The sequence below is a fragment of the Campylobacter sp. CNRCH_2015_0338h genome (assembly GCF_025772785.1).
Lineage (GTDB): Bacteria > Campylobacterota > Campylobacteria > Campylobacterales > Campylobacteraceae > Campylobacter_D.
This window is the reverse complement of record NZ_JAKMST010000002.1, coordinates 114,350-172,020: the sequence shown is the minus strand read 5'-3', so window position 1 is coordinate 172,020 and position 57,671 is coordinate 114,350. Positions and strand designations below refer to the sequence as shown.

At 29.6% G+C, this 57,671-nt stretch carries 61 protein-coding genes, 1 pseudogene and 1 riboswitch (2 of these 63 running past the window's edge); of the genes and pseudogenes, 45 read left to right on the top strand and 17 right to left on the bottom strand.

Annotated elements, in window-relative coordinates:
• Window positions 1–2,360, bottom strand: the 5' portion of a protein-coding gene (locus L8X30_RS02215; protein ID WP_263678774.1) for a hypothetical protein. Its footprint begins 184 nt before the window's first position; 2,360 of the gene's 2,544 nt are visible here — the first part of the coding sequence; the start codon lies at window positions 2,358–2,360; its stop codon lies off the left edge, out of view.
• A gap of 162 nt (window positions 2,361–2,522) precedes the next feature.
• Here L8X30_RS02215 and groES point away from each other — a divergent pair, with 162 nt between their 5' ends.
• The 3 genes from groES to L8X30_RS02200 all read left to right on the top strand — a co-directional run bounded on the left by groES (window position 2,523) and on the right by L8X30_RS02200 (window position 5,120).
• Complete coding sequence (gene groES / locus L8X30_RS02210; RefSeq protein ID WP_149062447.1) at window positions 2,523–2,783, top strand: co-chaperone GroES; 261 nt, start codon at window positions 2,523–2,525, stop codon at window positions 2,781–2,783.
• A 12-nt stretch (window positions 2,784–2,795) separates the two neighbouring features.
• Complete coding sequence (gene groL, locus L8X30_RS02205; RefSeq protein ID WP_070256698.1) at window positions 2,796–4,433, top strand: chaperonin GroEL; 1,638 nt, start codon at window positions 2,796–2,798, stop codon at window positions 4,431–4,433.
• Window positions 4,434–4,550: 117 nt separating this feature from the next.
• Window positions 4,551–5,120 (top strand): NUDIX domain-containing protein, encoded by a 570-nt coding sequence (locus L8X30_RS02200; RefSeq protein WP_263678772.1) that lies wholly within the window; start codon window positions 4,551–4,553, stop codon window positions 5,118–5,120.
• Window positions 5,121–5,128: 8 nt separating this feature from the next.
• Here L8X30_RS02200 and L8X30_RS07935 read toward each other — a convergent pair whose 3' ends face one another.
• From L8X30_RS07935 to rpmB, 5 genes and pseudogenes are all read right to left on the bottom strand, one after another.
• Entirely contained in the window at window positions 5,129–5,476 is a 348-nt protein-coding gene (locus L8X30_RS07935; protein WP_412175494.1) for a CZB domain-containing protein, read from the bottom strand.
• 99 nt (window positions 5,477–5,575) lie between these two features.
• Window positions 5,576–5,860, bottom strand: a pseudogene (locus tag L8X30_RS07930) (methyl-accepting chemotaxis protein); the annotation flags it as partial.
• Window positions 5,861–6,289: 429 nt separating this feature from the next.
• Window positions 6,290–6,505 carry a YdcH family protein gene (locus L8X30_RS02190; protein ID WP_012661736.1) on the bottom strand — a complete coding sequence of 72 codons (216 nt, stop codon included), beginning with the start codon at window positions 6,503–6,505 and terminating at the stop codon, window positions 6,290–6,292.
• 47 nt (window positions 6,506–6,552) lie between these two features.
• Window positions 6,553–7,680, bottom strand: coding sequence for a potassium channel family protein (locus L8X30_RS02185; protein ID WP_263678769.1), 1,128 nt, complete (start codon window positions 7,678–7,680; stop codon window positions 6,553–6,555).
• A gap of 25 nt (window positions 7,681–7,705) precedes the next feature.
• Window positions 7,706–7,900 (bottom strand): 50S ribosomal protein L28, encoded by a 195-nt coding sequence (gene rpmB, locus L8X30_RS02180; RefSeq protein ID WP_012661734.1) that lies wholly within the window; start codon window positions 7,898–7,900, stop codon window positions 7,706–7,708.
• A gap of 142 nt (window positions 7,901–8,042) precedes the next feature.
• Here rpmB and rpe point away from each other — a divergent pair, with 142 nt between their 5' ends.
• From rpe to thiC, 3 genes are all read left to right on the top strand, one after another.
• A complete protein-coding gene (gene rpe, locus L8X30_RS02175; protein WP_263678768.1) occupies window positions 8,043–8,690 on the top strand; it encodes a ribulose-phosphate 3-epimerase in 648 nt (215 codons plus the stop codon).
• Window positions 8,687–9,451, top strand: a complete 765-nt coding sequence (locus tag L8X30_RS02170; protein WP_257396772.1) for a 3'-5' exonuclease — start codon at window positions 8,687–8,689, stop codon at window positions 9,449–9,451. Before rpe ends, L8X30_RS02170 begins: the two co-directional genes overlap by 4 nt.
• A 32-nt stretch (window positions 9,452–9,483) precedes the next feature.
• Window positions 9,484–9,588: riboswitch (TPP riboswitch) on the top strand.
• A gap of 44 nt (window positions 9,589–9,632) precedes the next feature.
• Window positions 9,633–10,931 carry a phosphomethylpyrimidine synthase ThiC gene (thiC, locus tag L8X30_RS02165; protein ID WP_263678765.1) on the top strand — a complete coding sequence of 433 codons (1,299 nt, stop codon included), beginning with the start codon at window positions 9,633–9,635 and terminating at the stop codon, window positions 10,929–10,931.
• Between the two features lie 27 nt (window positions 10,932–10,958).
• Here thiC and L8X30_RS02160 read toward each other — a convergent pair whose 3' ends face one another.
• The gene (locus tag L8X30_RS02160) at window positions 10,959–12,776 is read right to left on the bottom strand and encodes an ammonia-forming cytochrome c nitrite reductase subunit c552 (RefSeq protein ID WP_263678764.1); all 1,818 of its coding nucleotides are present in this window, start codon (window positions 12,774–12,776) and stop codon (window positions 10,959–10,961) included.
• Between the two features lie 16 nt (window positions 12,777–12,792).
• Window positions 12,793–13,287, bottom strand: a complete 495-nt coding sequence (nrfH, locus tag L8X30_RS02155; RefSeq protein ID WP_263678762.1) for a cytochrome c nitrite reductase small subunit — start codon at window positions 13,285–13,287, stop codon at window positions 12,793–12,795.
• A 228-nt stretch (window positions 13,288–13,515) separates the two neighbouring features.
• Here nrfH and L8X30_RS02150 point away from each other — a divergent pair, with 228 nt between their 5' ends.
• Window positions 13,516–15,609, top strand: coding sequence for an RNA degradosome polyphosphate kinase (locus L8X30_RS02150; RefSeq protein WP_263678760.1), 2,094 nt, complete (start codon window positions 13,516–13,518; stop codon window positions 15,607–15,609).
• Window positions 15,610–15,629: 20 nt separating this feature from the next.
• Here the strand turns inward: L8X30_RS02150 and rpoD are convergent, their stop codons facing one another.
• Window positions 15,630–17,507, bottom strand: a complete 1,878-nt coding sequence (gene rpoD / locus L8X30_RS02145) for an RNA polymerase sigma factor RpoD (RefSeq protein WP_263678759.1) — start codon at window positions 17,505–17,507, stop codon at window positions 15,630–15,632.
• Between the two features lie 135 nt (window positions 17,508–17,642).
• Here rpoD and L8X30_RS02140 point away from each other — a divergent pair, with 135 nt between their 5' ends.
• The 14 genes from L8X30_RS02140 (at window position 17,643) to purU (ending at window position 29,503) form a co-directional block, all read left to right on the top strand.
• Complete coding sequence (locus L8X30_RS02140) at window positions 17,643–18,455, top strand: flagellar hook-basal body protein (protein ID WP_039668554.1); 813 nt, start codon at window positions 17,643–17,645, stop codon at window positions 18,453–18,455.
• A gap of 17 nt (window positions 18,456–18,472) precedes the next feature.
• Window positions 18,473–19,267 (top strand): flagellar basal-body rod protein FlgG, encoded by a 795-nt coding sequence (gene flgG / locus L8X30_RS02135; protein ID WP_039626513.1) that lies wholly within the window; start codon window positions 18,473–18,475, stop codon window positions 19,265–19,267.
• Between the two features lie 169 nt (window positions 19,268–19,436).
• Window positions 19,437–22,211, top strand: coding sequence for a periplasmic nitrate reductase subunit alpha (napA, locus tag L8X30_RS02130; RefSeq protein WP_263678758.1), 2,775 nt, complete (start codon window positions 19,437–19,439; stop codon window positions 22,209–22,211).
• Between the two features lie 2 nt (window positions 22,212–22,213).
• Window positions 22,214–22,963 carry a ferredoxin-type protein NapG gene (napG, locus tag L8X30_RS02125; protein WP_263678757.1) on the top strand — a complete coding sequence of 250 codons (750 nt, stop codon included), beginning with the start codon at window positions 22,214–22,216 and terminating at the stop codon, window positions 22,961–22,963.
• Window positions 22,960–23,751: a quinol dehydrogenase ferredoxin subunit NapH gene (napH, locus tag L8X30_RS02120; RefSeq protein WP_263678755.1), complete on the top strand. Its 792-nt coding sequence runs from the start codon at window positions 22,960–22,962 to the stop codon at window positions 23,749–23,751. The genes napG and napH overlap by 4 nt, the downstream gene beginning before the upstream one ends.
• Entirely contained in the window at window positions 23,741–24,259 is a 519-nt protein-coding gene (locus L8X30_RS02115) for a nitrate reductase cytochrome c-type subunit (protein WP_263663122.1), read from the top strand. Before napH ends, L8X30_RS02115 begins: the two co-directional genes overlap by 11 nt.
• Window positions 24,260–24,263: 4 nt before the next feature.
• Window positions 24,264–25,190 carry a WD40 repeat domain-containing protein gene (locus tag L8X30_RS02110; RefSeq protein ID WP_263678754.1) on the top strand — a complete coding sequence of 309 codons (927 nt, stop codon included), beginning with the start codon at window positions 24,264–24,266 and terminating at the stop codon, window positions 25,188–25,190.
• Window positions 25,177–25,512, top strand: coding sequence for a chaperone NapD (locus L8X30_RS02105; protein WP_263678753.1), 336 nt, complete (start codon window positions 25,177–25,179; stop codon window positions 25,510–25,512). The genes L8X30_RS02110 and L8X30_RS02105 overlap by 14 nt, the downstream gene beginning before the upstream one ends.
• Window positions 25,513–25,514: 2 nt before the next feature.
• On the top strand, window positions 25,515–25,682 hold the full coding sequence (locus L8X30_RS02100; protein ID WP_257396760.1) for a hypothetical protein: 168 nt from the start codon (window positions 25,515–25,517) through the stop codon (window positions 25,680–25,682).
• A 2-nt stretch (window positions 25,683–25,684) separates the two neighbouring features.
• On the top strand, window positions 25,685–26,857 hold the full coding sequence (locus L8X30_RS02095; RefSeq protein ID WP_263678752.1) for an MFS transporter: 1,173 nt from the start codon (window positions 25,685–25,687) through the stop codon (window positions 26,855–26,857).
• Window positions 26,858–26,918: 61 nt separating this feature from the next.
• Complete coding sequence (locus L8X30_RS02090; RefSeq protein WP_087691144.1) at window positions 26,919–27,167, top strand: hypothetical protein; 249 nt, start codon at window positions 26,919–26,921, stop codon at window positions 27,165–27,167.
• On the top strand, window positions 27,164–27,601 hold the full coding sequence (gene ciaD, locus L8X30_RS02085) for an effector protein CiaD (RefSeq protein WP_263678750.1): 438 nt from the start codon (window positions 27,164–27,166) through the stop codon (window positions 27,599–27,601). The genes L8X30_RS02090 and ciaD overlap by 4 nt, the downstream gene beginning before the upstream one ends.
• Window positions 27,570–28,679, top strand: a complete 1,110-nt coding sequence (locus L8X30_RS02080) for a CCA tRNA nucleotidyltransferase (RefSeq protein ID WP_263678748.1) — start codon at window positions 27,570–27,572, stop codon at window positions 28,677–28,679. The genes ciaD and L8X30_RS02080 overlap by 32 nt, the downstream gene beginning before the upstream one ends.
• Window positions 28,676–29,503: a formyltetrahydrofolate deformylase gene (purU, locus tag L8X30_RS02075; protein WP_263678747.1), complete on the top strand. Its 828-nt coding sequence runs from the start codon at window positions 28,676–28,678 to the stop codon at window positions 29,501–29,503. The genes L8X30_RS02080 and purU overlap by 4 nt, the downstream gene beginning before the upstream one ends.
• A 28-nt stretch (window positions 29,504–29,531) precedes the next feature.
• Here the strand turns inward: purU and glnA are convergent, their stop codons facing one another.
• Complete coding sequence (glnA, locus tag L8X30_RS02070; RefSeq protein WP_263663129.1) at window positions 29,532–30,962, bottom strand: type I glutamate--ammonia ligase; 1,431 nt, start codon at window positions 30,960–30,962, stop codon at window positions 29,532–29,534.
• Between the two features lie 201 nt (window positions 30,963–31,163).
• Between glnA and L8X30_RS02065 the strand changes: the two genes are divergently transcribed.
• The 18 genes from L8X30_RS02065 (at window position 31,164) to L8X30_RS01980 (ending at window position 43,952) form a co-directional block, all read left to right on the top strand.
• Window positions 31,164–31,871, top strand: coding sequence for a protein phosphatase CheZ (locus L8X30_RS02065; protein WP_263678746.1), 708 nt, complete (start codon window positions 31,164–31,166; stop codon window positions 31,869–31,871).
• Entirely contained in the window at window positions 31,868–33,124 is a 1,257-nt protein-coding gene (locus L8X30_RS02060; RefSeq protein WP_263678745.1) for a peptidase U32 family protein, read from the top strand. The genes L8X30_RS02065 and L8X30_RS02060 overlap by 4 nt, the downstream gene beginning before the upstream one ends.
• Window positions 33,121–33,615 carry a 5-(carboxyamino)imidazole ribonucleotide mutase gene (gene purE, locus L8X30_RS02055; protein WP_263663130.1) on the top strand — a complete coding sequence of 165 codons (495 nt, stop codon included), beginning with the start codon at window positions 33,121–33,123 and terminating at the stop codon, window positions 33,613–33,615. The genes L8X30_RS02060 and purE overlap by 4 nt, the downstream gene beginning before the upstream one ends.
• Window positions 33,616–33,624: 9 nt before the next feature.
• Window positions 33,625–34,131, top strand: a complete 507-nt coding sequence (locus tag L8X30_RS02050) for a DUF3972 domain-containing protein (protein WP_039668539.1) — start codon at window positions 33,625–33,627, stop codon at window positions 34,129–34,131.
• Entirely contained in the window at window positions 34,128–34,988 is an 861-nt protein-coding gene (gene glyQ / locus L8X30_RS02045) for a glycine--tRNA ligase subunit alpha (RefSeq protein ID WP_263678744.1), read from the top strand. Before L8X30_RS02050 ends, glyQ begins: the two co-directional genes overlap by 4 nt.
• Window positions 34,978–35,703, top strand: a complete 726-nt coding sequence (locus L8X30_RS02040) for a Nif3-like dinuclear metal center hexameric protein (RefSeq protein ID WP_263678743.1) — start codon at window positions 34,978–34,980, stop codon at window positions 35,701–35,703. The genes glyQ and L8X30_RS02040 overlap by 11 nt, the downstream gene beginning before the upstream one ends.
• Before the next feature lie 11 nt (window positions 35,704–35,714).
• Complete coding sequence (locus tag L8X30_RS02035; protein ID WP_149062431.1) at window positions 35,715–36,434, top strand: zinc ribbon domain-containing protein; 720 nt, start codon at window positions 35,715–35,717, stop codon at window positions 36,432–36,434.
• Window positions 36,431–37,615: a lipid IV(A) 3-deoxy-D-manno-octulosonic acid transferase gene (gene waaA / locus L8X30_RS02030; RefSeq protein WP_263678741.1), complete on the top strand. Its 1,185-nt coding sequence runs from the start codon at window positions 36,431–36,433 to the stop codon at window positions 37,613–37,615. Before L8X30_RS02035 ends, waaA begins: the two co-directional genes overlap by 4 nt.
• On the top strand, window positions 37,596–38,348 hold the full coding sequence (locus tag L8X30_RS02025) for a pseudouridine synthase family protein (RefSeq protein ID WP_263678740.1): 753 nt from the start codon (window positions 37,596–37,598) through the stop codon (window positions 38,346–38,348). The genes waaA and L8X30_RS02025 overlap by 20 nt, the downstream gene beginning before the upstream one ends.
• A 64-nt stretch (window positions 38,349–38,412) precedes the next feature.
• Window positions 38,413–39,750 carry a signal recognition particle protein gene (ffh, locus tag L8X30_RS02020; protein ID WP_263678739.1) on the top strand — a complete coding sequence of 446 codons (1,338 nt, stop codon included), beginning with the start codon at window positions 38,413–38,415 and terminating at the stop codon, window positions 39,748–39,750.
• A 71-nt stretch (window positions 39,751–39,821) separates the two neighbouring features.
• On the top strand, window positions 39,822–40,049 hold the full coding sequence (gene rpsP, locus L8X30_RS02015; protein WP_012661702.1) for a 30S ribosomal protein S16: 228 nt from the start codon (window positions 39,822–39,824) through the stop codon (window positions 40,047–40,049).
• 2 nt (window positions 40,050–40,051) lie between these two features.
• Complete coding sequence (locus L8X30_RS02010; RefSeq protein WP_012661701.1) at window positions 40,052–40,297, top strand: KH domain-containing protein; 246 nt, start codon at window positions 40,052–40,054, stop codon at window positions 40,295–40,297.
• Window positions 40,287–40,811, top strand: a complete 525-nt coding sequence (rimM, locus tag L8X30_RS02005) for a ribosome maturation factor RimM (protein ID WP_263678738.1) — start codon at window positions 40,287–40,289, stop codon at window positions 40,809–40,811. Before L8X30_RS02010 ends, rimM begins: the two co-directional genes overlap by 11 nt.
• A complete protein-coding gene (trmD, locus tag L8X30_RS02000) occupies window positions 40,808–41,512 on the top strand; it encodes a tRNA (guanosine(37)-N1)-methyltransferase TrmD (RefSeq protein WP_263678737.1) in 705 nt (234 codons plus the stop codon). Before rimM ends, trmD begins: the two co-directional genes overlap by 4 nt.
• 11 nt (window positions 41,513–41,523) lie before the next feature.
• The gene (rplS, locus tag L8X30_RS01995; protein WP_012661698.1) at window positions 41,524–41,880 is read left to right on the top strand and encodes a 50S ribosomal protein L19; all 357 of its coding nucleotides are present in this window, start codon (window positions 41,524–41,526) and stop codon (window positions 41,878–41,880) included.
• 2 nt (window positions 41,881–41,882) lie between these two features.
• On the top strand, window positions 41,883–42,236 hold the full coding sequence (locus L8X30_RS01990) for a cupin domain-containing protein (protein WP_233431003.1): 354 nt from the start codon (window positions 41,883–41,885) through the stop codon (window positions 42,234–42,236).
• 52 nt (window positions 42,237–42,288) lie between these two features.
• Window positions 42,289–43,629, top strand: coding sequence for a class II 3-deoxy-7-phosphoheptulonate synthase (locus L8X30_RS01985; RefSeq protein ID WP_263678736.1), 1,341 nt, complete (start codon window positions 42,289–42,291; stop codon window positions 43,627–43,629).
• Window positions 43,623–43,952 (top strand): Spx/MgsR family RNA polymerase-binding regulatory protein, encoded by a 330-nt coding sequence (locus L8X30_RS01980; RefSeq protein ID WP_263668432.1) that lies wholly within the window; start codon window positions 43,623–43,625, stop codon window positions 43,950–43,952. Before L8X30_RS01985 ends, L8X30_RS01980 begins: the two co-directional genes overlap by 7 nt.
• Here L8X30_RS01980 and L8X30_RS01975 read toward each other — a convergent pair whose 3' ends face one another.
• The 7 genes from L8X30_RS01975 to fliP are packed head-to-tail and all read right to left on the bottom strand — an operon-like array spanning window position 43,953 to window position 52,980.
• Complete coding sequence (locus L8X30_RS01975) at window positions 43,953–46,967, bottom strand: efflux RND transporter permease subunit (protein WP_263678735.1); 3,015 nt, start codon at window positions 46,965–46,967, stop codon at window positions 43,953–43,955.
• Window positions 46,968–46,969: 2 nt separating this feature from the next.
• Window positions 46,970–47,710 carry an efflux RND transporter periplasmic adaptor subunit gene (locus L8X30_RS01970; protein WP_257938476.1) on the bottom strand — a complete coding sequence of 247 codons (741 nt, stop codon included), beginning with the start codon at window positions 47,708–47,710 and terminating at the stop codon, window positions 46,970–46,972.
• Window positions 47,707–48,963: a TolC family protein gene (locus L8X30_RS01965; protein ID WP_263678733.1), complete on the bottom strand. Its 1,257-nt coding sequence runs from the start codon at window positions 48,961–48,963 to the stop codon at window positions 47,707–47,709. The genes L8X30_RS01970 and L8X30_RS01965 overlap by 4 nt, the downstream gene beginning before the upstream one ends.
• A 44-nt stretch (window positions 48,964–49,007) precedes the next feature.
• A complete protein-coding gene (locus L8X30_RS01960; RefSeq protein WP_263678732.1) occupies window positions 49,008–49,571 on the bottom strand; it encodes an anthranilate synthase component II in 564 nt (187 codons plus the stop codon).
• On the bottom strand, window positions 49,568–51,316 hold the full coding sequence (locus L8X30_RS01955; RefSeq protein ID WP_263678731.1) for a bifunctional anthranilate synthase component I family protein/class IV aminotransferase: 1,749 nt from the start codon (window positions 51,314–51,316) through the stop codon (window positions 49,568–49,570). The genes L8X30_RS01960 and L8X30_RS01955 overlap by 4 nt, the downstream gene beginning before the upstream one ends.
• 8 nt (window positions 51,317–51,324) lie before the next feature.
• A complete protein-coding gene (locus L8X30_RS01950; protein WP_263678730.1) occupies window positions 51,325–52,236 on the bottom strand; it encodes an AEC family transporter in 912 nt (303 codons plus the stop codon).
• Between the two features lie 9 nt (window positions 52,237–52,245).
• Window positions 52,246–52,980, bottom strand: a complete 735-nt coding sequence (gene fliP, locus L8X30_RS01945; protein WP_263678729.1) for a flagellar type III secretion system pore protein FliP — start codon at window positions 52,978–52,980, stop codon at window positions 52,246–52,248.
• A 136-nt stretch (window positions 52,981–53,116) separates the two neighbouring features.
• On the opposite strand from fliP, the gene glmU reads away from it, so the two are divergent.
• The 6 genes in view from glmU to L8X30_RS01915 are tightly spaced (at most 52 nt apart) and all read left to right on the top strand, a layout consistent with a single transcriptional unit that may run on beyond the window.
• Window positions 53,117–54,409 (top strand): bifunctional UDP-N-acetylglucosamine diphosphorylase/glucosamine-1-phosphate N-acetyltransferase GlmU, encoded by a 1,293-nt coding sequence (glmU, locus tag L8X30_RS01940; RefSeq protein ID WP_263678728.1) that lies wholly within the window; start codon window positions 53,117–53,119, stop codon window positions 54,407–54,409.
• The gene (gene coaBC / locus L8X30_RS01935) at window positions 54,406–55,569 is read left to right on the top strand and encodes a bifunctional phosphopantothenoylcysteine decarboxylase/phosphopantothenate--cysteine ligase CoaBC (RefSeq protein WP_263678727.1); all 1,164 of its coding nucleotides are present in this window, start codon (window positions 54,406–54,408) and stop codon (window positions 55,567–55,569) included. Before glmU ends, coaBC begins: the two co-directional genes overlap by 4 nt.
• On the top strand, window positions 55,566–56,186 hold the full coding sequence (locus L8X30_RS01930) for a hypothetical protein (protein ID WP_263678725.1): 621 nt from the start codon (window positions 55,566–55,568) through the stop codon (window positions 56,184–56,186). Before coaBC ends, L8X30_RS01930 begins: the two co-directional genes overlap by 4 nt.
• 1 nt (window position 56,187) lies before the next feature.
• Window positions 56,188–56,856 carry a polyprenyl diphosphate synthase gene (gene uppS / locus L8X30_RS01925; RefSeq protein ID WP_039618564.1) on the top strand — a complete coding sequence of 223 codons (669 nt, stop codon included), beginning with the start codon at window positions 56,188–56,190 and terminating at the stop codon, window positions 56,854–56,856.
• Window positions 56,853–57,545, top strand: coding sequence for a prepilin peptidase (locus L8X30_RS01920; protein WP_263678723.1), 693 nt, complete (start codon window positions 56,853–56,855; stop codon window positions 57,543–57,545). Before uppS ends, L8X30_RS01920 begins: the two co-directional genes overlap by 4 nt.
• Before the next feature lie 52 nt (window positions 57,546–57,597).
• Window positions 57,598–57,671: the 5' end (the start) of an LptF/LptG family permease gene (locus L8X30_RS01915; RefSeq protein WP_115645724.1), read on the top strand. The gene runs 952 nt beyond the window's last position; 74 of the gene's 1,026 nt are visible here — the first part of the coding sequence; the start codon lies at window positions 57,598–57,600; the stop codon falls past the right edge of the window.

The window sequence follows — 57,671 nt, the reverse complement described above, 5'->3', positions numbered from 1 at the left end:
ATAACGATATTAAAAGGAATGTTTAATTTAGTGCTTTTTGTATCAACTTTGCCTTTGCTGATGTTTATATTACTTCTATCAGCCACTAGGTTTAAATTTAAATCTATAAGATTTTTATTGATATTTATTTTAGCTTCACCGTTGCGATATACATCTTGAGTGATATCTTTTTGTAAAAGTAGCATTAAAGCACTTGTGATGAGGTTTTTCTTAAGTTGTCCATCGGCTAAGTTCATTAGCACCACACCGCTTTCTTTTAAAAGATTGTAGTCAATACTTAAATTTGATTTTGCTTGGTAATAATCAGGCAAATCTAAACTTTGAGCTAAATTTGAAAGATCAGTATTTTGCATTTTAGCGTTAAAAATATTATTTTTTAAAGTGGCATTTAATGAGCCATTAAATATATTTTTACTATTAACGCTTGCATCTATTAAAGCGTTTTTAAAATCAAATTTTCCTTCAAAATCAGCCTTGCCCTTTAAGTTTCTATCGACTAAAAATCCTAGCTTAGAAAAATCTTGCAATGATATATTATAAGTGCTTGCTAGAGCCATTTGATTAAGATCAAAATTTCCTTTTAATGAGTTAATATTTGCAAATGAACTTAGAGCTTTAGCGTTAAAATCAATGATTGATTTAGAAATTTTTCCATCAAGATTTATTTTTGCTGAAGTATTCTTTGGAAATTTTTTCTCTAAAAGTTTAGATAATTCTACTTCATTAAAAGAAGAATTGATAGTGGCTTTAAAATCACCATTAATATTGTTAAAATCAAGTGTTTTTAAATCAATATCAGCATTTACATCGCCAAATGCTAAAACTTTTTGTCCTATCAAAGGAAAAAGTTGTTCTAATTTTATATTATCAACTTTCGCTTGTAAACTTTTTCCATTAGATTTTGCATTGATAAGCCCTTGCATGATTTTAATATTTGCATCAAGATTTTGAATTTGATTTGCTTTAAGATCAACTTTGGCATCTAAATTTAAAGGTCCATTGAGATCTTGCTTGATTAAAGGTTTTAATTTATTAAGATTATCTACAAAAGCACTAATTTGGGCATTTAAATCTTTGTTTGTAAGATTATATGAGCCTTTTAGTTGAGGTATTTTTGCTATGTTTGAATCAAGTAAAGCTTCATAATCAATTAAAGAATTTTTCGCATTTGCTTTAGCTTGTAAGTTAAAAGTTGTTTTTGGAAAATTAAGATTACTTAGTTTTTTAAATTCTATAACATTTATATTTGCATTATTTAACCTAGTATTTAGATTGAAATTTTTAAAATCAAGCCCTTGTGCTTTTAAATCTAAAACTAATTTAGAATTAATAAAAGCAGGCATAGAGATAGTCTTTAAAAGCTCTGCTACTTCTATATTAGTTGTATTGATATTAAGATTATTATTTTCTAAAACAGCTTTTAAGCTACCACCAAATCCAAGCAAGTGAGCATCTAATTTTTGTAATTGATTGCTTGCAAAAAGTAAATTACCTTGAATTTGACTTTTGCCTTGGAATTTCATTTTAGCTAAAGATGAAAATTGATTAAAATCATCTATTTTGATGTCAAAATCACTAGTTAAGCTTTGCTTTGCTATATCATAAATACTTTTTTGTGTGTAAAGTTTAAAAAAATTACTTAAAATTTCACTTTTAGATATAACTTCATTGTTTTGGATTAAAGATCTTATTTCACCTTTTATATAGCTTTGTTTTGGTAAGCTTAGATTAAAATCTTTTTCAATGAGAGTATTATTGATAGAACTTGTGTAAAAATTAATCAAAGCATTGCCATTTGGTTTTAAATCTTTAGCTTGTATATCACTTATAATACTAATTTTTCCTTGAGCATATCTTGGTAGATTAGCAAAATCTAAAATTTGAGCTAAATCTATATTTTTTCCAATAAATTCAAGATTTATAGGAGAAAAATCAACGATTTTTGCATCTAAACTAAGATTAGAATCAAACAAAAACCCATTACCTTTTACTAAAAAATCACCACTTTTACCTACAGCACTACCTTTAAATGTAAAATCTTTATCGCTTTTTAAGCCAAGTTCTTGAATATAATTTTGTTTAAGTCCTAAAAGATAATTTAAATCAAATCCTAGTCTTAAAAGTGATATGTCACCTTCTATATTAGCAAAAAATTTATCATCAATATTTGCTTTAATGTCAAGTTGTGAAAAACTAATTTTAAAATTTTCAAATTTAACATTCATGCCGCTTTTTTGAGCAATAATCGTTTCGATTCTTGGCTTTAAAAAAGTATTGCCTGTGCTTGTAAATAATAATGTATATATAGCTAGAAATGCTATACACGCTACACCTAAAAGAACGTAGAGAATTTTTTTCATGAGAAACCTTTATAATGATATATCATATAAATTTAGTGTAATAGACTAAACTTATATGATATATTTTACTTAATTTATTGACAATTAACTTTCTTTAATGTATAATTCTATCACTCAAAAACAAAGAGTGCTAAAAATGGCACATTTTAGAAAGGATAAAAAATGAATTTTCAACCTCTAGGAAAGCGTATTTTAGTAAAACGCTTAGAAGAAATGAAAACTACTGCTTCTGGGATTATTATACCAGATAATGCTAAAGAAAAACCACTAAATGGTGAAGTTGTTGCAGTGAGTAAAGAAATAGAAGATGTTAAAGTAAATGATAAAGTAATGTTTGCAAAATATGGCGGAACTGAAATAAAACTTGACAATGAAGAGTATTTAGTTCTTAATATTGATGATGTTTTAGGGATTATTAAATAAAAAGGATAAAAAATGGCAAAAGAAATATTTTTTTCAGACGAAGCAAGAAATAAACTTTATGAAGGTGTTAAAAAACTTAATGATGCAGTAAAAGTTACTATGGGACCACGTGGTCGTAATGTATTAATCCAAAAAAGTTTTGGCGCTCCAACTATCACAAAAGATGGTGTAAGTGTGGCTAAAGAAGTAGAATTAAAAGATTCTTTAGAAAATATGGGTGCTTCTTTAGTTAGAGAAGTAGCTAGCAAAACAGCTGATCAAGCAGGCGATGGAACAACAACAGCAACAGTTTTAGCACATGCTATTTTTAAAGAAGGTTTGAGAAATATCACAGCAGGTGCTAATCCTATCGAAGTTAAAAGAGGTATGGATAAAGCTTGTGAAGCTATAGTAGCTGAACTTAAAAAACTTTCTCGTGAAGTTAAAGACAAAAAAGAAATCGCTCAAGTTGCAACAATTTCTGCAAATTCAGATGAGAAAATCGGAAATTTAATCGCTGATGCTATGGAAAAAGTTGGAAAAGATGGTGTTATCACTGTTGAAGAAGCAAAATCAATCAATGATGAATTAAATGTAGTTGAAGGTATGCAATTTGATAGAGGTTATTTAAGCCCATATTTTATTACAAATACTGAAAAAATGACAGCTGAATTGCAAAATCCATTTATTTTGTTATTTGATAAAAAAATTGCCAACTTAAAAGATTTATTACCAATTTTAGAACAAATTCAAAAAACAGGAAAACCACTTTTAATTATAGCTGAAGACATTGAGGGTGAAGCTTTAGCAACTTTAGTTGTAAATAAATTAAGAGGTGTTTTAAATATTTCAGCAGTTAAAGCTCCTGGTTTTGGTGATAGAAGAAAAGCTATGCTTGAAGATATTGCTATTTTAACAGGTGGTGAAGTGATTTCTGAAGAGCTTGGAAGAACTTTAGAAAGTGCTAGTATCCAAGATTTAGGTCAAGCTTCAAGCGTGATCATTGATAAAGATAATACAACTATTGTAAATGGTGCAGGTGAAAAAGCAAATATTGATGCAAGAATTAATCAAATCAAAGCTCAAATTGCTGAAACAAGCTCAGATTATGATAGAGAAAAACTACAAGAAAGACTAGCTAAGTTAAGCGGTGGTGTAGCGGTAATTAAAGTTGGTGCTGCTACTGAAACTGAAATGAAAGAGAAAAAAGATAGAGTTGATGATGCATTAAGTGCTACAAAAGCTGCTGTTGAAGAAGGTATAGTAATAGGCGGCGGTGCTGCATTAATCAAAGCAAAATCAAAAATCAGCTTGAATTTGCAAGGTGATGAGGCTATTGGTGCTGCTATTGTAGAAAGAGCTTTAAGAGCACCTTTAAGACAAATTGCTGAAAATGCTGGATTTGATGCTGGTGTAGTTGTTAATACAGTAGAAAATAGTAAAGAAGAAAATACCGGTTTTGATGCTGCAAAAGGTGAATATGTAAATATGCTTGAAAGCGGTATTATTGATCCTGTTAAAGTAGAAAGAGTGGCTTTACTTAATGCAGTTTCAGTAGCTAGTATGCTTTTAACAACTGAAGCTACAATTAGTGAAATCAAAGAGGATAAACCTGCTATGCCTGATATGAGTGGCATGGGCGGTATGGGAGGCATGGGTGGTATGATGTAATACCATCTTTTTGTTGCTTTTGAGTTGCTTTTTATATAAAGCAACTCACTCTTTTTTTATTTTTCTGCACTGATTTTTATTTTTGTTATAATAGATGTAAAATTATAAGGATTTTACATGAAAAACTTACAAGAAGAGCGATTTTCCAACTCAAAATACATTAAACCTAAAAGATATACTTATATAGGCAAAGATAATAAAAAATATACTTGGGATTTTATAGAAGCATTGGATAGTGTTTCTGTTTTTTTGTATCATACTCAAAAAGATTCTTTTGTCTTTGTAAAACAATTTAGAATTCCTTTATGGGATTATCAAAAACGTAATAACTTAAAATTAGATGAGATGGGATTTAGCATAGAGCTTTGTTCAGGACTTGTTGATAAAAATTTGAGTTTAGACGAAATAGCTAAAGAAGAATGCATTGAAGAGCTAGGTTATACTCCTAAGGTTGTAGAAAAAATAGGAGAGTTTTATACAGGTTTTGGTTCAGGTGTAAGTAGACAGTTTTTATTTTATGCTGAAATTACCGAAGATGATAAAACTGGTCATGGCGGTGGAATTGATGGAGAGGATATTCAAGCAGTATGGATAAAAAGAAAAGACTTTGAAAAATTTTCTAAAGAAAATCCTATCAAAACCCCTTTACTTGAATATGCGTATTTGTGGTTTAAAGGTAAGAATTAATCTTACCTTTATTTTTCTTCTTTATTTTCAATGTTTGGGTCTTTTTCATCAAGCATTTCTTTAAAGATTACAAATAAATCTTCAGAGGCTTTTTCAGCATTTGAGCATTTATCTAGAATTTGATTTTGAACTAATTCATTACCTGTGTTTTCATTATGTGCCAAGGCGACAGCTTGGTTGATATTTTCATGCACCTTTTGGTGTGGTAAATTTAACTTACCAAAAGCTCTTCCACTAGAAAATCTTTCTTTGCCCACACCTGCAATCCATTTTGCAAGTCTACAACTTAAATGATCAGAGAGTGCTTTGCCTGAAGCATGAATGATTTCATTATAGCCATTTAGTTTAAATGCGATATGATCTAATTTTGCTAAAGATATAAAAATTTCAGATGTGATACTTTTAGCGTGTGAGCTAGTTGAATTTGCATTAGAGATTAATTGAGCAAAATTACTAGAGAATTTTATAATATGTTCATTTGATTCTAATGATACTTTTTCTACTTGTTCACTTTGTCCATACATTTCATCTGCATTTTGTTTTAATAGATTAATATTTAATTCTACTTCAGAGGTTGCTTTTTGTGTTTTTTCAGCAAGTTTTCTAACTTCATCAGCAACAACAGCAAAGCCTCTTCCGTGCTCTCCTGCTCTAGCAGCTTCAATAGCAGCATTTAGCGCTAATAGATTGGTTTGATCAGATACATCTTTGATTAAATTAATAACATTAGTGATCTCATCAACACTGCGGTGTAAATTACCCGCTGTATCTCTTGAACGGTTAGCTGATTCAATAATGCTTTGAAGTGAAGATATAATTGAATGCGTAATTGCATTTAATTCTTGCATATCTTTTAATGATGAGTCAGAATACTGGGAGATCATTTCAGCTTTATTTACATTTTCTTGCATATCGCCTTGCACATTTGAAATGCCTTTTAATACTCCATTTAACAACATCTCCAAAAGACGAGTTTCAAGTGCAGTTTTCCCATAATCTTCTTGAAGTTGCTTTTCGTATTTTTCAATCAGTTCTTGTTTTTCTAAAAGAAGTTTTTTGTTTTCTTCTTCTAGTTCTTTGATTTTATTTTGTAAGTCTTCAAAGTCTTGTTTTGATTGACTTTTTTTTCCAAACATAGTTTTTCCTTGAAAGTTAAAATTAGAAAGAAATTATTTTTTATAATTTGATAAATAAGTGTTTAACTCATCTTTTAATCTTAATTTCTCTTTTTTAAGATTTGCAATTTCCAAGCTATCTAGATGAATTCTACCTTCTTCTGCATCTTTGATTTTGTGATCAAGTTCATTGTGCTCTTCAAACAATTTATCAAAGTGCATGTCTTTACCTTTTAGCTCAGTAATTAAATCTCTAAATTCATGTAGCATATAAGCCTCCTTTTTAAAATTAATATTTGATTATAGCTTAAAATAAGTTAAATATATTTTAACTCATCGGGTTTTTGCTTGTTTTTTATAATCTTTTTGGCTATTTTTATGCTGTCTGCTGTACCTACGATTAATAATTTTGCTCCAGTACCTATTAAAGTATCACCTCTTGGCATAGGTGTGAATTTTTTATTTTCTAAAATTCCTACTATACTTACGTTTGCCATATCTCTTAAATGAATTTCTTTTAATCTTTTAAATCTCACCCACGATTCATCAGGAATTTTAACCTCTTCTAAATCAATAGGACTATTTTTTTTATAAAGATAATTTTCTAATAAATTTTCCATATCTGGTCTTGCTGACATCGCACTAAGTCTTTGTGCGACTAATTTTGTAGCAGAAACAATAGAATTTGCTCCAAGTTTTTTAAGTTTTTCTGTTTCATCTTCATTGCTTGAACTAGCTAGTATAAAATAAGGATTAATTCTTTGTAGTTCTTTTTCAAATAATCTTACTGAGGCAATGATAGCAATATTATCTGCTATGTTATTACTAAGGGTTATTACGCCTTTTGCGCTAGAAAGATTGGTTTTTAAAAAGGCTGTATTAGTATGAGGTGCGCTTTCTATATAATAAGGATAATTATATTTTTCGGCAATCTCGCTGAAATTTTCAACTTCATCAACCACAACAAAAGGAATATGATTTTCTCTAAATTGCTGTGCTAATTCTATGGTAAAATCATTATGGTAGCATATTACAAAATGATTTTTTAATCTTGCAACTTTATGCAGCATTCTTCTTTCCTTGATGATTTTAGACAAAACACCTTTTTTTACTATTTCTATTACTAAACCCATACAAAAAGTAAATATTGTAAAAGTTAATAGTACATATACAACAGTAAAAATTCTACCTGCTGTTGGTATGGGATTAACTTCAGTATAACCCAAAGTGGTAAAAGTCATACCGGCTTGATAAATAGCATCGTTAAGGTTATAATTACTTGTGAGCATATAACCAAAAGCCCCAATTAATGTCATAACAACAACGGCAATAAGAGGAATTCTTAAAAATTTAAGTTGCTCATAAAGCTCATCATTGAGATTAATTGAAGGTTTTGGGGAGGGAGACCAATTGAGGAATTTTTGTAGCTTTTTTAAAAAAGACATAGTAATTCCTCATTTACATTAAGGATTATTTACTACTTTGCTTTTTAAGTGTTCTTAAAGTCGAAGCAGCAACTCTAACTTTTCTAGTAGTTCCATCTTCTAAAGTAATACGAACTGTTCTTAAATTTGGCAAAAAGCGTCTTTTTGTTTTATTGTTAGCATGGCTAACATTGTTACCTACCATAGGTCCTTTTCCTGTAATTTGGCAAATTCTTGACATAAATTTTCCTTATGAAATAAAAATAATTTTTAGCATTGTATCTAAAACAAGCTTAAAAAAATCAAATATTATCAAAAATACATAAAGAAAATTTGATAATAAGTATGATAAAATTATTTTTTACTTTTATTGGAGATATAAAATGTATGTAGCGCCAAGTTTATTGTCTGCAAATTTTTTAAATTTGGAAAATGAGATTAAAGATGTGTGTGAAGCAGGGGCTGATTTGTTGCACATTGATGTGATGGATGGGCATTTTGTACCAAATCTTACTTTTGGTCCTTGTGTGATTGAAAATATTTCAAAAATTACTTCAGTGCCTTTAGATGTGCATTTAATGGTGCATAATGTTAGTAGTTTTGTAGATTTATTTATTCCAGTAAAACCAAAATTCATTAGTTTTCATTTAGAAGCTGAAAACCATCCTATTAGGGTGTGTGAGTATATAAGAAAAAACGGCATTCATCCTGCTATTGTATTAAATCCACATACTCCAGTTTCAAGTATAGAGCATATTTTAGAATTTGTAGATATGGTGCTTTTAATGAGTGTTAATCCAGGCTTTGGTGGGCAAAGTTTTTTACCTTTAGTGTATGATAAAATTAGACAGTTAAGAGAAATGATAGATAGGAAAAATCTTAAAGTTTTTATAGAAGTAGATGGTGGGGTAAATGGTTTAAATGCGCCTGATTTAGATGAAGCAGGAGCTGATATTTTAGTCGCAGGTAGTTATATCTTTTCCTCACAAGATAAAAAAACAGCAATTAATTCTTTAAAGCTTGAATTTTGAGCCAACAACAAATCGATGATTTAATCATCAAGCTAAGCAAAGAAAACAAACCTTTTCCTTGGGTTTTAAAAGAACTTGCAAAAATAGAAGAATTAAATCATTATGACTTTGATTTATATATTTTTGAGCTTTTAGGACTAGGAGTGGAGCTTAATGCGCAAAATTGCTTGTGCTTAAAAAGTAAAAATACAAAAATAAAAGATGAGATTTTTTGTGTAGTAGATATTGAAAGCACTGGTGGGATAAAAAGTGGTCAAATTTTAGAAATAGGTGCGGTTAAAATTCAAAATTATAAAGAAATTGATAGATTTGAGAGTTTTATAAAAGTAGAAAGCATACCTGAAAATATTACAGAATTAACTGGGATTAGTTTGGATATGGTAGAAAATGCACCTTCTTTAAAAACTGTGTTAAATGATTTTAAGTTATTTTTAAAAGATAGTATTTTTGTAGCACACAATGTGCGTTTTGATTATCATTTTATATCTAAAGCTATGTATGAAAATGATTTTGGGGTGCTTTTAAATAGAAGATTATGCACTATTGATTTAGCTAAAAAGTGTATTGAAAGTCCAAAATACGGTCTTGATGCGCTAAAAGAGTTTTTGTGCATTGAAAGTAAGCATCATAGAGCCTTAAGTGATGCTTTGGCTGCAAGTGAAATTTTAAAATACTGTCTTAAAAAAATTCCTTTTTACATTAAAACTACTGAAGAATTGTTACATTTTAGCAAGCAAGCTAAAAATCAAATAAAAAAATAAACTTTGTTTTGTATTTATTGTTATACTTACTTTGCATAAATGACGGGAGCTTGTGATACAGGCTGAGAGTAAGCTAAAAGCTTAGACCGCACCAGAACTAGGTAATGCTAGCGTTGGGATAATTTATCAACTACTCACATACCCTTCATTTATCCAAATTTTATTTTAAGGATAAATTTAAATGAAAACTCAAATGTCTTATGCAAAAGAAGGAATTTTTACAAAACAAATGCAAATTGTTGCACAAAAAGAGCAAGTAAGTGAAGATTTTTTGCTTGAAAATATAGCATGTGGAAAAATTATCATTCCTGCAAATATCAACCATAAAGCACTAGACCCAAATGGTATTGGCTATGGACTTAAAACAAAGGTAAATGTAAATTTAGGTGTTTCAAATGATTGTGTAGATTATAGTGAAGAAATGAAAAAAGTAGAATTGGCTCATAAATTTAATATAGAAGCTATTATGGATCTTAGTAATTATGGTAAAACTAGTCGTTTTAGAGATGAGCTAATTGTCACTTCAAAAGCTATGATAGGCACTGTGCCTGTTTATGATGCGGTTGGATTTTTAGAAAAAGATTTAAAAGATATTAAGGCAAAAGATTTTTTAGATGTAGTATATCATCACGCTAAAAGTGGAGTGGATTTTATGACAATTCATGCAGGGATAAATTCTCGTGCTGCTAGGGTTTTTAAAGAGTGTGATAGGATTACTAATATAGTTTCAAGAGGAGGTTCAGTTCTTTATGCTTGGATGCAAATGAATGATGCTGAAAATCCATTCTATGAATATTATGATGATTTACTCGCTATATGTAAGGAATTTGATGTGACACTTTCTTTGGGTGATGCGCTAAGACCTGGTTGTACTCATGATGCAAGTGATGGAGCTCAAATTGCTGAACTTATAGAACTTTCGTTATTAACTAAAAGAGCATGGGTTCAAGATGTACAAGTGATGATAGAAGGACCTGGCCATATGGCTATTAACGAAATAGAAGCTAATATGCAACTTGAAAAAAGAATTTGCAACGGCGCGCCTTTTTATGTCTTAGGACCATTGGTTACTGATATAGGTGCAGGATATGATCATATAAGCGGAGCGATCGGTGGAGCAGTTGCAGCGGCAGCTGGTGCTGATATACTTTGCTATGTAACTTCTGCTGAGCATTTAAGACTTCCAAATTTAGAAGATGTAAGAGATGGTATAGTAGCGACTAAAATAGCAGCTCATGCAGGAGATATAGCCAAACTTCCTAAAGAAAGAAAAATAGATGATGAAATGAGTAAAGCTAGACAAGATATTGATTGGGAAAAAATGTTTAAATTGGCAATTGATGGAGAAAAGGCTAAGAAAATGTTTAATGAAAGAAAGCCTGAAGAACTTAATTCTTGTTCAATGTGTGGAAAAATGTGTGCTATGAACACTATGAATAAAATTTTAAAAGGTGAGGATGTAAGTTTGATAAAAGAATAAACCCTCGATTATGAGGGTTTAGTTTGATTAATCTATTACTTTATAATTATAAGGTTTTAGATTTTTATCATCTTCAAGAAATTTTGCTGGTGGATTACCATTTACTTCTTGGTGTTTATAGTAGCGGTCTCCTGCTTTGTTGCCATTTAGATCTACTTTATAGTGAATTTCACCTGGATTTAATTTTTGAATATCTTCAAAACCTAAATTTGAAGTTTTGAAATCTTTAATACCATTTTTGGCCGCAATTTCTACTAATTTAGTTTGTCCTTGTCTTGACATATCAACTGATTGTAAAAGCATTCTTGAAGCTTCTCTAGGATTGTGGAATCCTGTTGAGTTTTCAGCACCTACAAAGTCTGCTCTTACTTGAGATTTTCTATGAAGTTCTAATACTTCTTTTAATTCAGCTGAAATTTTAGCATCATCTGCTTTGCCATTAGTTTGGAATTTAGGCATTTTTCCAAGCTCTGCGCGAATAGTTTCTACATCTTTAATCAAGCTTACTAAAGAATATTCAGCTGTTCTTAAATCATGAGCTACTGAATTTTGAATATCTTTTACTTGTTTAGCTAGATAGCTTTCGCTTTGAGTATGGCAAGTTTTACAAGCTGAATTAATATCAACTAAAGGCGAGGTGATGTTATGGTTGGTAACTTTTTTTGCACCTTTTCTAATATAAGGCATGTGACAATCTGCGCAACTTACACCATTTGCAGCATGTACTCCACCACTATAAAGCTCGCTTTCTGGGTGTTGAATTTTCAACATAGGTGCTTTAGTGATTTTATGAACCCAATCACTTGGGAAATTTTCTCTATTTTTTTCATAATAATCATCAAACATTTCTATTCTAAATGGCTCACCTTTTTTCCACTCACTCCATGGATAGGTTAACTCTATACCATCAACCTCAATTTCAATTGGTTTATTTCCATCTCTCCAAGAGTCAAATTCATCATAAGTTTTTTGTGTACCATTCCACCATTTTTTAGAACTATCATTAGCAATACTTTCACCGATAGTTTTTACTTTAGTACCTGTTGGTTTGAAGTAGTATTCAACATGACATTGAGAGCATACTAAAGTTCTCATCTCGCTTCTTGAAGCTTTAATGCCTTGTTTTTCATCTGCTTCATAGCCTCTTGAAATTAATGCGTTGATTAAAGCTGGTCTTGTAAGTCTTAAACTCATGTCTGTTGGGTTGTGACAATCTGCACATGTTACACCCATTCTTTTTCCACCATGAGGTCCACTGTGCTCAGGCGAGTTTTCTTTAGCTCCATTTACCGCAGGAACTGTTTTAATCATAGTCCAATATTTTGCAGAGTTAAATGCCACCCAATCACCTTTTGCAGTGTTGTTTAAAAGCCAAGGAGTCCATCCGCTATGGCAATTCATGCAAGCTGTTGGTTGACCACCAAATCCTGCAAAGCCATGTGCATTTAAGAAATCTTTGTTATTTCTAGCTGTATCCATTTGATCTACTTGAACCCAAAAGTGTCCTCTTTCTTCATTAGCATCAATGCTAAATGGATAACCCGCCCAAAGAACAGTTAGTTGTGGATAGCGGATTAGTTTTGAATAAGCTAAATTTCCACCAAATTCTGTTGCATTAGGTGCTTGTTTTTCCACTGCTGTATGCATATCTAAATAATCAGGAAAATTCTTTCCCCAATAATCAAAAGTAGGGTTTTCATCGCCAAGTTTTACAATTTCTTGAGAAATGATTCCACCTACTGAATCATTTGTTTTAGCTGTGATATCTTGATTTAACCACAATACACCCGCAATAGCTACTATAGTAGCACTTATAGCACTATATAAAATGCCTTTATTATTCATTAATTACTCCTTTCATTTAAAATCCTCTCTTATGGCCAACACCTTGGTGACAAGATACACAACTTAAAGAATTATCTTTATGTGGATCTAGAGTAGGGTTGATAGTGTTGCTCGCAATTTCTTTATGACATTCTATGCAGTTATTTTGGACTATTTCTTTACTTTTTTCATTTGCACTTAAATGCGTAGGTAAAGAATCAAGTTTAAAAGTAAATGCATAAGCATGTCCTAAACCACTTTGAGCTTTAGCAATCCATTTTTCAAAAAAGCTATGTGGTAAATGACAATCATTACAGGTTGCTCTTGGTTTACCATCAACTTCTTTAGAGTGTGAAGCTTTTAAATAATCATTATAAACTTCGTTCATAATATGACAATTATTACAGCTTTCACTAGCATCGCTAAAATAAGAAGTGCCTTTAGCATTATGGAAAGTATACATTCCAACTCCTGCTAAAATTACAAGCAAGAAGAGGAAAACAGCAAAAAGTTTTGAGTTTGCTTTTTTCAAAGTCTCTCCTTTGAATGAAGTTTAAGTTACAAGAACTTAGATATAATTATATTATACTATAAAATCTTAAAAAGTAAATATAAATTTATTATTCATTTATAATTTTTTTAATAAGATAAAAAAAGTATTATTTTTTTATATAATTTTGTTTACTATTATAAAAATAAAATAAATTTTAATAAAAGAAATACTAAAATATTAAATACTAGAAAATAAGGCAGGTGTATTATGCAAATTCAACCATCAATGTATATTAATAGAGAACTTTCTTGGCTTGCATTTAACTCCCGTGTTTTAGATCAATGTTCTAAAGATCTTCCTTTGCTTGAAAAACTTAAATTTATAGCTATATATTGTACAAATTTAGATGAGTTTTACATGATAAGGGTAGCTGGATTAAAACAGCTTTTTATAGCAGGAATAAGCACAGCAAGTAATGATGAAATGACACCACTTGCACAGCTTAAAGCTATTAGAAATTATTTACATGAAGAAAAATATGTAGTAGAGCAGTATTTTACTAAAATAACTCAAGATTTAGAAAAAGAAAATTTATTTATTCGCTCTTACGAAGAGCTTGATGAGGATTTAAAACAACAATGTAATGAGCATTTTTTCTCTAATATTTTTCCTGTAATAGTGCCTATTGCGGTTGATGCAACCCATCCTTTTCCGCATTTAAATAATCTTTCATTTTCTTTGGCGGTAAAGCTTTGTGATCCTATGCATCCTGAACTTTTAAAATTTGGTATGATACGTATACCTAGGGTTTTACCAAGATTTTATCAAGTAAGCTCTAATATTTATGTGCCTATAGAAAGTATAGTACGCTATCATACTGAGCATATTTTTCCTGGTTATAAGCTTTTATCATCTGCTGCTTTTAGAGTAACTAGAAATGCAGATATGGAAATAGAAGAAGAAGAAGCTGATGATTTTATGTTGATTTTGGAGCAGGGTTTAAAGCTTCGTAGAAAAGGTGCTTTTATACGCTTGCAAATAGAAAAAGGCGCAGATGAGCAGTTGATTGAATTTTTAAGTTCTCATATGAATATTTTTCATAAAGACATTTATGAATACAGCATACTTTTAAATTTACCATCACTGTGGCAAATCATTTCTAATAAAGAATTTACACATTTATTAAACCCTGTGTATACACCAAAGATTTTACCACCTTTTGGAGATAATGTATCTATTTTTAGTGCAATTGATAAACAAGATATATTGGCTATACAGCCTTATGAAAGTTTTGAGCCTGTGTATCAATTTATCAAAGAAGCAAGTAAAGATCCTAAGGTTGTTTCTATAAGAATGACTCTCTATAGGGTAGAAAAAAATTCAAACATAGTCCAAGCTTTAATTGATGCAGCCAGTGATGGCAAGCAAGTTACAGTAATGGTGGAATTAAAAGCACGCTTTGATGAGGAAAATAATTTGCACTGGGCAAAATCATTAGAAAATGCAGGGGCTCATGTAGTGTATGGAATCACTGGTTTTAAAGTGCATGCAAAAGTAGCTCAAGTGATTAGAAAAGAAGGGGATAAATTAAAAATTTATAATCATTTAAGTACAGGCAATTATAATGCAAGTTCAGCTAAAATTTATACTGATGTGAGTTATTTTACTTCTAAAGAAGAATACTCTCAAGATACCACAACCTTTTTTCATATACTTTCAGGATATAGCAAAAGCCGTCGATTAAAGACTTTATCAATGAGTCCAAAGCAAATCAAAGAACGAATTTTAGATATGATAGCTACAGAAGCAAGTCATGGAAAAGATGGGGTAATCATAGCCAAAATGAATGCTTTAGTAGATGGTGATGTGATTAAAGCTTTATATGAGGCTTCAAATAAGGGTGTTAAAATAGATCTTATTGTGCGTGGAATTTGTTGTTTAAGACCTGGAGTAAAAGGGTATAGTGAAAATATAAAAGTTAGAAGTATAGTTGGAAAATATTTAGAACATGCTAGAATTTTATATTTTAAACACACTGAGCCAAATTATTTTATTTCAAGTGCTGATTGGATGCCAAGGAATTTAGAAAGAAGACTAGAATTAATGACTCCTATTTTTGATGAGCATTCGCGTGCAAAATTAGCCCAAATTTTAAAACTGCAGTTAAGTGATAATGATTTAGCTTATGAGTTAAACAGTGAAGGAAGATATCGTAAGATTACTTTAAATGAAGCAGAAAAAATTAATAATTCTCAACAAATTTTAGAAGAATATATTAGTAGAATTTTTAATACCTTGAAAAAAGATACTGATCATAGCAGAGCAGCGCATTTAGCAACGAAGCTTTTTAGAGATAGCTAATCCTTGCTTTTTAGCAAGGATTATTTCCAACCTTCTATATAATTTTTAAGTTTTCTACCAACTTTTGGGTGTTTGAGTTTTTTTATGGCTGAGCTTTCTATTTGTCTTACTCTTTCTCTTGTGACATTTAGTTCTTTGCCGATTTCTTCTAAGGTTCTATCACTTTCATCATCCATTAAACCAAAACGCATTCTAATAACAGCTTTTTCTCTGTCATTAAGCTGATCTAAAACTTCATCAATTTGTTCTTTTAAATCATCTTTTAAGATGTGATCCATAGGTGAAATTGAAGTTCTATCTTCTACAAAATCTCCAAATTTACCATCATCTTCATTGCTAATAGGCGCTTCTAGAGAAATTGGTTCTTTAGTGATTTTAATCACTTGTTTTACTTTATCTACGCTAAGTCCTACTTCTTTAGCAATAATGCTTACATCAGGTTCTTTACCTTCTTTTTGTAAATATTCACGAATGATTTTATTGATTTGATTAATAGTTTCTATCATATGAATAGGAATTCTAATTGTTCTTGCTTGATCAGCAATAGCTCTTGAAATGGCTTGTCTAATCCACCAAGTTGCATAGGTTGAAAATTTATAACCGCGTTTGTATTCAAATTTATCTACCGCTTTCATTAAGCCTATATTGCCCTCTTGGATCAAATCTAAAAATGGTAACCCACGATTGGTATATCTTTTAGCAATGCTTACAACCAAGCGTAAATTTGATTTTGCCATTCTGGTTTTAGCTTCATCTGAGATTTTTTTACCGCGTTTTATTTGCTCTAGAATTTCTTTTAGTTGATCTTTTTCTAAATCAAAAGAATTTTGACTAGCTTCTTTAGTTTGAATGAGTTTTTTTATCTCCATATAAGTGCTTACCATCGTAGTTTCTAGTGCGCGTTCAGCGATTTCTTCTTTGCTAAGTTTGGTAATATCTTTTAAGATATCTTGGTGTCTTTGTTTTAATTCTTCTGAAAACATTGGCAAACGATATTCTAAGCGTTTTAATTCTTTGTCAAATTCCTCATCACTTTTTAAAGCTGTTTCCATGGATTTTACGATTTCAGAGATAAGTTTTGAAGTTGGACCTAGATCCATTAGTTTTTCTTTTAATATATTTTTCTTAAAAGCAATTATGAGTTTATCTAACAATTCATCATCATTTTTTTCTGCATTAATAGTAGATATGGTTTTTAACCATTCTTTTTTTGCTTTTTCTAGGGCCTTAAAACTTTCTATAACTTTTAAGGTTCTTTCGTCTTCTTTTTTACTTGCTTTTTTAGGTTTTTTTTCACTTGAGTTTTCATTTTCCTCGTTTTCATTTTCTTCTTCAGAATCTATTTCATCATCACTTTTATCATCATCACTTTTATCATCATCTTCAAAGCTTTTAAAAAGCTCTTTTACTCTTCTTTCTCTATTGATTAAAGGTTCTTTATAATCAAGTATAAAATCTATCAAATAAGGCACAGAACAAAAAGCATCAATAATAATATCTTCACCTAGCTCAATTTTTTTAGAAATTTCAACTTCCTCGTCCTTGTTTAAAAGAGCTATTTGTCCCATTTCTCTTAAATACATTCTAACAGGAGAGTCTGATCTACTCCATTCAAGCAAATCGTTTTCATTGGCTAAATCAAATTCATTTTCTAAACTCGTATCTTGTAATTTTTGTTTTTCTTCTTGTAGTTTTTTTGCTTCTTCTAAATTTCTTTTTTTAGCAATTTCAGCTGAAGAAATTAATTCTACTTTATGTTTATCCATTAAATCGCGGATTTTTTTTGCACTTGTTGCATTTGGAAGCTTTGCAAAATACTTGACAAGTTTTTCATATGTGATATAATCTTTAGAATTTTCTTTGAAAAGTTCTTCTAAAACATTGGTTTCATTAGCCATGGATACCCCTTGTATTTAAGTAATGAGTGTAAAACTAAATATTATGCCTAAAAATTAATTAAAAACAAATAAAAACATTTTGGAACAGCTTTTGCTTTATCATGTAGAAAATTAAGATTTTAGTTAGGAAAAACAATGCAAAATGGGTATTATCAAGCTACTGGTGCTATGGTTACGCAGTTTAATCGCTTAGATGTTGTAACTAATAACCTAGCAAATGTAAATACAAGTGGCTATAAAAGAGATAATGTTGTTATTGCAGATTTTAAAAGGATTTTTAAAGAAACTCAAGATGAGTTACCTATACAAAATCATACAAGAGATGCTGCAAGATTTGTAAATACAACTATAGATAGGGTTCCACAAGTTAATCACGTCTATACAAATTTTAGCGTAGGTTCTATGAAAATGACGCATAATCCTTTGGATTTAGCTCTTACTCGTGAGGATACTTTTTATTTAATTAAAACAAATAATGGTGAGGTAAGATTGAGTCAAGACGGAAATTTCCAGCTTGATGATGAGGGATATTTGGTAAATCGTCAAGGGTATAGAGTTTTAAGCAGTGATTATTTTAACAATCCTGAAAACGATGGCATACGCATAGGAAATTCCACATCTTTTATTAATGTGGATAAAAATGGAATCATCAGTGCATCTAATCAAGATATAGCAAGATTATTCGTAGCGCAAGTTGATGATTTAAGAGATTTGCAAAAAGATGGTGATAATATGTATAAAATCGATAATTTAAACAAAATTAGAGATTTGCCAAATTCAAATGCCATTAAGCAAGGTTTTACTCAAGGTTCAAATGTTAATCCAGTTACAGAAATGGTAGGATTAATCGAAGCAAATAGAATGGTTGAGATGTATCAAAAAGTTATGACATCTCATATGGATGATTTAAATCAAGAAGCTATTAACAAATTAGCAAGTACTAAATAAAACTAAGGATAGATAAAATGTTAAGATCATTATATACAGCAGCATCAGGGATGGTATCACAACAAACACAAATTGATGTAACGTCAAATAATATTTCAAATGTTAATACAGTAGGTTATAAAAAATCGCGTGCAGAATTTGCAGATTTGATGTATCAAACGATGAAATACGCAGGTACTTCAACCTCAAGTACCACAAAACACCCAAGTGGTATAGAAGTGGGTCTTGGCTCAAGAGTGACAGCTGTGAGTAAAATTTTTAGTGAAGGTAGTTTAAAACAAACATCAACTTCAGGTCTTGATATGGCAATCGCTGGTAATAATGGCTTTTTCCAAATTCAAATGCCTGATGGAACTATAGCTTATACTAGAAATGGTCAATTTACCAAAGATGCTGAAGGAAATATTGTAAATTCAGATGGTTATAGACTTTTGCCGGAAATGACTATACCTGAGGATGCTACAGCTATTAACGTAGCAAGTGATGGAACGGTTTCTGTTATGCAGCCAGGAAATACAGCTGAAACTCAAATAGGTCAAATTGAGCTTGTAAATTTTATTAATCCGGCGGGCTTGCATGCTTTGGGAGATAATCTTTTAGTAGAAACTGATGCAAGTGGAGCGCCTATTGCAGGTATAGCTGGAGAGAATGGATTTTCTGTAATCAAACATGGCTTTGTAGAGCTTAGTAATGTTCAGCTTGTAGAAGAAATGACTGATCTTATTACAGGGCAAAGAGCTTATGAAGCTGGCTCAAAAGCTATTACTACAAGCGATGATATGCTTGGAATTGTAAATCAATTAAAACGCTAGAATTAACTAGCGTTTTATAATATGCAAAAAATATTAAAAAATACTAAAAAACTCCTATTTATAAATACTTGTAAAATATTCTCTATTATAATTTAAATTTAAACTAATCATAGTAATATTTTATTTATGTATTCTTTTATACATAAATAAAACAATAACGAGGGATATAATGAACAGAAGGGACTTCATTAAAAATACCGCTATTGCTAGTGCTTGTGGTGTTGCAGGTCTTAGTGTTCCAAGTAGTGTACTTGCAAATACTGAGAATAAATGGCGTTGGGATAAGGCTGTTTGTAGATTTTGTGGTACAGGCTGTGGAATTTTAGTTGCAAGTTTAGATGGTAAAATTGTCGCTGTAAAAGGAGACCCAGCAGCTCCGGTAAATCGTGGATTAAATTGTATTAAAGGTTATTTTAATGCAAAAATCATGTATGGAGAAGACCGTTTAGTAACACCTTTACTTCGTGTAAATGCAAAAGGTGAGTTTGATAAAAAAGGAAAATTTCAACAAGTTTCTTGGCAAAGAGCTTTTGATGAAATGGAAAAACAATTCAAAAAAGCCTACAAAGAAAAAGGTGTGGAGGGGATTGGAATTTTTGCAAGTGGTCAATATACTATACAAGAAGGATATGCTGCTGCAAAATTAGTAAAAGCTGGTTTTAGATCCAACAATATAGACCCAAATGCACGTCATTGTATGGCTAGTGCTGTTGTTGGTTTTATGCAAACTTTTGGGGTTGATGAGCCTTCTGGTTGTTATGATGATATAGAGCTTACTGATACTATTATTACTTGGGGTGCAAATATGGCAGAAATGCATCCGATTTTATGGTCAAGGGTAAGTGATAGAAAATTAAGTAATTTAGATAAAGTTAAAATCGTAAATTTATCTACTTTTTCTAATAGAACTTCTCATATAGCAGATACTGAAATCATTTTCAAGCCAAATACTGATTTAGCTATTTGGAATTATATCGCTAGAGAGATTGTTTATAATCATCCTGAAGCTATGGATAAAGAATTTATTGAAAAACATTGTATTTTTACAACAGGTTATGCTGATATTGGTTATGGAATGAGAAATAATCCAAACCATCCTAAATTTAAAGCAAGTGAAAAAGATACCGTAGCAAAACAAAATGCTATTATTGTAGATGAAGAAGAAGCAGTATCTTTGGCTTATTTGGGTGTAAAAGCAGGCGATAAATTTGAAATGAAACACCAAAATGCTCCTGATGCGCATTGGGAAATTTCATTTGAAGATTTCAAAAAAGCTTTAGAGCCTTATACACTTGATTATGTTGCTAAAGTTGCTAAGGGTAATGAAGATGAAAGCATAGAAGAATTTAAGAAAAAACTTCAAGAATTAGCAAATTTATATATAGAAAAAAATAGAAAAGTTGTAAGCTTTTGGACTATGGGCTTTAATCAACACACAAGAGGTACTTGGGTAAATGAGCAAGCTTATATGGTGCATTTTTTACTTGGCAAACAAGCTAAGCCAGGAAGCGGTGCGTTTTCATTGACAGGGCAACCAAGTGCTTGTGGAACTGCAAGAGAAGTAGGGACTTTTTCGCATCGTTTACCTGCTGATATGGTGGTTGCAAATCCTAAACACAGAGAAATTAGTGAAAAAATTTGGAAAGTTCCTGCAAAAACGATTAATCCAAAACCAGGTGCTCCATACTTAAAAATCATGAGAGATTTAGAAGATGGAAATATCAAATTTGCTTGGGTACAAGTAAATAATCCTTGGCAAAATACTGCTAATGCAAACCACTGGATAGCAGCAGCTAGAGAAATGGATAATTTTATCGTTGTGAGTGATTGTTACCCAGGAATTAGTGCTAAGGTGGCAGATTTAATTTTACCAAGTGCTATGATTTATGAAAAATGGGGTGCTTATGGTAATGCTGAAAGAAGAACTCAACACTGGAAGCAACAAGTGCTGCCTGTAGGTGAAGCTATGAGTGATACTTGGCAAATCATGGAATTTGCAAAACGCTTTAAATTAAAAGAAGTTTGGGGCGAAACTAAGGTAAATGATAAGCTTACCCTACCAAGTGTTTTAGAAGAAGCTAAAGCTATGGGTTATAGCGAAGATGATACTTTATATGATGTATTATTTGCTAATAAAGAAGCAAAATCTTTTAAAGCAAACGATTCTATTGTAAAAGGATTTGATAATAGTGATGTTAATGGCGATGAAAGAAAAATTATAGGTAGTGACGGTAAAGAATTTGAAGGTTATGGATTTTTTGTACAAAAATATCTATGGGAAGAATACCGCAAATTTGGCTTAGGTCATGGACATGATTTAGCTGATTTTGATACTTATCATAAAGTAAGAGGTTTAAGATGGCCTGTGGTAAATGGTAAAGAAACCCAGTGGAGATTTAATACTAAATTTGATTATTATGCTAAAAAAGCTGCTCCAAATTCAGACTTTGCGTTTTATGGTGATTTTGCTAAAGAATTACCAAAAGGAGATTTACTAGCTCCACAAACTAAAGAAAAATACAGTTTAAAAAACAAAGTAAAAATTTTCTTTAGACCATTTATGAAAGCACCTGAAAAACCAAGCGAAGAATATCCATTCTGGTTGTGTACTGGTAGGGTTTTAGAGCATTGGCATAGTGGAACTATGACCATGAGGGTTCCTGAGCTTTTCCGTGCAGTACCTGAAGCACTTTGTTATATGAATGAAGATGATGCTAAGGCTATGAAAATTAATCAAGGTGATATTGTATGGGTAGAATCACGTCGTGGTAAAGTAAAAGCTAGAGTAGATTTTCGTGGTAGAAATAAACCTTCTAAAGGCCTTGTGTATGTGCCTTGGTTTGATGAGAATGTATATATAAACAAAGTTACACTAGATGCAACTTGTCCGTTGTCTAATCAAACAGATTTCAAAAAATGTGCCGTAAAAATTACTAAAGCATAAAAATGAAAAATAGAAGAGAATTTTTAGCCTTTGCTTTTAAGCTTTTATGCATAGGAAGCGGAAGTGCATTTTTGGCAAGTTTAGCATTTAGCTCAAATCAGGAGTATTTTTTAAGACCTCCTGGGGCAGATGATGAAAAAGAATTTTTATCAAAATGTATACGATGTGGACTTTGTGTAAAAGCCTGTCCTTATGATGTTTTAAAGTTAGCAAATTTAGAAAATAGTGCTAAAAATGGTACACCTTTTTTTGTAGCAAGAGAAAATCCTTGCAGGTTATGTGAGGATATACCTTGTATAAGGGATTGTCCTACAAATGCTCTAGATCATAAATATTTAGAGCAAAAAGATGGAATTTATAAAACAAAAATGGGTATAGCTATAATTGATAGTGCAAGTTGTGTTGCTTATTGGGGAATTCAATGTGATGCATGTTATAGAGCTTGTCCTCTAATGGATAAAGCATTAAAACTTGAAACAAAACGCAATGAAAGAACAGCAAAGCATGCATTTTTACTACCTGTGGTAGATCATGAAGTATGTGTTGGATGTGGGATTTGTGAAAAAGCCTGTATAACACAAAAAGCAGCCATTAAAGTTTTGCCTAGAGAATTTGTTTTAGGAAAAGCTGGGGATAATTACATCAAAGGTTGGGATGAAAAAGATGAAAAGCGTTTGCAAGATGTAAACATAGATAAAAATTTCAATAAAAATAAGGCTAAAGATTATCTTAACGATGGAGAATTGCTATGAAGTATCTTATTTTAAGAAGAGTAATGCAATTGTCTATTTTGACTTTTTTTTCTTTTGGTGTATTTAATTTTATATTAAAAGGAAATTTAAGCTCTTCGGTTTTATTTTCTTCGGTGCCATTAAGTGATCCTTTTGCATTTATTCAACTTGCTTTGGCAAGTTTGCAAGTAGATTTGATGGCTTTAAGTGGTGCTTTGATAGTATTTTTGTTTTATGCTATTTTTGCTGGAAGAGCGTTTTGTGCTTGGGTTTGTCCTGTCAATATCATTACTGATTTTGCTTATTTTATTAGAAATAAATTAGGTTTTAATCAAGCAAGAGTTTTTAATGTAAATAAAAATTTGCGTTATTATGTTTTAGCTTTTGTTTTGATTTTTTCTTTTCTTTTTTCTTTTCCTGTTTTTGAGGAATTTTCTTATATAGGAATAATCCAAAGAGGGATTATTTTCGGCGGTGTTTCTTGGCTTTTTGTAGTTTTGATTGTTTTTTGTATAGATACATTTTTTAGTCCAAGATTTACTTGTTCGCATTTTTGTCCTTTAGGGGCTTTTTGGGCTTTAAGTTCGTATTTTTCATTGTTAAAAGTAAGATATAACTTACAAAAATGCACTAAGTGTTATAAATGTCTTGGAGTGTGCCCTGAAAAACAAGTGCTTTGGATGATAGGTAAAGAAAATCAAGATGTAAAATCAGGTGAATGTATAAGATGTGGAAAATGTATTGATATTTGCGGTGATGATGCTTTAGGTTTTAGTATAATAAATTTAAGGAGAGAAAATGAAAAATAAAATCTTTTTATCCTTAGCAGCAGCTGTTTTAATAAGTGCTTGTGGGCTTGCTGTTAAAAGTGTTGATTCAAAAGATATAGGTTTAAGAAAAACAAGTTTAGAAAGTGAAAATGTAGAATTATTGGATGCAAAATATTCTCAAGCAGTGGCTGGTGAGTCTGTTTTGATTGAAAGATCGTTTGAAAATGCTCCGCCATTAATCCCGCACACTTTAGAGGATATGCTTCCAATTACTAAAGATAATAATATTTGCTTAAGTTGTCATGATAAGACTATTGCTAAAGATGTTGGAGCTACGCCACTTCCAAGTAGTCATTATTTTGATTTAAGAAAAAACAAATCTACTAAAGATATGATAAGTGATGCAAGATTTAATTGTACACAATGTCATGTGCCACAAAGTGATGCTAAACCTTTGGTAGGAAATAGCTTTGAAGCAAAATTTAAAAGCGAAGAATCAAAGAAAAAATCTAATCTTTTAGATGTTTTAAATGAAGGTGTAAAATAAAATTATGAAAAAAATGTTTTTAATCTTACTAATGAGTATTTATGCATTGAGTTATGAGCTTAAGCTTGATTCAAATTTAAACGCTTTAAAGCTTGCTGATAATAGTTTGCTTATAGGACTTGATAATGGAGAGATAAAACAATATTTCCTTAAAGATAAAAAAATGCAAAAAATCACTCAGCTAGATAAGATTAAAAATTTTTACGAAGAAAATCTTAGCCCCAGAATTTATAGTATTGATTACTTAAATGGGGCTATTTTGATTTTAAGTGAAGGTGATTTTGGAAGTAAAAAATTATATGTTTATAAAAATAAACAACTTTTAAGCTATGATTTAGCTAATGATGGAGCAAAAAAAGCTTTGTTTTTAGATGATAATACTATTTTATTAGCCTTGCTAGGTTCTAATATAGAGCTTTTTGATCTAAAAACAAAAAGCGTTGTAAAAAATTTTACTTTTTCTAGTTCAAGCTTAAGTGATGTGGTTTTAAATGAAACTAAAACTCAATTAGTGGCAGGTTTTGAAAGTGGCGAGCTAATGCTTTTTGATGTGAAGAAATGGCAAAAAATAAAAAGTTATAAGAATATTCACAAGGATAATATTTATCAACTTGATTTTAAAAACACAATTATTGCAAGCTGTAGTACTGATAGAAAATTGGGCATAGTGCAAAATGATCAAGAAAAAAATATAGAAAGAGATTTTTTGATTTATACTTGTGCTTTAAATGAAAATGGTTCTATAGCGGCTTTTGGAGATAATGAAAAAAATATTATAGAACTTGTAAATACTAAAAACCTAAAAACAATAAAAAGATTCCAAAATAAAGATTTTTTGCTAGAATATCTTATATTTTTAAATGAACATGAGCTTATTAGTGCAGGTTATGAAGATAAAATTATATTTTGGAGTATAGATGAATCTTTCTAGTGTGTTGATTTTAACTAAAGAAGAAAAAGTAGAAAAACTCAAAGAGCAAATTCAAAAAACACCTTGTTGTAGTGTGGAATTAGCTCAGGATGAAAAAATTATAGTAGTAATAGAAAGTGAAAATTTAGATGATGAGTTAAAAGCATATAAACAATTAGAACAGCTTGATGGGGTAGTGAGTATTAATATGGTTTTTTCTTATCAGGATTTAGACGAAGAAAGAGAAAAAATTTTAAAAGCAAATTTTGAGGCAAATGTTTTTGATGAGAATTTAAAAAAAGATAATATAGAATACTATGGCAATGTCTTTAGAAAGTATTGATTATGGTTTTTTTGATTCCTTTGATTTTTATCATTTCTTCTGTTTTTATTATTGATCATTTTTATTTTTCTAAGGAAAATGAAGTAGTAAAACAACAAAAGCAAATAGAACAAAAAAATATTAAGCAAGATAAACAAAAATACCTTGAAAATATATTAAATCAAAAATAATCATGTATACACAAATTTCATATAAAAAATTCTTTTGGATTAATATTTTAGTTGTAATTACCCTTGCTTTAAATTTAAGAGCACCTATAACCTCTATAGGTCCTATGATAGAATACATTCAAGAATATTATAAGATAAATTCAGCCCTAGCAGGAATGCTTACAACTTTACCTTTGATAGCCTTTGGGCTTATATCTTTTTTCGTGGCGTATTTTTCGCAAATTAAAGCTTTGTTTTTTGCTTTGTGTTTAATTGTTTTTGGAGAGTTTATTAGAAGTTATGGGGGTAATATAGGTTTATTTTCTGGGGTTTTTCTAATTGGGGCAGGCATTGCAATAGCTAATGTTTTATTACCTTCTTTTGTAAAAGAAAAATTTGCAAAAAATGCTTATAAAATAATGGGTTTATATGGATCAATTATAGGTTTATCTTCAATTGCTGGAGTGGCTTTATCGCTTCCTTTGCTTAAAATTTTTGAGGTGCCTCAAGCTATGTTTTTTTGGGTTGTTTTAGCTTTGATTGCTTTGATTTTTTATTTTCCGCATTTGAAAAACAAAAGATTATTGCGTCCTAAGAAGAAAAACATCAATAAAATAAATCTTTTTTTGAATTTAACAGCTTGGAAAGTTACTATTGTAATGGGACTGCAAAGTTTTTTATCTTATAGTCTTTTTGCTTGGCTTAGTGTGATGATAAGTGAAAAAGGTTTTGGAATTGATTTTGGTTCTAATGTTTTATTACTTTCTCAAATCATAGGTATGCCTGTGGCGTTTTTATTGCCTATTGTTTTAGGAAGACTAAGAGCTCATGCTAAGGGTTTTGTTATTATAATATTAGGTTTTTTATATGTTTTAAGTTTTATTTTGGTGTTTTTTTGTGATGTAAAATTAGTATTGTTGTTAGCAGCTATTTTCTTAGGTTTTGCATCTAGTGGGGTTTTTACAATTTCATTATTGTTTATTGCTATAAAAAGTTCAACTTCTTTTATAGCAGCTAAACTTTCTGCCATGTCACAAGGCATAGGGTATTTAATAGCAGCTCAAGCACCTTGGATTATAGGTATGCTCCATGATAGTTTTGGAAATTTTACTTTAGGCTTTATCATGCTTATTACAGTAGCTATAATACTTAATATTTTTGTATTTTTAGCATATAAAGCTCCTGTGATTAAGTAAAAATTAAAATAAATTAAAGTCTTTTTTGTTAGAATTTTGACATTTTATTTTTTGTGAGTTGATAATGCGATATACAGTAACAGAAGCTTCTATTTATGAGGCGCAAGGTTTAAAAGATGAAGCTTTGGAGATTTATAAAAATATATTAAAACAAGATCCGCAAAATAAAAATGCCATTGATGCTATAAGGCGTTTAAGTGGTTTGCGTTCTAATCATGAAGATTTAAATTATGATATGCTTGATTTTTTTGTTAATATGAAAAGCGAAGAAGAAATTAATGAATTTAAAAGGTGGTTAATAAAACTATGAATATAGAAGATTTAGCAAAAATGGCCATAAGTGAAGTTAATTCGGAGTTAGATAATAAAAAAAGTAAAAATGATGAATTTACTCCTATGGTAGAGGAAATTACTCAAGAAAAAAATACTAATATCCAAGAAGATAAAATAAAAAAAGAGATTAATCAAGTTGCGCAAGAATTGATCCAAGAATTAGATGATTTAGAAGTAAAAGTTAAAGAAGATAAACAAGCTATGACTATTAAGGTTGAAGCTTTAGAGGAAAAAGAAGAAAGTATTATAAATAATGAAGAATTTTTCTTAAAAAATATCAGAGAGCGTATTTTGGTTTTATTTGAAGGATTAAAAAATACTAAAGATGAGCATATAGAAAAAAGACTAGATATTACAATTACTTTTTTAGAGTTTTTACTTGCAAAGATTGAAGATAGACTTAAAAAATGATCATGATTTTTTAAGAATTAAAAATATACTTAAACCTTACACACAAAGAGCTTATTTGGTAGGTGGTTGTGTAAGGAATTCTTTTTTAGATTTATCTAGTGATGATTATGATATAGAAATTTATGATATTGAGCCTAAGCTTTTTGATGAGCTTATGCAAAAACTTGGTGCAAATGGAGTAGGAAAAAGTTTTTTTGTATATAAATACAAAAAATTTGATTTAGCTCTAGCGCGTTATGAAAATAAAATTTCTACAGGCCATAGAGGTTTTGAGGTTAAAGTTTGTAATGATGAACAAGAAGGAGCTAAAAGAAGGGATTTTACCGTTAATGCATTGATGGTAAATATTTTTGATTTTAAGTTTTTAGATTTTTTTAATGGTTTGCAAGATTTGCAAGCAAAGATTATAAGACATATTGATGATGTAAGTTTTGTTGAAGATAGTTTAAGGGTGCTTCGTGGAATTTCTTTTGCGTGCAGGTTTGATTTAACAATTGCAAAAAAAAGTTTAAAATTAATGCAAACTATGGATATAGGCGATTTATCTAAAGAGCGTATTAATAATGAACTTTATAAAATTTTTAAAACTTCAAGACTAAATAAAGCTTATGAGTATTTCAAAATTTTAAATTTAGAAGAAAAAATATTTTTTTATCAAAGCTGTAATGAAGAATTTGAAAAACTTTTAGAGCATAGTCAAAAATTAATTTATGATGAGGCTTTGTATTTATATTTGTATTTGAATTTTTTTCATATAAATAAAGAGGAATTTTTCAATAAAACAAAATTAAAAAAAGAACTATTAAAAAAATGTGAACAAGAATTTATTTTAGGTAAAATTGATGATTTTAATTTAGCTAAAATTGCTTTAAAAATACCACTTTGCAAATGGCTTGGACTTTGGGATAATGAGCGTATGGCACAAGCAAAGAAATTAAATTTATATTATCATGCTTTTAAAAGTAAAATTAGTGCAAATGATTTACTAAAGGAAGGATTTAGTGGGAAAGAGCTTGGGATTGAGCTTGAAAAAAGAAGATTACAAGAATTAAAAAACTATATAAAGGAGCAAAAATGAATGAATATATTTTAAAAATTTCAAGTAGTGATGAAAAAGGATTGATTTATAGAATTTCAGATGTTATTTTTAAATATAGAATCAACATTATAAAAAATGATGAATTTGTTGGAGAAAATCGTTTCTTCTTTAGGGCGCATTTAGAAGGTGATCTTGATATAAAAGCTTTTAAGGGAACGCTTGAAGCTATGCTTCCTGATAATGCACAAATTGAAATTACACCAAAGAGAAAAAAAGATATTATTGTTTTAGCTACCAAAGAAACTCATTGTTTGGGCGAATTACTTATCCGCCAATTTAGCGGGGAATTTAACGCAAATATTAAAGCAGTTATTGCAAATTATGAGGTGTTAAAACCTTTAGTGGATAAATTTAACATACCTTTTCATACTATTTTAGCGCAGGATTTAAGTAGGCAAGAGCATGAAGAAAAATTACTAGAGTGTTTAAAACAATACGAGTTTGATTATATTGTTTTAGCAAAATATATGAGAATATTATCTCCATCTTTTGTGGAGCATTTTGAAGGAAAGATTATTAATATCCACCATTCTTTTTTACCTGCATTTATAGGAGCTAATCCTTATAAGCAAGCTTATGAAAGAGGGGTAAAGATTATAGGCGCAACAGCACATTTTGTAAATAATAACTTAGATGAGGGACCAATTATCACTCAAGATGTTATACCAGTTACTCATGAATATTCTTGGCAGGCTATGCAACAAGCAGGACGTAATGTGGAAAAAAATGTTTTTTCTAAGGCTTTGGATTTGGTCTTTGATGATAGGATTTTTATACACGAAAATAAAACGATAGTGTTTTAAATTTTTGATGCCAAAAAGGCATCAAAAATTAGCAAGAATAACAAGTTTTAAACTCATATGCAGTTGGTCTAGCTTCTACAGGCCATACTTGGGTTTCAAATTTCATATGTTGATAATCATCAATAAACACATCACTCATAACAGGTTTTAAGAAAGCATTTTTTCTAATGAGTGCTTCTAAAGATCCTCTTAAAGTATGAGGTAATTGCTCTATACCTTTTTCTCTAATCTCATCTAGGGTTAGTGCAAATAAATTTTCATCCATAGGGCCAACCGGTATGGTTTTGTTTTTAATACCATCAAGTCCTGCCATAAGTAAGCTTGTAAAAGCTAGGTAAGGATTAGAAGTGCTATCAGGAAATCTAATTTCTACTCTTGCGCTTTTTTCGTTAATACCATAAGGAACGCGACAACTTGCAGAGCGATTTTGACAAGAATAAGTTAAAATGCAAGGTGCTTCAAAACCTGGAACTATTCTTTTATAGGAATTTGAGCTAGGATTGGTAAATGCGGCAACACTTCTTGCATTAGCTAAAATTCCACCGATGTAATTAATCGCACATTCGCTTAATTTTCCATAGCCTTCTTTATCATAGAATAAATTTACTCCATCTTTCCAAAGACTCATATGTACATGCATACCACTTCCATTATCTCCATAGAGTGGCTTTGGCATAAAGGTTGCTGTTTTTCCATTTAAATGTGCTACCATTTTTACTACATATTTGTAAATTTGTACATTATCAGCAGCTTCAACTAAATTTCCAAATTCTACACCAATCTCAGCTTGTCCTTGTGCTACTTCATGGTGATGTACGAAAGTTTTTAAACCCACTCTTTCTAAAACTTGCACCATTTCAGCTCTAATATCTACACTAGAATCAATAGGACTTACAGGAAAATATCCGCCTTTATTTCTTGGGCGATGTCCGCTATTGTAACTATCTGTGAAATCTTTATTATCATTCCATTCACCTTCTTCAGTATCTACTTCATATTTTGCACAATGAGAAGAATCAACTATTTTTACATTATCAAAAATAAAAAATTCATTTTCAGGACCAAAATAAGCTGTATCGGCGATATTGCTTGTACTTAAGTGTTGCATTGCTTTTTTGGCAATACTTCTTGGACATTTTTCATACATTTGATCTTTATAAATATCATATACATCACAAATTACTATGATAGTAGGATCTGCTGTAAATGGATCTAAGAATGCGCTTTCTACATCAGGTTTTAAAATCATATCCGATTTTTCTATAGGTTGCCAACCGTGTAAAGAGCTTGCATCAAAAGGAATTCCATTTTCAAAAGTTTTATCATCAATTGCTTTTATATTGTAAGTAATATGGTGCCAAGTGCCTATCATATCAGTAAATCTAAAATCAACAAATAAAACCTCATGTTCTTGACAATAACTAAAAAACTCACCAATGTTATTTACAAACTTACCCATTTCCTCTCCTTTTTAATAGGTATTAATTTATTTTTTAAGATTGTAGTATATTTTTATTAAATTAAGTTTAAATTAATATTTTTTTTATGGTCAAATACAAAAAAATATTAATTTATATAATTAATTAACAAAATTAATATTGGTTTATATTTTTTTATAATATAATTTCACATTAGTTTTTTATATTAAAAAGGTGTAAAAATGACTCAAGAAGAATTAGATGCTTTAATGAATAGCACTGAAGATTTAGATCTTGATTCTGTAGAAGAAACAGAAACAAAGCCTGAAACAGAGTATGAAGATGAGGAAAAAAATAAACAAATTGTTGATGCAATGATTAATGGTGATTATAAAGCAAGAGCAGATATGGCATGGCCACCACCACCACCTAGCAAAGAACATAAAGTTGTGCATCAGCTTGATGATGTTACAAGAGATAGTGAAATCAAAGCTACTGAAATGATGGAAAAGTTAGAAATTATTAATGATTTCTTTGCAAATTCAGAAAATGAGCTTTGTGTAATTAGTGATGCTCTGAATAAAAATATAGAAATTTTTGAAAAGCTAAATGCAAAATTTCCTAATGTTGTAAGCTTTAAAGAAGCCATAGAAACTAACAATAATGCTAAAAATATTATAGATGAAATCACGGGTTGTTTGCAAACTGGACAAGATGAAGTTATGATGGCAATGGATGCTATGCAATACCAAGATATTCACCGTCAAAAAATCGAACGTGTTATTAATGTTATGAGAGCTTTAAGTAGATATATGAGTAGTTTATTTGAAGGTAAAATTGATGATGAAAAACGCGTGGGATCTGCTGTGCATATCGAAGGAGATACAACTGCAGATGTTGTAAGCAATGATGATATTGAGGCATTAATCGCAAGTTTAGGCAAAAAATGATTATTCCTGAAATAGTAGCTCCTGTGGGAAATTTTACAAAATTAAAAATAGCGTTGGCTTATGGAGCTGATGCTGTTTATGCGGGAGTGAGTAATTTTTCATTAAGAGCAAGAACTGCTAGAGATTTCAATTATGAAACTTTTAAAGAGGCTATTGATTATACTCATACAAGAGGAAAAAAAATTTATGTAACCATTAATGGTTTTCATTTTAGTTCACAAATTGAAGGTTTAAAAAGGCATATTTTAAAATTAAAAGAAATGAAACCTGATGCTTTTATAGTAGCTTCTGTAGGTGCTATGCGTTTAGTTAAAGAACTTGCACCTGAAATCAATCTTCATGTATCCACTCAAGCTAATATTTTAAACTATTTAGACGCTCAAGTCTATAAAGACATGGGAGCTAAGCGTGTTGTTATAGCAAGAGAGCTTGGCTTAAAAGATGCAAAAGATTTGAAAAACAATTGTGATATCGAGCTTGAAAGTTTTGTGCATGGCTCTATGTGCTTTGCATATTCTGGTAGATGTTTAATAAGCTCAGTACAAAGTGGACGCATGAGCAATCGTGGTTCTTGCGCAAATGATTGTAGATTTAATTATGAGCTTTATGCGAAAAATCCAGAGACAAATACACTTTTTAGATTAGAAGAAGATGAAAATGGCACACATGTATTTAATTCTAAAGATTTAAATTTAAGCTCATATATTCAAAAGATTATGCAAGAAAATTGTATTCATGCTTTTAAAATAGAAGGAAGAACAAAAAGTGAGTATTATGTAGCTTTAACTACAAGAACATATAAAATGGCAGTGCAAGATGTATTGGAAGACACTTTTGATGCTGCTAAATATGAAAAAGAAATCCATACTTTAAAACACAGAGGCTTTACGGATGGATATTTAGTCTCAAGAGCTTATGAAAAAACCGACTCTATTAATCACAATACAAGCATAGAAGAAGGAACTCATCAAGTGCATGCTATTAGTGAAGATGGTGAGTTTTTTAAATGTAAAGGCAAGATAGAATTAAACAAAGAGTATGAAATTTTAGCTCCGGTTAATTCTAATATAGAATTAGGAGAAAATAAACTAGGTTTAATCTATGAAAATGATGGTAAGAAATTTATAGTTTTTAAGCAATTATTGGCCAAAAATAATAAAGAATTTAGTGAAATTCATAGTGGTAATGAAAATGAAATTACTTTACCGTTTAAGCTTCCAGAATTTAGCTTTTTAAGAAGGAGTGTTGAATGAAATTTGTTTCTATATTGATGGGAAGTAAGAGTGATTATGATGTAGTGAAAGAAGCTTTGGGAATTTTGGAAAAATTTGATGTTAAATATGAAATTTTAATCACTTCAGCACACAGAAGTCCTCAAAGAACCCAAGAATACATCAAAAATGCCGAAGAAAAAGGTGCAAAAGTATTTATTGCAGCAGCAGGTATGGCAGCACATTTAGCAGGAGCTGTTGCAGCACATACAACAAAACCTGTTTTAGGCATACCTATGCCAGGAAGTAATTTAGCAAGTATGGACTCTTTATTTTCTACTGTGCAAATGCCAAGTGGAATTCCTGTCGCAACTTTGGCTATAGGTAAAGCAGGGGCTATTAATGCAGCTTATTTAGCTGTACAAATTTTAGCTATAGAGGATGAATCTTTAGCACAAAAATTATTAGAAGATAGAAAAAAACAACAAGAAAAATTAATTCAAGATTCTAGTACAATTGAAGTTTTTCTTTAAGGAGTATTTATGCAAACTTACTTGAAGTTAAAAGAATTTTGTCAATTAGTGCATTTATCTGAAGATGTTGTAAAAGGAATGATGGCAAATGGTGCTTTAAATTTCAAAGAAGAAGAGGGTGAAATTTATATTGAGGCTAATCAAGGAACATTTAGTGTGGTTCCAACAAGCTCAAAGCAACCTGCTATGGTAAATTCTATGACTTTAGCAGGAGAAAGTTTTGTAGAAAAAACCATAGGAACTATTTTAAACTTACACGAAAAAGTTCTTGATGCTAAAGATGAGACCTTAGAAGCTTTAAAGGGTGAGAATAAATTTTTAAAAGATGCTCTTTATTCTATGCAAGAACTTTATGATGAAGATAGAAAAACCATAGAAAATCTTAACGAGCAACTCAAATATGCGCGCAATGAAGTGGAATTTCTAAAAAGAAAATATAAAATGATGTGGAATAAAACAGTAGAGTTATATGCAAATTCACCTGAAAAGCCAGAAGAAATAAAGGAAGAAAAATGACTTTTTCTCAAATGATATTAAACTTACAAGAATTTTGGCAAAAACAAGGTTGTACCATTATGCAACCTTATGATTTTCCAGCAGGTGCAGGGACTTTTCACCCTGCAACTTTTTTAAGAAGTTTGGGTAAAAAACCTTGGGCAGCTGCTTATGTAGCACCAAGTAGAAGACCAACTGATGGAAGATATGGTGAAAATCCTAATAGACTAGGTGCTTATTATCAATTTCAAGTTTTGATTAAACCAAGCCCTGATAACATCCAAGAATTATATTTAAAAAGTTTAGAAAATTTAGGTTTTGATTTAAAATCACATGATATTCGTTTTGTTGAGGATAACTGGGAGAGTCCAAGTTTAGGTGCTTGGGGTCTGGGTTGGGAAGTTTGGCTTGATGGCATGGAAGTAACACAATTTACTTATTTTCAACAAGTTGGCGGTATAAGCGTAGATTTAGTAAGTGCTGAAATTACCTATGGCTTAGAAAGACTCGCAATGTATTTGCAAGATGTAGATAATGTATATGACATAGTTTGGAATGAATTTAACGGTGAAAAAATTACTTATAAAGATGTTCATAAGCAAGGTGAGTTTGAATTTAGTAAATATAATTTTGAAGTAAGTGATGTTAAAACTTTAAATGTGCAATTTGAAAATGCCTATAATGAGTGTAAGAATGCATTAGAAGCAAAGCTTGCTTTACCCGCGTATGATTATTGTATGTTAGCAGCGCACACTTTTAATTTGCTTGATGCAAGAGGAGCTATTTCAGTAACTCAAAGACAAGACTTTATGCTTAAAATTAGAGAATTATCTAAAAATTGTGCTTTGGTGTATAAAGAAAGTTTAGATGAAAATTAAAGAAATTTATGATTATTTGGATACTATTAGCCCATTTAGTACGCAAAGTTCATGGGATAATAGTGGCCTATTACTTGGAACTTTAGATCAAGAAATAAATCAAATTTATCTTGCTCTTGATGTGGATATGCATTTAATTGAAAATGCACGTGAAAATTCACTTTTTATAGTTCATCATCCTTTGATTTTTAAAGGTTTAAAAAACTTAAGCGGGGTGTTTTATCCGCAAAATATTCTTACTAAAATGATACAAAAAAACATAGCTTTAATTGCTATGCACACGAATTTTGACTTAAGTCATTTAAATGCTTATTTTGCTCGTGAAATTTTAGGTTTTAAGATTAAAGAACAAAATGAGTTTTTAATTTATTGTGATGTTGATTTTAAATTTAGTGATTTAATTAATCATGTGAAAAAAAGTTTAAAGCTTGATTGTATAAGAGTTGTAAATGCAGGTAATGAGAAAATTAAAACTTTAGCAATATGTACAGGCAGTGGAGGAGATTTAATTTCTAGTATTAAGGCAGATTGCTTTTTAAGTGGAGATTTTAAATATCATCAAGCTTTGGAAAGTTATCATAATAAACTTAGTTTGATTGATATAGGACACTATGAAAGCGAATCTTGTTTTGGTAAAATTTTAGCAAAAGATTTGCAAAAATTTCATTTAGAAGTTATAATATCAGTTTCAAAAAATCCATTTCAATATTTTTAAGGAAAATTTCAATGAGTAAATATTTAGAACAACTTATAGCTTTATCGCAAATTGATAAAGAACTTGATGGTTTTGCAAATAAAGTAGAAGATGCTACAAAAGATTTAAAAGAAAAACGCAATTTACTTGATAAAACAGAAGAAGAAATTGCAGGTTTTGAGAAAGATATTAAAGATATAGAAAATCAAAAAATTCAAAACAACAATCATATTGCAGAATTTGGTGTAAAAATAAAAGAAATAGCCAAAAAAAGTGCAGCAGTAAAAACTGAAAAAGAAGCAAATGCTTTAAAAATTGAAGAGGATATAGCCAAAGAACAACTTGATGCAGCAAATGAAGAAATTGAAAGATTGGATAAAATTTTAGAAAATAAAGAAAAGTTTATACAAGAATTGCAAGCTAAAAGAAGCGAACTTGAAAATGAAGTGGATCAAATCGATGCTCAAACTAAAACTGTTTTAGTGGATATTGAAAAAGAAAGATTACAAATTTATGATAAAAAGGTAAAATTAGTAGGTGAAATAAATCAAAAAGTTTTAACTTTTTATGAAAAAATTAGAAAATGGGCGGGAAATACTGCAGTAGTTCCTGTAAAAAAACATGCTTGTTATGGCTGTTTTATGAGAATTTATGATAAAACTTATTTGGCTGTTTTAAAAGGTGATGAAATCATAACTTGCCCACATTGTGGAAGAATTTTATACAAAGAAAAAGAAGAAAATCAAAATTGATTTTTTTTTATTATATTTTTGCTGTGATTATATATATAATTGCAGCTCCTTTTTTATTGATTTTAAGTTTTTGTAAGGAAAAGTATAAAATATCATTAAAATCAAGATTCTTTCTTTACAAAAATTTAAGGCAAAAACAAGGTGATGTGTATTTTCATGCTTGTTCTTTTGGTGAAATTAAAAGCCTTATTCCTTTAATAAAACTTTTTCCAGCTTGTAAAATTTCAACCATAACTCAAACTGGTTTTAGTGAAGCTTTAAAATATTCTAAAAAAGTAAATTTTTTCCCTTTTGAGATTTTTGTACCTTTTTGGATGAGACCTTGTAAAGTTTTGGTTATTTTTGAAGCAGAGCTTTGGCTTATGCTTGTGTTTATGGCTAAATTTTATAATGCAAAAGTTGTTTTATTAAATGCTAGAATTAGCGATAGATCTTTAAAAAACTATAAGCGTTTTAGCTTTTTTTATCGTTTGATTTTTAAATATATTGATGTTGTGTTTGCACAAAGTCAAAAAGACAAAGAAAGATTAGAATGCTTGGGCGCTAAAAATGTTATAGCATATAAAAATATCAAAGCTAATATAAAACAAGAACAAGTGAAAAACTATTCCAAGCCCAAAGCTAGGATTATTATATTTGCTAGTACACATGAAAATGAAGAACGATTATTACTTAATGAAATTAATTTAGAAGAAAACGATAAATTGATTATCGCCCCAAGACATCCAGAGCGTTTTGGCGAGGTTGAGGGAATTTTAAAAGATTTTTGTCAAAAAAACCACTATAATATGCAAAAATTTTCAGACTTTACTTTAAGCGAAAATAATTTTGCAAATTTTTTTAATGCCAAATGTTTATTGCTAGATACTTTAGGTGAGCTAGAAAGTTTTTATAAGATTAGTGATGTGGTTTTTTTATGCGGCTCTTTTGTAGATAATATAGGTGGGCATAATCCTATAGAGGCAGCTAGATGGAATAATGTTATTATCTCAGGGAAATATTATTTTAATCAAGAAAGTTTATATCAAGAAGTTGATGGTTTGTATATTTGTGAGAATGCAAAAGATATAAATGTTTTTTTAAAGCAAAAATCACCACAAGCACAACTTAAAGAACAAAGTGATTTAAATGAAATTATATTAAGCATAAAAGAAGGTTTAGATGCAAGAAAAAGCTTATAAATTGCTTGCAATGCAAGAAAAAATTTCTAATAACGCAGCAAAGGATTTGATTGACAAAGGCTGTGTTTTTGCTATGGGTAAAAAGGTTGTTATAGCTAGGGCTTTAATGAGTTCTAAAACAAGATTTGTTGTGCAAAAAATAAAAAAAGCAAAAATACTTTTTGAAGATGATAAAATCATAGCTTTAAATAAGCCTTATGGTGAGATTAGCGAAAACTTAGAGAATGTTTTTGGCGCAAAACTTATTAATCGACTTGATAAGGAAACAAGTGGAGTTTTGCTTTTAAGTAAAGATGAGGAATTTAGACTAAAATGTATTCAAGAATACAAAAAACAAAATGTTTATAAAAGTTATTTAGCTATTGTTGATGGAGTGATTGCTGAAGAACTTGAAATTTGTGAAAAAATAACTACTATAAAAAATAAATCCGGAGCCTTTAGTAAAATCGATAAATTTGGTTTAGAAGCTCATAGTCAGGTTATACCTTTAATGGTAAATGCTAAAAAAACCTTAATAAAAGCAGTCATTAAAACAGGTAGAACACATCAAATTAGAGTGCATTTAAATCATATAAAACATGGTATTATAGGTGATGAAAAATATGCAAAAATTAGCTCTTCTAGAATGTATTTGCATTCATATGAAACGCATATTTTTGATTATCAATTTAAAGCCTTACTTGATGAGAGCTTCAATGCTTATGGTTTTGAAATAAAAAATTTAAATTTTTAAAGGCGTTTAAAGCTAAAAGGGTTTATAATTTAGCTTTTTAAAATTTTAATAAAGGGAAAATAAAGTGTTTGAAATAGTTAGTGAGTCATTTAAATCCGCAGTTAATAAACTTCGTTTTGTTGATGATGAAAAAGCTTTAAAAAATGCTCTTGACACTTTAAAAAAAGCCCTTTTAAAAGCAGATGTACATCATAAAGTTACTAAAGAATTACTTACTTTAGTAGAAAATGATGTAAAAATTAATGGTATAGGTCAAAAACAATTTTTAGACTCAATTAAGAAAAATTTAGAAGAAATTCTTAGTGTTAAAGGTAAAAATCAAGGTTTTGTATTTGCTAGTAAGCCACCTACGGTTGTTTTGATGTGTGGTTTACAAGGTGGTGGTAAAACTACTACTACGGTAAAAATTGCTAATTATTTAAAGTTAAGAAATAAAAAAGTACTAATTGCTGCATGTGATTTGCAAAGATTAGCTGCAGTAGAACAGCTAAGACAACTCACTCAAGCTAATGAGCTTGATTTATTTTTCATAGAAAATGAAAGCAATCCTTTAAATGTTGCTAAACAAGCTTTGGAAAAAGCAAAAAATTCTATGTATGATGTTTTGCTTGTAGATACTGCCGGCCGTTTAGCAATTGATACGGCTTTGATGAATGAGCTTAAAGATGTAAAAGCTATTTTAAATCCTGATGAAGTATTTTATGTAGCTGATGCTATGAGTGGTCAAGATGGAGTTAAAACAGCAAGTAGTTTTAATGAGGCTTTAGAAATTACAGGGGTTATTTTAAGTAAATTTGATGCAGATACTAAAGGTGGTGTTGCGCTAGGCATAGCAAAACAAATTGGTGTACCTTTAAGATTTATTGGTGTTGGTGAGAAAGTAGCTGATTTAGAAGTATTTATCCCTGATAGAATTGTTAATCGTATCATGGGCGAGGGTGATTTAGCGACTTTGGCTGAAAAAACTGCAACCATTATTGATGAAAAAGAAGCAAAAAAACTTAATAAGAAAATTAAAAAAGGTGAATTTAATTTTAATGACTTTTTAAATCAAATGGAAAGTGTTAAAAAACTTGGTAGTATGAAATCAATCATTGGTATGATACCTGGTTTATCATCTATGGCAGCAAATATTAAAGATATTGATTTGGATAATTCTAAAGAAATTATTCATATTAAGGCAATGATTTCATCAATGACACCAAAAGAAAGAGAAAATCCTGATTTGTTAAATAACGCAAGAAAGCGTCGTATTGCAGAGGGTGCTGGTTTATCTCAAATGGAAGTAAATCGCTTTTTAAAACAATTTAGTAATGCAGCTAAGTTGGCAAAGAAATTTTCAAACAAAAAAGGAATGGAAAACTTTATGAATATGTTGCAGCAAGCTAAAAGACCGCAATAATTAAAGCTTTTTTATGGATATATGAGTTAAAATATCTATAACAAAATTTTAATTTTTTTAGGAGTATTAAAATGACAGTAATCAGACTTACAAAAATGGGACGTAAAAAAAGACCATTTTATCGTATAGTTGTAACTGATAGTAGAAAAAGACGCGATGGTAGCTGGATAGAAAGCATTGGATATTACAATCCTATGGTTGAACCTGAAGTGGTAAAATTTGATGCTGAGCGTTTAGCTTATTGGAAAAGCGTAGGTGCTAAATTAAGCGATAGAGTAGCAGCTATTACAAGCAAATAAAAATGGTTGAGAATTTTTTAAGAGAATACGCAAAATTAATTGTTGATTTTCCTGAAAAAGTTGATATACAAAGACAAAATTTAGAAAATAATTTTGCTGAAATTATCATTTATGTCGATCCATCTGATACTGGTAAGTTGATCGGAAAAAATGGAAAATTAATCAACGCAATAAAAACAGTCATTATGGCTTACAAAGTTAAAGATGCAACTTCATATCGTATAACGGTAAAAGCCATTGAAGAATGATTTGATCCAAGTTGCTAAACTTGGGAAAAGTGTTGGTTTAAAAGGTTATGTAAAATTACATAATCTTAGTGATTTTTATGAGCAGTTTAAAATAGGTGCTAAATTTTTTGATATTAATCAAAAAATTTACACCATAAAGGCTTTTGATAAAACTAGGTCTTTAGTTCTATTTGAAGGTTTTGAGAGTGTTGAAGCTGCCAAAACCTTAACTAATATTACTCTTTTTCAAACTATTGAAGCTACAAAAGAAATTTGTAAATTAAAAAAAGATGAGTATTTTTATTTTGATATAATTGGATGTGATGTTATTGAAAATGAGCAAAAATTAGGTGTAGTTGAAGACATTTTAGAAAATGGAGCAGGATTTTTATTTTGTATAAAATGTGATGAAAAACTACAGACAAAGGTTAAAAACTTTTATATTCCTTATGTTAATAAATATATTCAAAAAGTTGATGTAGAAAATAAAAAAATATTCACGCAATCTGCTTTAGATATTTTAGAAAATTCATGAAATATACTTTTGTAAGTTTATTCCCAGAGCTTATTGAGCCTTATTTTCAAACTTCTATTTTAGCAAGGGCAAAAGAAAAAGGGATATTAGAATTTGCTTTTGTTAATCCTAGAAGTTTTACCACAAACAAGCACTTTAAAGTAGATGATTATAAAATAGGAGGAGGCGCAGGGCTTTTGTTGCAAGCTCAGCCTTTGTATGATTGCTTAAGGCATATTAAAAAGCAAGATAAAAATGTTCATTTTGTTTTTCTTTTGCCTTGCGCTAAGACTTTTAAACAAGCTGATGCTAAAAGATTAAGTAAGAAAGATCATGTTTGCTTTGTAAGTAGTAGATATGAGGGTTTGGATGAGCGCATTGTGGAAGAATTTGCTAATGAGGTATTTTCTATAGGTGATTTTATACTTACAGGTGGAGAGTTAGCGTCTTTGGTGATGTGTGATGCTATTAGCAGAAATATTCAAGATGTTCTTGGAAATAGCGAAAGCTTAAGTGAAGAAAGTTTTGAAAATGACTTATTAGAAGCCCCATCGTTTTCTAAGCCTTTTATTTTTGAAAAGGAAAATAAAAAATTTTATGTGCCTTCAGAGTTTTTAAAGGGAAATCACGCTAAAATCACAGCTTTAAAAACTACTTTGGCGTCTTGCAAAACGAAATATTTTCGTCCTGATTTGTATCAAAAGCATGAACGCAAATTTTAAGGAATATCGTTATGAAAAATAAATACATTGAGCAATTTGAGCAAAAACAAATTGAAGGTAAAAATGTTCCAGAATTTCGTGCTGGAGATACTTTAAGACTTGCTATTCGCATTAAAGAAGGCGATAAAACAAGAATTCAAAATTTTGAAGGTATTTGTATAGCACGTAGAGGAAATGGTGTAGATGAAACTTTCATCGTACGTAAAATTGGTGCTAACAATGTAGGCGTTGAAAGAATTTTCCCTATTTATAGTGAAAGTTTAGAAAGTATTACAGTATTAAGAAGAGGTCGTGTACGCCGTGCTAGATTATTCTACCTAAGAGATAGAAGAGGTAAGGCTGCTCGTATTAAAGAACTTAAAAAATAAAAGTGAAATTTAGAACTCAAATATATGAAGTAATTTCCTGGGAACAAGAAATTCAAAATGGCATAAATATATCTAAGAAAATAGAAAATGCTTATGCCAAAGAAATCTGCATAACTATGTCAAAAGATAGCTTTATGAAAGATCATAAAGCACCTTTTGATATTACCATACAAGTGTTAAAAGGCTCCATTGATTTTGGAGTTTTAAATCAACAAATTCTACTTAAAACGCTAGATAGTATAAGTTTAAAAGCTCATGAGATTCATAATCTTTTAGCGCTAGAAGATTCTATAGTACGCTTAACTTTGTATAAGCAAGATAGTCTTGAACGTGTTGAAAGTGTTTTAAAATCTTAATTTAAGCCTCATTTTGTATAATTTTAGCTTACTAAAATGAGGAAGTTAAGCTATGAAATGGACTAAAGATTCTTGGAAAAATTATAAAATTCAGCAACAACCACAATATCCTGATGAAAATGAATTACAAGAAGTTGTTAAAAAATTAGAAAAATTACCACCGCTTGTTTTTGCAGGCGAGGTGGATAAATTAAAAAAATCCCTTGCTAAGGTTGTAGATTCTCAAGCATTTTTACTCCAAGGAGGAGATTGTGCGGAGAGTTTTGTAAATTTTGGCGCTGATAATATAAGAGATATGTTCAAAGTTATGCTTCAAATGGCTATAGTGCTTACTTTTGCAGGATCTTGCCCTATAGTTAAAGTAGGGCGTGTTGCAGGGCAGTTTGCAAAGCCAAGAAGTAGTGATTTTGAAGAAATTGAAGGAGTAAAGCTTCCAAGTTATCGTGGGGATATTATCAATGGTTTTGAATTTAATGAAAAATCAAGAATAGCTGATCCTAAAAGAATGCTAGAAGCGTATTATCAAAGTGCTACAACTTTAAATTTATTAAGAGCTTTTTCAAGAGGTGGTTTAGCGGATTTAAGAGTAGTGCATAAGTGGAATTTGGGTTTTTTAAAAAAGGCAGAGCTTGGGAGAAAATATGATGAACTTAGTGAAAAAATCACTCAAGCCTTAGCTTTTATGCAAGCTTGTGGTATCACTGATACTCCAAATCTTTCTCAAACAGCCTTTTATACTTCTCATGAAGCCTTGCTTTTACCTTATGAAGAGGCTTTAACTAGGGTAGATAGTTTAAGCGGGGAAATTTATGATTGTTCAGCACATATGCTTTGGATAGGTGAGCGTACTAGAAAAGCAGATGAAGCACATGTGCATTTTTTAAGTGGAGTGAAAAATCCACTTGGTGTTAAGCTTAGTGCTAATTATGATTTAGATGAGATTAAAAAGTTAGTAAGTATTTTAAATCCGCATAATGAAGCAGGAAGATTAAATTTCATTATTCGTATGGGATGTGATAAGATAGAAAATGCCTTGCCAAAATTATTTAAAGAGTTAAAACAAGAAGGATTTAATATACTTTATAGCATAGATCCTATGCATGCAAACACAGTTAAATCAGGTAATTTTAAAACAAGAGAATTTGATAAAATCATTCAAGAAGTGCGTGCGTTTTTTGAAATAGCTATGAGTGAGGGAGTGTATCCTGGTGGGGTACATTTGGAAATGACAGGGCAAAATGTAACAGAATGTGTAGGAGGTTCTTTAAATATCACTCAAGAAGAACTTTCTAAACGTTATGAAACACAATGTGATCCAAGATTAAATGCTGATCAAGCTTTAGAATTAGCATTTATCATAGCAGACTTAGTTAAAAAGGCAAGAAAATGTTAAAATTTTATGGTATTAAAAATTGCAATAGTGTTAAAAAAGCTATGGATTATTTAAATTCTAAGCAAATTGAATTTGAATTTTTAGATATTAAAAAGCTAGATGAGGAAACTTTAGATTTTTGGCTTAGTAAAAGAAGTGTTTTAGAGCTTGTAAATACAGCGGGTATGAGTGCTAGAAAATTAGGCTTAAATAAAGAAAAACTTCAAAATTTAAACCAAGATGAAATTAAAGCAATGATTTTAGAAAGTCCAACACTCATAAAACGCCCATTAATTGTAAAAGATGATGAAGTTTTTATAGCTAAAGAATATGAGAGTTTTTAATTAAATTTTCTCTCTTTGGTAGATTTTTTTAATTTTCACATCTAAATTATGAACAAATTTAAATAAAGCTGGCACTACTAAAAGTGTAAGTAAGGTTGAACTAATAAGACCAAATATAATAGCAATGGCCATAGGAGAATTTCCTTCAAAACCAGAACCCCTTGAAAGTGCTAGTGGAAGCATGGAAAAAATCATCGCAAAAGTTGTCATTAAAATGGCTCTTAAACGACTTTTTCCTGCATAAATTAGTGCTTTTTCTACTTCCATACCTTCATCGCATTTTTTATTAGCTACATCTACTAATAATATAGCATTTTTTCCTACCATTCCAAAAAGCAAAATAATAGCCACAAGTACAAATAAAGAAAAGTGATTTCCTGTGATAAAAATTCCAAAACAAGCTCCACCAAAAGCCAAAGGCATGCTTATCATGATGATTAAAGGAAGTATTAAACTTGAATACAAAGAAGCAAGGATTAAATAAATCAAAATCATTCCCAAAGATATAGAAAACAAAAATCCACTAATGGTATCATCTAAAAAGTCCAAAAAACCAGAATAAGCAAAAGATAGGTTGTTTTTTCCTAAAATATAAGCTAAATTGGACTCAAAAATTTTTCTTACTTCACCCAAAGAAATGTTTTCTATGCTTGAAGTGAGTTTTATACTAGTAGTTTTATTGTGTCTGTTAATTAAAGAAAGATCTTTTTTATAAGAAAAGCTAGCAATACTAGTAAGTTTTATACTTTCATTGTTATGATTTTTAAGTTCTATTAGCTCTAAACTAGTTGGATTTTGCTTAAAAGCTTCATCAAAGCTAAGGATAATTTCATCTTTAAAATTTTTATAATCCATATTTCCAACGCTTAAATTTCCAAAGGAATAAGCCAAGACATAAGCAAGTTCTTGAGGGTTAATACCAAGTTTGGCAGCTTTTTCTCTATTGATATTAATAGCAATTTCTTCTTTTAAATCCCCTTCATTATCATCTATAGCAACAAAGCCTTCGTGTTTTGAAAACACTTCTTTCATTCTATTAATAGCTTCTTTTATTAGCTTTAAATCATCACCTAAAATTTGAATTTGAACTGGATCTTCAATACCTGCTCCTTCTATTTTAGGGAGTTCTAAAACTTTTATCTTTAAGTCTTCATAGGAGTTTAATTTTTCTTGAAAAAGGCTAATAAGCTTAGGTTGTCTGAATTTTCTTTCATTTAAAGATTTTAATTTTACATAAATTTTTGCTTTTTTAATTTCTTTTGCGTCATTGTATCCTATAAGTAAATATGCATAAGCAACACTTGGATCTTGCTTTATATTTTCATATACTTTTAAACTTTTTTCTTTCATAGCTTCTAAAGATAAGTCGTTTTTGCTTTCTAATAAAACTTGTATTTCACTATCTTCTTCTATAGGTAGAAAATCTAAGCCTATTTTAGGAGCTAAAGAAAAACATAAAATAATTACAACAAGCGTTGATAGGATAAATTTAATTTTATTAGCTAAAACTTTATAAAGTAGCTTTTCATAAAATAAGTCAAGTTTTATAAATAAAAATTCACTTTTTTTATAAAATGTGCTTTCGCTAGTATTTAAAAATCTAGCACTTAAGGTAGGTATTAAAAATACACTTACAAGATAGCTTATAATCACACCAGAAGCAACGCTAGTAGCTAATACATTAAAAAATAAACCAGGAACTGAATTCATATAAGCAATAGGTATAAACACGCATAATAAAACTGCACTAATGCTTAAGACACTAAAGCCTATTTCTTTGATCCCTTCAAATGAAGCTTGTAAAGGAGGGAGTGTTTTTGCTTTTTTGGCTATACTTTCAATGATGACTATAGCATCATCTATAAAAATTCCTATACTTAAAGTAAGAGCTATGATGGTTAAGCGATTAATATCATAACCTAAAAGATTAATGAGAAAAAAACTAGAAATAATTGAAGTTGGTAAAACAATAAAAGCTAAAATAGTCGCGCTGATATTTCTTAAAAATACATACACTATTAAAAGTGTTAAAATCACGCCAAAAACCATATCAAAAATAACCTGATTGATATGTTTTAAGATGTTTTGGCTTTTATCATAAACTATTTTAATTTCTACCTCATTGCCTGCTATTGTTTGTAATGTTTTTAAAGAATTTTTGATATTTTCTATAACTTTTAAGGAGTTATAACCAGAAATTTTATTAAGCTCAAGTAATACCCCATCTTTTGTATCAAGTATTGCAAACTGCTTTTGATCTTCTAAGCCATAGCTAATATTTGCTATATCTTTTAAAAATATTCCACTAAAAATGCGTATATTTTCTAACTCTTTTAAATTTTGTGCTTCAAAATATCCTTTGATGGTGAAATTATCTTTTGAATTTTCAAACTCACCTAGATATTGTTTAAAATTATGACTTTGGATGATTTTAGCTACATCAAGTGCATTAATGTGGTATTTTTGCAAGGCATTAGGCAGGAGTTTGATTTGAACTTGTGGTTTTAAAAAGGCTATATCATTGATCGTTCCAACTCCTGAAATTTTTTGTAAAAATGGTTTTATATCATTGTCAATCTTACGCATAAGTTTTAAATGATCTTTGGAACTTAAAAATAATGATACAACAGATCCTGCATCAGGGGATATTTTTTCTAAGGTTGGCTTTGCTGGAAGATTAATAGTATTAAGTTTATCTCTAATATCATTTGCAGCTACTTCTAAGTTTTTGCCTAGTTCAAATTCAACAACAGAAATAGAAAAATTATTATAACTTGTAGAATTGATATTTTTTATCCCCTGTACATCTGAAATTGCATTTTCTATTTCTTTGGTTATTTTAGATTCTATGAATTTTAAATCCCCATTAGCGGTTGTGGTGATTTTAATCAAAGGAATATCTACTTTTGGATAAAGATTAATGGGCATACTAAAAATAGAAAAAATACCAAAAATCACTAAAGCGATAAAAAACATCAAAACAGCAATAGGATTATTAATAGCAAAACGATACAAGATTAATCCTTGGTGATGATTTTTCCTTCTCCAAAAGAACCTGGAGTAAAGTTTAAGGCCTCAACTTCTGCATAAATTTTTCGTGTTTTTATGTCTATACTTGGATAAATAAGTGTGATTTTGCCTTGGTATTCTTTTTCATTTGAGTCTATTTTATAAATAAAAATATCATCAATTTTTACCTTATCTTTAAATTTCTCATCAAAACTTAAAAGCAATTTTACTTTTGGATAAGAAAAAAAATCAAATAAAACATGAGAAATTCCCCTAGCTCCATCGCCTATGTCGATATATTTGTTAGAAATAATCCCATCATAAGGTGCTTTTAGAGTTTTTTTATCAATTAAGTCTTTGTAATGTTGTATATTTAAAAAGGCTTTTTGTTGCAAGCTTTGTGCTTTTTGAAACTCAAATAAAACATTTTCATAACTTTGCTTATCTATAACTTCTTGTACCTTTTTAAATTTTTCTAAAGAACTTTTAGCATGTTCTAGTGCAAGAGTGGCAAGTTTGTATTCATTTTGTGCTAATTTTAAGGCTATTTGCTCGCTAGAATCTTCAAGTTTAAGTAAAACTTGATCTTTTTTTACCTTATCATTAACATTCACATAAATTGCCTTAACTATACCAGCGCTTTGCAAGGATAATTTTGATTGATTTTGTGCAAGCACATCAAAACTAGCATAAATTTCTTCAGCTTTTAAAGTGAGTAGAGAAAATAAAATTAAAAATACTAATTTCATTCTAAAACCTTTGTTTTTATATCAATTCCAGCTGTAAAATAATACCTTGCTTTCGTGATTTCATATTCATTTTTAGCTAGTTCAAGCTGACTTTGACTTTTGTATTTTAATTCTAATGCATTTAGGTATTCTACATATGAGCAAAGTCCTGCAATGTATTTTTTCTCAATGGCCTCAAAAGCTAAATTAGCTGCTTTGAAACTTGCATTTAATGCTTTTATTTTAACTTTAGAAATTTCAATTTCTTGTAAAAGATTATCTAGTTCTATATTTACTTTTCTTTTAGTTTTTTCAAGCTCTAATTGAGTGATTTTACTTGTATATTTTTGAGCTTCTAAGGCTTTTTGATTAGCACCAAAATCAAAAATTTTCCACTCAAAAGCTAAAATAAAACGATTGCTTTGTCCATGTTCTTTTAAAAAGCTTTCGCTTGTTGATTTTAGCTCATGCGGTAATTTAGGATTGTAGTTCATATCATAAAAACTAAAACTATTTTGTAAAAATATTTTTGGAAACAACTCAGCTCTAGCAGAGTCTATTTTTAAATTTTCTAAATTTAATCTTTCTTGCATAAGGGCTATTTCATAGCTTTTGTTTTTTTCTGCACTTGGTTCTTGTAAAATATTTTGAAAAGAAGGCGTAAAATGCGTTTTGCTAAGATTATAAATTTCATTTTTTAATTCATATAGTTTTAATTCATTTTGAGCCAATTCATAAGAGCTTAACTCAAATTTTGCTCTTATGCTCTCAAGCTCACTTTGGCTAGCAAGTCCAGCTTGGTAAAAATTTTCTAAGCGCTTGAGTTGATTTTGCAGAGTGATTTCTTTTTGTTTATCACTTGCTATAATACTTTCTAAACTAAGATAATTAAAATACAAAACACTAGCACTAAGCGCCATATAATTTGTCATGTTTTCTTTTTCAAGATGAGCAAGTTGTTTTAGACTTTGCATGCTAGCGATTTTTGCTTCTCTATTGCCCCCATCAAAAAGTAAAAATTTAAGCGAAAGAGTACTCATTAGACTTTCTTGAGGTTCTATGATAAAGCGATCTTTGTTTGAGCCAAGATAAGAAACACCTAAATGTAAACTTGGCAAATAAGCATTTTGCACGCTTTCTTGTTCTAAAATACTTTTTGAAAATTGGAGTTGCTTTTGTAAGTAATTTTCATTGTTTAAACTTAAATCTATAAATTCTTTAAGATTATTAGCTAGCAAAAATAAAGGCAAGAAAAGTAAATATAAAATTTTCATTTTTAAACTTTTTGTTTTATTATAGAAAATATAACTTAAAGTAATTATAAAGCAAGAAAATTTTTAAGTAGCTTTTTACCATTTTGACTTAGTATGGCTTCAGGATGAAATTGGATTCCATAAATGTCGTGTTTTTTATGTTTTAAAGCCATGATGACATTATCTTCACTATGGGCTAAAATTTCACATTTTTTACCTATATGGCTAACATAAAGAGAGTGATATAAACAAATTTTAAAATTTTGCTTAAGATTTTTAAAAAGTGGATTTGGTTTAAATTTTATAGTTTTTACCTTACCATGAGTTGGATTTGGAAGTTTAGAAATTTTACCATCAAAAACATGTGCTATGCATTGGTGTCCTAGACAAATTCCAAGAATTTTTTTATCTTTTTTAAAATATTTTATAGCTTTTAAGCTTAGCTTTGATTCTTTTGGAGAATTTGGTCCAGGGGAGATTAAAAGATGGGTAAAATCATATTTTTTAAGCTTTTTTGGGTTTTTAAATTTATCGTTTTTGATGATTTTATAAGTAATATTTAATTCTTTTAAATAAAAGGCTATAGTGTAGGTAAAAGAATCATAATTATCTATAATCAAAACTCTCACAGAAATACCCTTTTTAAACCTCTTAAAGAATTAATAGCATAAATTTCTTTAGCATTTAAAAGCTTATCTTTAGTGATATCTTTTTCTTTGATGAGCTTGTGTTTTAAGAGTGTTTGTCTATAAATGCCATTGAGGCAGTTTTTAGCATAAGGAGTAAAATACTCATCATTTAAATTTATGATAATATTAGTTCTTGAACCCTCACAAAGTATGCCTTTTTCATCAAAAAAAACTATATCATAGCAAATATTTTCTTTCCATAGATGAGAATTTGCTTCATATAAACTACGCAGAGAAGTTTTATGGTGTGTTAAAAGATTTACTTTTACGATGTTTTTACTTATGAGTAGTTTTTTACTTGAATTTTCTTGTATATTGCTAAAATCAAACTCATAAAGACCATTTTTGAAAAGTTTTAATTTAATAGCTTTTGAGCCTTTTTGAGTAAAATTACTTTTTGTAAAAAAATGATGATGGTTGAAAACAAAATTATTGAAATTTTGTAAAGATTTAAAATGGAATTTTTTATCTTTACTCTCTAGTATATTTTTAAAATCATGCATTAATCTTTGGGTATCAAAGCCAAAAAATTTAGCTGAGTTTAAAATTCTTTGTAAATGTTCTTTGAAAAATAAAATAGAATGATTTTTATAATACATTGTTTCAAACAAGTAAAAGTTAGGTTCTAAAATTTTGCTTTTTAGTTTTAATTCTTCAAATTCATCTTGTTTTTGTGAGTCCCACACAAGCCCACTTCCCACACCATATCTTAAAAAATCATCATTATTTTTTTTCTCTAAAGTGCGTATGGCTACGCTAAATTTTGCTTTGTTTTTGTAGATTAAACCTATAGCTCCACAATAAACCCCGCGTTTTCTTTGCTCTAAATTTTCTATGAGTTTAATGGTCTCTATTTTGGGTGCGCCTGTGATAGATCCACATGGAAAAAGGGCTTTGAAAATTTTAAAATAATCATTTTTTTGCTTTAATTTTCCGCTTATTTTTGAAATGAGTTGGTGTAAGGTAGGATAGGTTTTAACCTTAAAAAGTTCGCATTTTAAAGAATGTTTTTTGATGAGTTTTGAAATATCATTGCGTAATAAATCAACTATCATTACATTTTCGCTAATGGTTTTTTCATCGCATTTTAAAAAGTTTTTTAGATTTTCATCTTCTTTTGGATCATTTGAGCGTTTGATTGTGCCTTTCATGGGTTTTGTGATGATTTTTTTATTTTTGATTTTAAAAAAAAGCTCAGGTGAAAATGAAGCTAGTTCTAAAAATTCATTTTTCATATAAGCTTTATAAGGGGTATTTTGCTTAGGATAAAGGCTTAAAAAACTCTCATACACATTAAGATTTGATTGTAAATGTAGTTCTTGAGTAAGATTAACTTGATAACTTTGACCTTTAGCTATAACATCTTTAACTTTGTTAAAGTTTTCAAAATACTTTTCTTGGTTTAAATTGGATGAAAAACTTGGATAAAAGTCTAAATTTTTTTCTTCACTTGTAAAGATTTTTTTTGATTTAAAAGCAAAAAAATATAAAAAAGGTTCTTTACTTTTATAATTTTTATCTTCTAGATATTTATAAAATTCATATTGAATATAACCTAAAAAATAATATTGATTTTTATATTTTTCTATAGCTTTAAAAGCTTTTTTGCTTTCTTTTTGAGTGTGAGCTTTAAGAGTGAAGACAAGATTGTCATAAAGATATTTTCCAAAGATAGCAAATGCCATTTATATCCTTAGCTTAGAAAATATACCCAAATAGGTAAAGAAATAAAGGCAAAAACTATACCAAAAGCTACAGAACTAACCGCTAAATTCGTATCAAGTTTTGCTTTCATAATCATAGCTGCAACCATTGTCATAGTAGGCATAGCTGATTCAAGTAAAGCAATGATAGAGCTAGGATTTAATTTGAAATTTAAAAGCTTTAAAAGCACTAAAAAGATTAAAGGTGTGAGTATCATTTTACCAAAAATGACTATTATAGTTGTTTTATAAGAAGTTTTTATACTTAAAAAGCCTAAATTTAAACCTATGGCAAAAAGTGCTATAGGTGTGGCACTAGCTCCAAGCATACGCAAAGGTTCAAAGATAAAATCAGGAAGTACAGTAAACTTAAAACAAAGTCCTAAAATCAAAGCAACAAAAGGTGGAAAAGTAAAAACTTTTTTAAGATTTTGCAAAAAGCTTACCTTTTGCTCGCTAGCTAAAGAGATGATAAAGGGAGCAAGTAAAGCTACGGGCAAAGAAGTAGCAAGCGCATCATAAAGGATAATCTCGCCCAAAAAATGAGGATCTTGATAAATTCCACTAATAATAGGTATACCTACAAATAAAGTATTTCCAAAGCTAGAAAGTAAAAAAATACTTACAAGAGTGCTTTTGCTAAATTTAAAGCAAAGAGCTAAAAATACACAACATAATGCTGAAACAATAGCACAACCCAACCCAAGCAATATAATAACAATCAAAGAAAAATCAAAATTTAAATGATAAGCGCGCTCAAAAATCAAGCAAGGCAAGGCAAAAATAATAGCAAAATCTAAAAAAGCGCGCGCTTGTTTTTGTTTTAAAATTTTGATTTTTTTAGCAAAATATCCACCAAAAAGCAAACAAAATATACTAAATAAGGAAGAAAAAATATACATTTTATTCTACTAAATTAAAAAGCTTTTGACTAAATTTTGTATGAGTAAATTCCATCCATCTACAAGCACAAATATCAAAAGTTTAAAAGGCATAGAAATCATAACAGGAGGTAGCATCATCATACCCATAGCCATTAATACCGAGCTTACTACCATATCAATAACCAAAAATGGCAAGAAAAGTAAAAAGCCTATTTCAAAAGCAGTTTTAAGCTCGCTTATCATAAAAGCCGGTACTAAAACTGTTAAAGGCACATCATCTATGGTTTTTGGATTTTCTAAATTTCTAATCCTATAAAAAAGCGCTAAGTCTTTTTCCCTAGTGTTTTTTAGCATAAAATCTTTAAAAGGCTTAACGCCTTTAGCAAAAGCTTCTTCATAACCTATTTGCTCAGCGATATAGGGCTTTATACCTTCATTGTATGATTTTGTAGCCACAGGCTCCATAATGAAAAAAGTTAAAATCAAAGCTAAGGTAACTAAAATAGTATTTGGTGGCATAGTTTGAGTACCAAGGGCTGTTCTTAAAAAAGAAAATACTACAACAAGTCTTAAAAAAGAAGTCATTACAAAAACAATGGTAGGTGCAAGAGCTAGTATGGTTAAAACTATAACTATATTTAGGGTTGTTACGAGTTGTTGTGGGCTATTTGGAGCACTAAGGCTTAAATTTACAGTTGGTATAGTTGCTTCAGCGCCTAAAAGAGCCAAGCTTGATAAAAATAAAGCTAGTAAAACCCTCAAAATATTTCCTTGGTTAAAATTAAAAGCGTTATTTTAGCAATTTTACTCTTAAAAGAATAAAAATGATTTTATAAAAATAAGAATTTTTACTTTAGCTTGTTAAAATAAGCAATAATTTTTAAAACAAAGGTAAATTATGAAAATTTCTGTGCTTATTTTGGCTGCTGGACTTGGCACGCGTATGAAATCACAAAATCCAAAAGTGCTTCAAAAAATTTGCTCAAAAGCAATGATTTTACATATTTTAAAACAAGCATATAAAATTAGTGATGATGTATGTGTGGTGCTTTCTCATCAAAAAGAAAAGGTTGAGCAAGTTGTTTTAGAGCATTTTTCAAATACACGCTTTTTAGAGCAAGACTTGCAAAATTTTCCAGGTACTGCAGGGGCTTTAAGGGGTTATGAGAGTAAGCATGAAAAAGTTTTGATTTTATGTGGTGATATGCCTTTAGTTAAGGCAGATGATTTAGAAAAAATAGCTTTAAATGAAAGTGATTTTAATGTGGCAGTTTTTGAGGCAAAAGATCCAAAAAGTTATGGAAGAATAGTATTAAAAGAAAATAAAATTCAAAAAATAGTAGAAACAAAAGATGCAAGCAAAGAAGAACTTGCTATAAACATCTGCAATAGTGGTGTTTATGCTATAAAAGCACAAATTTTAAAAGAAGTATTGCCTTTGATAAAAAATGATAACAAAGCCAAAGAATATTATTTAACCGATGCGGTTTATTTAGCAAAAGAAAAGGGCTATGAAATCGATGCAGTGTTTGTAAATGAGCAAGATTTTATGGGGGTGAATGATAAAATTGAGCTTTGCCTAGCTCAAGATCTTATGCAAGAAGCGATTAAAAAAGAATGGATGAAGCAAGGCGTGATTTTTCACATGCCTGCGACGACTTTTATTTCAGATGAGGTTGAGTTTGTAGGTGAGTGTGAAGTATATGAAAATGTGCGTATAGAAGGAAAATCAAAAATCATTAATTCTATCATTAAAAGTTCAAGTGTGATTGAAGATAGTATAGTGGAAAATAGCGATGTAGGGCCTTTGGCGCATTTGCGTCCAAAATGCCAGTTCAAAAATACCCATATAGGAAATTTCGTAGAATGTAAAAATGCTTTATTAAATGGAGTTAAAGCAGGGCATTTGAGTTATTTGGGTGATTGTGAAATAGATGAGGGAACTAATATAGGTTGTGGTACTATCACTTGTAATTATGATGGGGTTAAAAAACATAAAACTAAAATAGGTAAAAATGTTTTTGTAGGTTCAGATACGCAATTTATCGCTCCGGTTGAAATAAAAGATGAGGTAATCATCGCAGCAGGAAGTACTGTGTGTAAGGATGTAGAAAAAGGCTCTTTACATATCAATAGGGCAAAAGTGCAAATCATAGAAGATTTTTACTATAAAAAACTAGGTAAAAAATGAAAACAATCTTACTAGCAGTAAGTGGAAGCATAGCCTTTTATAAAGCTTATGAGCTTATTTCTTTATTAAAAAAAGAAGGCTTTAGGGTTAAAGTTTTGCTAAGTCAAGGAGTTTTAAAATTTGGCACTAAGCTTAGCTTTGAAGCTTTAGCAGATGAAATTTTATGTGAAGATAATGAAAGTTGGCAAAATACTAATAATCATATAGCCTTTAGTAAGACTTGTGATTGTGTGCTTTTTGCGCCTGCTAGTATAAACTCTATTAATAAATTAAACTATGGTATAGCGGATAATTTATTTATTCAAACTTTAATAGCAGTAGATAAAAATAAACCATTTTTAATCGCACCCGCTGCAAATACAAACATGTATTTACATTTTAGCACTCAAAATTCTTTAAAAAATTTAAAAGAGCAAGGTTATATTATCATTGATTCTATAGTTAAAACTCTAGCTTGTAAAGATGAGGGCTTAGGAGCTTTGGCTGAGCTTGATAGTATTATAAATGCTTTAAAAAAAAGTCTAATGCAAGAAGATTTTTTTAAAGATAAAAGTTTTGTTATAAGCGGTGGTGGGACTAAAGAAAAAATTGATGATGTAAGATGTATTAGTAATTTTTCAAGTGGAAAAATGGCAAAGGCGGTTGCTGATGCTTTGTATTTTTTAGGTGCTAAAGTAGTGTTAGTTAGCTCAGTAGAGTTTAAAACACCTTATAAATTAGAAAAATTTAAATCTTCTTTAGAATTAAAAGAAAAATTGCAAAAATACAAAGAATTTGATGCTTTAATTATGGCTGCTGCTGTGAGTGATTTTACTCTTGAGGCTTATAAGGGTAAGATTAAGAAAAATGAGCATTTAAACGGACTTGATTTAAAATTAAAGTTGAATGAAGACATCTTAAAAAATTTAGATTTTAAAGGTAAAAAAATAGGCTTTAAGATGGAATTTGATGCGCAAAATGCTTTAGAAAATGCTAAAAAATCTTTAGTTAGTAAAAATTTAGATATGGTGTGTTTAAATGTCTTAAATGAGCAAATGAACTTTGGAGGTGATGAAAATAGCATTTGTTTTATCACTAAAGATAGTATTTCTCAAAGTTCTAAACAAAGCAAAGAAAAACTTGGCTTTATTTTGGCACAAGAATTAAGGAAACTTTGGTGAATATCATCAACTCAACTTTACCTGTAAGAATGCAAATTTTGGAAAAACGTGCATATAATCGCTATGTATTGCTTTTAAACACTAAAAAGCTTGAAACAAAAAGTTTGATAGAGCTTGAAGTAGGGGAGGAGTATTTAGCTGAAGTTTATGAAAATAAAGGCGTGATTTCTTTTAAAAATCTTTTGAAAAAGCCTAAAATTAGACTTTTTGAAGAAGGGGCTGAACTTATAGAAAAGCTTTTGCAAGAAGGTGATGAAAAAGCTTGGTATAAAAAATTCATTATTCAAAGGCTTATAGAAAGTAAAAGCGCATATGAGTTTGAAATTTATAAGGAAATGTTTTTCGCATTTTTTGAAGGAATTTATCATATACCTTTTGTTTATGAGGGAAATAGGGCTTTATTTGAAGCTAAGAAAAATGGAAATATTTTAGAGGTGTATTTGTATTTTGAAATTTTTGGTGCTTTAAAAATTATAATTGATAATGGTAAAATCACACGCATACAAACACCTTTTGCTAAAGTAGCGCATTTTTTAAATGAGTATTTTAAATTTGAAGTAGTTAATACGCTTAATCCTATGTTTGTTTTTAGAAGATTGATGGATATAAAGGGATAGAATGAATGAGTTAAAACATCTTGCTGTGGTAATGGATGGCAATAGAAGATGGGCTAGAAAAAATGGACTTTTAGAAAAAATTGGCTATAGTCAAGGTGCTAAAGTTGTTGAAAAAATCATAGAAGTATGTATAGATGAAAAAATTCAAAATCTAACCCTTTATGCTTTTAGTACAGAAAATTGGCAAAGACCAAAAGAAGAAGTGGAGTTTCTTTTTAAGCTATTAAATAAATATCTTGATGAGTCTTTGAATAAATTTATAGCCAATGAAGTGCGTTTTAAAGCCATAGGAAATTTAAATCTTTTAGATGAATTAACCTTAAAAAAAATACAAAATTTTCAAGAACAAACTAAAAATTACACAAAATTATGCGTTAATTTAGCTATTTCTTACGGAGGCAAGGATGAAATAGTTAGAGCGGTTAAAAAGGTGATTGAAAAAAATCTTGAAATTAATGAAGCAAATATACAAGCAAATCTTGACTTAAGCGAGGATGTGGATTTGTTTTTAAGGGTAGGGAGTGCTAAAAGAATTTCAAATTTTTTATTATGGCAGTCAAGTTATGCAGAAATTTATTTTAGTCAAACCTTATTTCCTGCACTTACTAAAAAAGAAATCGCAAATATTATTACTGAGTTTAAAAAACGCAAAAGAACCTTTGGTAAATGATAATTTTCTTTTTATTACTAGGACTTTGCGTGGGTTCTTTTGTTAATGTTTTGGTTTTAAGAACGATCAATAAAGAAAGTATAATAAGTCCAAGATCAAAATGTCCTAAGTGTCTTAAAACTTTGAAATTTTATCATCTTTTTCCTTTGTTATCTTTTGTATTTTTAAAAGGCAAATGTGCTTTTTGTAAGGAAAAAATTTCTTTGATTTATCCTTTTAATGAATTTATTTGTGCGTGTTTGTTTGTCTTTGCTTTTTATTTAATCGAAGATCTTTTTCAAATTTTAATTTTTGCTTGTATGCTAGCTATATTATTAGCGCTTTCTTGGATGGATTATTATCTAAAAGCAGTGAGTGAGCTTTGGCTTTGGATTTTATTTATTTTAGCTTTTTGTTTTGATTTTTTACAAAATGGCTTAAATTTAGAGGATTTTCAAGATAGCTTTTTATTTCGAGTGTGTTTTGGGGCGGGGTTAATTTTCATACTAAAAAGTGTGATTAATTTTATTAAAAATTTTAAAAAAAGAGATGAAATTTTAGAAAGTTTAGGGGAAGGTGATGTTATAATAATAGCTTTGATTTTTGGAATTTTTGGCTATGAAAAAGGCTTTTTGATTTTATTTATTGCAAGTTTTTTAAGTCTTTTGATGTTTATAAAAATAGCCAAGAAAGATTACAAATGCCTATGATTCCTTTTTTATTTTGCGGAATTTTGATTAATCTAAGTATAGAAAGTATATTATGAAACTAGTTTATAAGTATTTGCTTAATCAGTTTTTAAGCACAATGTTGTCTTTATTTTTTACTTTATTTAT

Bases quoted from the DNA above. Each gene is read 5' to 3' on its own strand.
- L8X30_RS02095 (WP_263678752.1), top strand. From the start codon at position 25,685: ATGTATACACAAATTTCATATAAAAAATTCTTTTGGATTAATATTTTA.
- trmD (WP_263678737.1), top strand. From the start codon at position 40,808: ATGAAATATACTTTTGTAAGTTTATTCCCAGAGCTTATTGAGCCTTAT.
- coaBC (WP_263678727.1), top strand. From the start codon at position 54,406: ATGAAAACAATCTTACTAGCAGTAAGTGGAAGCATAGCCTTTTATAAA.
- rpe (WP_263678768.1), top strand. From the start codon at position 8,043: ATGTATGTAGCGCCAAGTTTATTGTCTGCAAATTTTTTAAATTTGGAA.
- L8X30_RS01950 (WP_263678730.1), bottom strand. From the start codon at position 52,236: ATGTATATTTTTTCTTCCTTATTTAGTATATTTTGTTTGCTTTTTGGT.
- L8X30_RS02200 (WP_263678772.1), top strand. From the start codon at position 4,551: ATGAAAAACTTACAAGAAGAGCGATTTTCCAACTCAAAATACATTAAA.
- L8X30_RS02110 (WP_263678754.1), top strand. From the start codon at position 24,264: ATGAAAAAAATGTTTTTAATCTTACTAATGAGTATTTATGCATTGAGT.
- purE (WP_263663130.1), top strand. From the start codon at position 33,121: ATGAAATTTGTTTCTATATTGATGGGAAGTAAGAGTGATTATGATGTA.
- L8X30_RS02025 (WP_263678740.1), top strand. From the start codon at position 37,596: ATGCAAGAAAAAGCTTATAAATTGCTTGCAATGCAAGAAAAAATTTCT.
- L8X30_RS02035 (WP_149062431.1), top strand. From the start codon at position 35,715: ATGAGTAAATATTTAGAACAACTTATAGCTTTATCGCAAATTGATAAA.
- L8X30_RS02160 (WP_263678764.1), bottom strand. From the start codon at position 12,776: ATGAATAATAAAGGCATTTTATATAGTGCTATAAGTGCTACTATAGTA.
- L8X30_RS02190 (WP_012661736.1), bottom strand. From the start codon at position 6,505: ATGCTACATGAATTTAGAGATTTAATTACTGAGCTAAAAGGTAAAGAC.
- glyQ (WP_263678744.1), top strand. From the start codon at position 34,128: ATGACTTTTTCTCAAATGATATTAAACTTACAAGAATTTTGGCAAAAA.
- napG (WP_263678757.1), top strand. From the start codon at position 22,214: ATGAAAAATAGAAGAGAATTTTTAGCCTTTGCTTTTAAGCTTTTATGC.
- L8X30_RS02140 (WP_039668554.1), top strand. From the start codon at position 17,643: ATGCAAAATGGGTATTATCAAGCTACTGGTGCTATGGTTACGCAGTTT.
- L8X30_RS02100 (WP_257396760.1), top strand. From the start codon at position 25,515: ATGGTTTTTTTGATTCCTTTGATTTTTATCATTTCTTCTGTTTTTATT.
- rpsP (WP_012661702.1), top strand. From the start codon at position 39,822: ATGACAGTAATCAGACTTACAAAAATGGGACGTAAAAAAAGACCATTT.
- purU (WP_263678747.1), top strand. From the start codon at position 28,676: ATGAATGAATATATTTTAAAAATTTCAAGTAGTGATGAAAAAGGATTG.
- L8X30_RS01985 (WP_263678736.1), top strand. From the start codon at position 42,289: ATGAAATGGACTAAAGATTCTTGGAAAAATTATAAAATTCAGCAACAA.
- L8X30_RS02060 (WP_263678745.1), top strand. From the start codon at position 31,868: ATGATTATTCCTGAAATAGTAGCTCCTGTGGGAAATTTTACAAAATTA.
- glmU (WP_263678728.1), top strand. From the start codon at position 53,117: ATGAAAATTTCTGTGCTTATTTTGGCTGCTGGACTTGGCACGCGTATG.
- L8X30_RS01920 (WP_263678723.1), top strand. From the start codon at position 56,853: ATGATAATTTTCTTTTTATTACTAGGACTTTGCGTGGGTTCTTTTGTT.
- L8X30_RS02050 (WP_039668539.1), top strand. From the start codon at position 33,625: ATGCAAACTTACTTGAAGTTAAAAGAATTTTGTCAATTAGTGCATTTA.
- rplS (WP_012661698.1), top strand. From the start codon at position 41,524: ATGAAAAATAAATACATTGAGCAATTTGAGCAAAAACAAATTGAAGGT.
- napA (WP_263678758.1), top strand. From the start codon at position 19,437: ATGAACAGAAGGGACTTCATTAAAAATACCGCTATTGCTAGTGCTTGT.
- rpoD (WP_263678759.1), bottom strand. From the start codon at position 17,507: ATGGCTAATGAAACCAATGTTTTAGAAGAACTTTTCAAAGAAAATTCT.
- L8X30_RS02065 (WP_263678746.1), top strand. From the start codon at position 31,164: ATGACTCAAGAAGAATTAGATGCTTTAATGAATAGCACTGAAGATTTA.
- L8X30_RS01980 (WP_263668432.1), top strand. From the start codon at position 43,623: ATGTTAAAATTTTATGGTATTAAAAATTGCAATAGTGTTAAAAAAGCT.
- uppS (WP_039618564.1), top strand. From the start codon at position 56,188: ATGAATGAGTTAAAACATCTTGCTGTGGTAATGGATGGCAATAGAAGA.
- rpmB (WP_012661734.1), bottom strand. From the start codon at position 7,900: ATGTCAAGAATTTGCCAAATTACAGGAAAAGGACCTATGGTAGGTAAC.
- L8X30_RS02150 (WP_263678760.1), top strand. From the start codon at position 13,516: ATGCAAATTCAACCATCAATGTATATTAATAGAGAACTTTCTTGGCTT.
- thiC (WP_263678765.1), top strand. From the start codon at position 9,633: ATGAAAACTCAAATGTCTTATGCAAAAGAAGGAATTTTTACAAAACAA.
- L8X30_RS02185 (WP_263678769.1), bottom strand. From the start codon at position 7,680: ATGTCTTTTTTAAAAAAGCTACAAAAATTCCTCAATTGGTCTCCCTCC.
- L8X30_RS02105 (WP_263678753.1), top strand. From the start codon at position 25,177: ATGAATCTTTCTAGTGTGTTGATTTTAACTAAAGAAGAAAAAGTAGAA.
- L8X30_RS02115 (WP_263663122.1), top strand. From the start codon at position 23,741: ATGAAAAATAAAATCTTTTTATCCTTAGCAGCAGCTGTTTTAATAAGT.
- L8X30_RS01970 (WP_257938476.1), bottom strand. From the start codon at position 47,710: ATGAAATTAGTATTTTTAATTTTATTTTCTCTACTCACTTTAAAAGCT.
- groES (WP_149062447.1), top strand. From the start codon at position 2,523: ATGAATTTTCAACCTCTAGGAAAGCGTATTTTAGTAAAACGCTTAGAA.
- L8X30_RS01965 (WP_263678733.1), bottom strand. From the start codon at position 48,963: ATGAAAATTTTATATTTACTTTTCTTGCCTTTATTTTTGCTAGCTAAT.
- ciaD (WP_263678750.1), top strand. From the start codon at position 27,164: ATGAATATAGAAGATTTAGCAAAAATGGCCATAAGTGAAGTTAATTCG.
- glnA (WP_263663129.1), bottom strand. From the start codon at position 30,962: ATGGGTAAGTTTGTAAATAACATTGGTGAGTTTTTTAGTTATTGTCAA.
- L8X30_RS01955 (WP_263678731.1), bottom strand. From the start codon at position 51,316: ATGGCATTTGCTATCTTTGGAAAATATCTTTATGACAATCTTGTCTTC.
- flgG (WP_039626513.1), top strand. From the start codon at position 18,473: ATGTTAAGATCATTATATACAGCAGCATCAGGGATGGTATCACAACAA.
- napH (WP_263678755.1), top strand. From the start codon at position 22,960: ATGAAGTATCTTATTTTAAGAAGAGTAATGCAATTGTCTATTTTGACT.
- L8X30_RS02010 (WP_012661701.1), top strand. From the start codon at position 40,052: ATGGTTGAGAATTTTTTAAGAGAATACGCAAAATTAATTGTTGATTTT.
- groL (WP_070256698.1), top strand. From the start codon at position 2,796: ATGGCAAAAGAAATATTTTTTTCAGACGAAGCAAGAAATAAACTTTAT.
- L8X30_RS02040 (WP_263678743.1), top strand. From the start codon at position 34,978: ATGAAAATTAAAGAAATTTATGATTATTTGGATACTATTAGCCCATTT.